This window comes from Streptomyces sp. 8N114 (genome assembly GCF_052245835.1).
GTDB lineage: Bacteria > Actinomycetota > Actinomycetes > Streptomycetales > Streptomycetaceae > Streptomyces.
Map to the genome: position 1 here is coordinate 1 of NZ_JBQQBT010000038.1, position 40,806 is coordinate 40,806.

38 protein-coding genes and 1 pseudogene are annotated in these 40,806 nt (G+C 70.1%); 28 read left to right on the forward strand and 11 right to left on the reverse strand.

Annotated features, from left to right (window positions below; translation table 11 throughout):
* Window positions 1-112 precede the first annotated feature (112 nt).
* Entirely contained in the window at window positions 113-709 is a 597-nt protein-coding gene (gene thpR, locus ACTWQF_RS35205; protein ID WP_443283837.1) for an RNA 2',3'-cyclic phosphodiesterase, read from the forward strand.
* 177 nt (window positions 710-886) lie between these two features.
* Here the strand turns inward: thpR and ACTWQF_RS35210 are convergent, their stop codons facing one another.
* From ACTWQF_RS35210 to ACTWQF_RS35220, 3 genes are all read right to left on the reverse strand, one after another.
* Window positions 887-1,885 carry an aldo/keto reductase gene (locus ACTWQF_RS35210; RefSeq protein WP_443283838.1) on the reverse strand — a complete coding sequence of 333 codons (999 nt, stop codon included), beginning with the start codon at window positions 1,883-1,885 and terminating at the stop codon, window positions 887-889.
* Between the two features lie 289 nt (window positions 1,886-2,174).
* Window positions 2,175-2,732, reverse strand: a complete 558-nt coding sequence (locus ACTWQF_RS35215; RefSeq protein WP_443283839.1) for a TetR-like C-terminal domain-containing protein — start codon at window positions 2,730-2,732, stop codon at window positions 2,175-2,177.
* A gap of 507 nt (window positions 2,733-3,239) precedes the next feature.
* A complete protein-coding gene (locus ACTWQF_RS35220; RefSeq protein WP_443283840.1) occupies window positions 3,240-3,950 on the reverse strand; it encodes a GDSL-type esterase/lipase family protein in 711 nt (236 codons plus the stop codon).
* A gap of 58 nt (window positions 3,951-4,008) precedes the next feature.
* Between ACTWQF_RS35220 and ACTWQF_RS35225 the strand changes: the two genes are divergently transcribed.
* Together ACTWQF_RS35225 and ACTWQF_RS35230 are read left to right on the forward strand one after the other, a co-directional pair.
* On the forward strand, window positions 4,009-5,037 hold the full coding sequence (locus tag ACTWQF_RS35225; RefSeq protein WP_443283841.1) for a hypothetical protein: 1,029 nt from the start codon (window positions 4,009-4,011) through the stop codon (window positions 5,035-5,037).
* Between the two features lie 174 nt (window positions 5,038-5,211).
* Window positions 5,212-6,522 (forward strand): SigE family RNA polymerase sigma factor, encoded by a 1,311-nt coding sequence (locus ACTWQF_RS35230; RefSeq protein ID WP_443283842.1) that lies wholly within the window; start codon window positions 5,212-5,214, stop codon window positions 6,520-6,522.
* A gap of 40 nt (window positions 6,523-6,562) precedes the next feature.
* Here the strand turns inward: ACTWQF_RS35230 and ACTWQF_RS35235 are convergent, their stop codons facing one another.
* Complete coding sequence (locus tag ACTWQF_RS35235) at window positions 6,563-6,778, reverse strand: DUF397 domain-containing protein (protein ID WP_443283843.1); 216 nt, start codon at window positions 6,776-6,778, stop codon at window positions 6,563-6,565.
* Entirely contained in the window at window positions 6,762-7,601 is an 840-nt protein-coding gene (locus ACTWQF_RS35240; protein WP_443283844.1) for a DUF5753 domain-containing protein, read from the reverse strand. Before ACTWQF_RS35240 ends, ACTWQF_RS35235 begins: the two co-directional genes overlap by 17 nt.
* A gap of 198 nt (window positions 7,602-7,799) precedes the next feature.
* Here ACTWQF_RS35240 and ACTWQF_RS35245 point away from each other — a divergent pair, with 198 nt between their 5' ends.
* Both ACTWQF_RS35245 and ACTWQF_RS35250 read left to right on the forward strand, forming a co-directional pair.
* The gene (locus ACTWQF_RS35245) at window positions 7,800-7,994 is read left to right on the forward strand and encodes a hypothetical protein (RefSeq protein WP_443283845.1); all 195 of its coding nucleotides are present in this window, start codon (window positions 7,800-7,802) and stop codon (window positions 7,992-7,994) included.
* Window positions 7,991-8,320, forward strand: coding sequence for a hypothetical protein (locus tag ACTWQF_RS35250; protein ID WP_443283846.1), 330 nt, complete (start codon window positions 7,991-7,993; stop codon window positions 8,318-8,320). Before ACTWQF_RS35245 ends, ACTWQF_RS35250 begins: the two co-directional genes overlap by 4 nt.
* A 122-nt stretch (window positions 8,321-8,442) precedes the next feature.
* Here ACTWQF_RS35250 and ACTWQF_RS35255 read toward each other — a convergent pair whose 3' ends face one another.
* Window positions 8,443-9,243 (reverse strand): TetR/AcrR family transcriptional regulator, encoded by an 801-nt coding sequence (locus ACTWQF_RS35255; RefSeq protein WP_443283847.1) that lies wholly within the window; start codon window positions 9,241-9,243, stop codon window positions 8,443-8,445.
* 96 nt (window positions 9,244-9,339) lie between these two features.
* On the opposite strand from ACTWQF_RS35255, the gene ACTWQF_RS35260 reads away from it, so the two are divergent.
* Both ACTWQF_RS35260 and ACTWQF_RS35265 read left to right on the forward strand, forming a co-directional pair.
* Window positions 9,340-10,350, forward strand: a complete 1,011-nt coding sequence (locus ACTWQF_RS35260) for an ATP-binding cassette domain-containing protein (RefSeq protein ID WP_443283848.1) — start codon at window positions 9,340-9,342, stop codon at window positions 10,348-10,350.
* Window positions 10,347-11,189, forward strand: a complete 843-nt coding sequence (locus tag ACTWQF_RS35265; RefSeq protein WP_443283849.1) for an ABC transporter permease — start codon at window positions 10,347-10,349, stop codon at window positions 11,187-11,189. The genes ACTWQF_RS35260 and ACTWQF_RS35265 overlap by 4 nt, the downstream gene beginning before the upstream one ends.
* A gap of 123 nt (window positions 11,190-11,312) precedes the next feature.
* Here the strand turns inward: ACTWQF_RS35265 and serC are convergent, their stop codons facing one another.
* Window positions 11,313-12,431 (reverse strand): phosphoserine transaminase, encoded by a 1,119-nt coding sequence (serC, locus tag ACTWQF_RS35270; protein ID WP_443283850.1) that lies wholly within the window; start codon window positions 12,429-12,431, stop codon window positions 11,313-11,315.
* Between the two features lie 104 nt (window positions 12,432-12,535).
* Between serC and ACTWQF_RS35275 the strand changes: the two genes are divergently transcribed.
* The 3 genes from ACTWQF_RS35275 to ACTWQF_RS35285 all read left to right on the forward strand — a co-directional run bounded on the left by ACTWQF_RS35275 (window position 12,536) and on the right by ACTWQF_RS35285 (window position 16,387).
* Entirely contained in the window at window positions 12,536-12,907 is a 372-nt protein-coding gene (locus tag ACTWQF_RS35275) for an MmcQ/YjbR family DNA-binding protein (protein WP_443283851.1), read from the forward strand.
* Between the two features lie 150 nt (window positions 12,908-13,057).
* Window positions 13,058-15,904 (forward strand): FAD-binding and (Fe-S)-binding domain-containing protein, encoded by a 2,847-nt coding sequence (locus tag ACTWQF_RS35280; protein WP_443283852.1) that lies wholly within the window; start codon window positions 13,058-13,060, stop codon window positions 15,902-15,904.
* Window positions 15,905-15,913: 9 nt separating this feature from the next.
* Window positions 15,914-16,387, forward strand: coding sequence for an SRPBCC family protein (locus ACTWQF_RS35285; protein ID WP_443283853.1), 474 nt, complete (start codon window positions 15,914-15,916; stop codon window positions 16,385-16,387).
* Window positions 16,388-16,394: 7 nt separating this feature from the next.
* Here the strand turns inward: ACTWQF_RS35285 and ACTWQF_RS35290 are convergent, their stop codons facing one another.
* Window positions 16,395-16,895: a hypothetical protein gene (locus ACTWQF_RS35290; RefSeq protein ID WP_443283854.1), complete on the reverse strand. Its 501-nt coding sequence runs from the start codon at window positions 16,893-16,895 to the stop codon at window positions 16,395-16,397.
* Window positions 16,896-17,019: 124 nt separating this feature from the next.
* Between ACTWQF_RS35290 and ACTWQF_RS35295 the strand changes: the two genes are divergently transcribed.
* The 11 genes and pseudogenes from ACTWQF_RS35295 to ACTWQF_RS35345 all read left to right on the forward strand — a co-directional run bounded on the left by ACTWQF_RS35295 (window position 17,020) and on the right by ACTWQF_RS35345 (window position 30,703).
* Window positions 17,020-18,786 (forward strand): acyclic terpene utilization AtuA family protein, encoded by a 1,767-nt coding sequence (locus ACTWQF_RS35295; RefSeq protein WP_443283855.1) that lies wholly within the window; start codon window positions 17,020-17,022, stop codon window positions 18,784-18,786.
* A complete protein-coding gene (locus ACTWQF_RS35300; RefSeq protein ID WP_443283856.1) occupies window positions 18,783-20,375 on the forward strand; it encodes an acyl-CoA carboxylase subunit beta in 1,593 nt (530 codons plus the stop codon). Before ACTWQF_RS35295 ends, ACTWQF_RS35300 begins: the two co-directional genes overlap by 4 nt.
* 41 nt (window positions 20,376-20,416) lie before the next feature.
* Window positions 20,417-22,333, forward strand: a complete 1,917-nt coding sequence (locus tag ACTWQF_RS35305; RefSeq protein ID WP_443283857.1) for an ATP-binding protein — start codon at window positions 20,417-20,419, stop codon at window positions 22,331-22,333.
* Between the two features lie 72 nt (window positions 22,334-22,405).
* Window positions 22,406-23,572, forward strand: a complete 1,167-nt coding sequence (locus ACTWQF_RS35310; RefSeq protein WP_443283858.1) for an acyl-CoA dehydrogenase family protein — start codon at window positions 22,406-22,408, stop codon at window positions 23,570-23,572.
* 47 nt (window positions 23,573-23,619) lie between these two features.
* Window positions 23,620-23,784 (forward strand): annotated as a pseudogene (locus ACTWQF_RS35315) (enoyl-CoA hydratase-related protein); the annotation flags it as partial.
* A gap of 66 nt (window positions 23,785-23,850) precedes the next feature.
* Window positions 23,851-24,537 (forward strand): enoyl-CoA hydratase family protein, encoded by a 687-nt coding sequence (locus ACTWQF_RS35320; RefSeq protein ID WP_443283872.1) that lies wholly within the window; start codon window positions 23,851-23,853, stop codon window positions 24,535-24,537.
* Window positions 24,519-25,139 (forward strand): TetR/AcrR family transcriptional regulator, encoded by a 621-nt coding sequence (locus tag ACTWQF_RS35325; protein WP_443283859.1) that lies wholly within the window; start codon window positions 24,519-24,521, stop codon window positions 25,137-25,139. The genes ACTWQF_RS35320 and ACTWQF_RS35325 overlap by 19 nt, the downstream gene beginning before the upstream one ends.
* Before the next feature lie 203 nt (window positions 25,140-25,342).
* Window positions 25,343-26,872, forward strand: a complete 1,530-nt coding sequence (locus ACTWQF_RS35330; protein WP_443283860.1) for a sodium:solute symporter family protein — start codon at window positions 25,343-25,345, stop codon at window positions 26,870-26,872.
* Window positions 26,873-27,225: 353 nt separating this feature from the next.
* On the forward strand, window positions 27,226-27,753 hold the full coding sequence (locus ACTWQF_RS35335; protein ID WP_443283861.1) for a WXG100 family type VII secretion target: 528 nt from the start codon (window positions 27,226-27,228) through the stop codon (window positions 27,751-27,753).
* Between the two features lie 17 nt (window positions 27,754-27,770).
* Window positions 27,771-30,098, forward strand: coding sequence for a DUF6571 family protein (locus ACTWQF_RS35340; RefSeq protein WP_443283862.1), 2,328 nt, complete (start codon window positions 27,771-27,773; stop codon window positions 30,096-30,098).
* Window positions 30,099-30,100: 2 nt separating this feature from the next.
* Window positions 30,101-30,703, forward strand: a complete 603-nt coding sequence (locus tag ACTWQF_RS35345; protein ID WP_443283863.1) for a hypothetical protein — start codon at window positions 30,101-30,103, stop codon at window positions 30,701-30,703.
* A 136-nt stretch (window positions 30,704-30,839) separates the two neighbouring features.
* Here the strand turns inward: ACTWQF_RS35345 and ACTWQF_RS35350 are convergent, their stop codons facing one another.
* Window positions 30,840-31,310: an ATP-binding protein gene (locus ACTWQF_RS35350; RefSeq protein WP_443283864.1), complete on the reverse strand. Its 471-nt coding sequence runs from the start codon at window positions 31,308-31,310 to the stop codon at window positions 30,840-30,842.
* A gap of 176 nt (window positions 31,311-31,486) precedes the next feature.
* On the opposite strand from ACTWQF_RS35350, the gene ACTWQF_RS35355 reads away from it, so the two are divergent.
* From ACTWQF_RS35355 to ACTWQF_RS35365, 3 genes are read left to right on the forward strand one after another with little or no spacing between them, the layout of a single operon-like run.
* A complete protein-coding gene (locus ACTWQF_RS35355; RefSeq protein WP_443283865.1) occupies window positions 31,487-32,389 on the forward strand; it encodes a helix-turn-helix domain-containing protein in 903 nt (300 codons plus the stop codon).
* Window positions 32,386-32,595 carry a DUF397 domain-containing protein gene (locus tag ACTWQF_RS35360; protein ID WP_443283866.1) on the forward strand — a complete coding sequence of 70 codons (210 nt, stop codon included), beginning with the start codon at window positions 32,386-32,388 and terminating at the stop codon, window positions 32,593-32,595. The genes ACTWQF_RS35355 and ACTWQF_RS35360 overlap by 4 nt, the downstream gene beginning before the upstream one ends.
* Window positions 32,592-32,774 (forward strand): DUF397 domain-containing protein, encoded by a 183-nt coding sequence (locus ACTWQF_RS35365; RefSeq protein WP_443283867.1) that lies wholly within the window; start codon window positions 32,592-32,594, stop codon window positions 32,772-32,774. Before ACTWQF_RS35360 ends, ACTWQF_RS35365 begins: the two co-directional genes overlap by 4 nt.
* A 121-nt stretch (window positions 32,775-32,895) precedes the next feature.
* On the opposite strand, the gene ACTWQF_RS35370 is transcribed toward ACTWQF_RS35365, so the two are convergent.
* Complete coding sequence (locus tag ACTWQF_RS35370) at window positions 32,896-33,987, reverse strand: citrate synthase 2 (protein WP_443283868.1); 1,092 nt, start codon at window positions 33,985-33,987, stop codon at window positions 32,896-32,898.
* A gap of 507 nt (window positions 33,988-34,494) precedes the next feature.
* Here ACTWQF_RS35370 and pdxH point away from each other — a divergent pair.
* Window positions 34,495-35,121 (forward strand): pyridoxamine 5'-phosphate oxidase, encoded by a 627-nt coding sequence (gene pdxH / locus ACTWQF_RS35375; RefSeq protein WP_443283873.1) that lies wholly within the window; start codon window positions 34,495-34,497, stop codon window positions 35,119-35,121.
* A gap of 447 nt (window positions 35,122-35,568) precedes the next feature.
* Window positions 35,569-37,194, forward strand: coding sequence for a PAS domain-containing protein (locus tag ACTWQF_RS35380; protein ID WP_443283869.1), 1,626 nt, complete (start codon window positions 35,569-35,571; stop codon window positions 37,192-37,194).
* Between the two features lie 37 nt (window positions 37,195-37,231).
* On the opposite strand, the gene ACTWQF_RS35385 is transcribed toward ACTWQF_RS35380, so the two are convergent.
* Entirely contained in the window at window positions 37,232-38,026 is a 795-nt protein-coding gene (locus tag ACTWQF_RS35385) for an SIS domain-containing protein (protein WP_443283870.1), read from the reverse strand.
* 221 nt (window positions 38,027-38,247) lie between these two features.
* On the opposite strand from ACTWQF_RS35385, the gene ACTWQF_RS35390 reads away from it, so the two are divergent.
* Window positions 38,248-38,943, forward strand: a complete 696-nt coding sequence (locus ACTWQF_RS35390) for a metal-dependent transcriptional regulator (protein WP_443283871.1) — start codon at window positions 38,248-38,250, stop codon at window positions 38,941-38,943.
* A 678-nt stretch (window positions 38,944-39,621) separates the two neighbouring features.
* Window positions 39,622-40,581: an alpha/beta fold hydrolase gene (locus ACTWQF_RS35395; protein WP_443283874.1), complete on the forward strand. Its 960-nt coding sequence runs from the start codon at window positions 39,622-39,624 to the stop codon at window positions 40,579-40,581.
* Window positions 40,582-40,806: the final 225 nt, after the last annotated feature.

Below are 40,806 nucleotides of genomic sequence, written 5' to 3' on the forward strand. Positions count from 1 at the left end.
GGGGGGGGGGGGGACACAACCCTGCTTTGGGCAGTCTGCGCCAGGGGCGCAGGGTGGGCAAAGCAGTCCGCAGACGCCGACGAACCGCACACACCCATGGCAGGCTGCGCCCATGAGACTGTTCGCAGCCTTGTGGCCCCCGCAGCACGCGGTGACGGAATTGGAGCGGGCCACCGGTCCACTCCGCAACCTCCCGGGCGCGGGAGCGCTCCGTTGGACGCAGCCCGAAAGCTGGCATTTCACGCTGAGCTTCTACGGAGAGGTGACCCAGGACCAGGCGGAGGACCTCAAAACGCGGCTGGCCCGCGCAGCACAGCGGGCGGAGGGCCCCGTCCCGGTGCGCCTCGCGGGGGCCGGCCGCTTCGGTGACCGCACCCTGTGGGCGGGCCTCCACAAGGAGGACACCGACCTCGAAGCCCTCAGAAAACTGGCCGCGGTCACCACCGCGGCGGGCCGCCGCGCGGGGCTGCTCCCTCCCGACGAGCACCCCTCGTTCCACCCGCACCTCACGCTGGCCCGCGCCAGGGGCCGGGGCCGCGGCAGCGCCGGTGTGGACCTGCGCCCGTACGTCACCGAGCTGGAGCCCTTCCAGGGCTCCAGCTGGGCCGTCGGGGAACTGCTGCTGGTCCGCAGTGTGCCGCCGCGGAGTGCGGTACCCGGGGAGCAGCCCCACTACGAGCCACTGGAGCGCTGGCCCCTGGGCCCGTGACCGAGCCGCTCCCGGCCCCGGCTACCGTTGACGGCGTGAACGCTAAAACCAGAATGCGCATCGTGACGGCTGTGCTGGTGGTGCTCTTCCTCGTCGTCGTCCTCGCCTCGGCCCTGGGCGGCAGCTGAACCGGCGGCAGCAGCTGAACCGGCAGTAGCAGCTGAACCGGCGGCCCGCCTACCAGGCGAAGGCTTCAGGCGAGGGTCCGGGGCCGGGGAAGATCTTGTCCAGCGAGGCGAGCAGTTCGTCGCCGAGCTTCAGCTCGACGGCGCGCAGCGCGGAGTCGAGCTGGCCGGCCGTCCGCGGTCCGACGATGGGTCCTGTGACACCCGGCCGGGACAGCAGCCAGGCGAGGGCCACCTCGCCGGGTTCCAGGCCGTGCTCCGCGACGAGGTTCTCGTACGCCTCCACCTGCGCGCGCACCGCCGGGTCCTCCAGTGCGGTGGCCGCGCGCCCCGAGGCCGTACGGCTGCTGCCGCCCTCGCGGGCCTTGCGCAGTGCGCCGCCCAGCAGCCCCCCGTGCAGCGGGGACCAGGGGATGATCCCGAGTCCGTACGACTCCGAAGCCGGTATCACCTCCATCTCGGCCCGTCGCTCGGCGAGGTTGTAGAGGCACTGTTCGCTCACCAGCCCCAGCGAGCCGCGGCGTGCGGCGGTCTCGTTGGCCTGGGCTATGTGCCAGCCGGCGTGGTTGCTGGAGCCGACGTAGAGCACCTTGCCCTGCTGGACGAGTACGTCCATCGCCTGCCAGATCTCGTCCCAGGGCGTGGCCCGGTCGATGTGGTGGAACTGGTACAGGTCGATGCGGTCGGTGCCCAGGCGGCGCAGGCTGGCTTCCACGGAGCGGCGGATGTTGAGCGCGGAGAGCTTGTCGTGGTTGGGCCAGGGCGTCTCGCCGTCAGGCGACATGTCGGCGTAGACCTTGGTGGCCAGCACCGTCTTGTCGCGCCGCCCCTCGCCCTTGGCGAACCAGCTGCCGATGATCTCCTCGGTGCGGCCCTTGTTACGGTCCCAGCCGTAGGCGTTGGCGGTGTCGAAGAAGTTGACGCCCGCCGCCAGCGCGGCGTCCATGATCGCGTGGCTGTCCGCCTCGTCCGTCTGCGGCCCGAAGTTCATCGTGCCGAGAACGAGCCTGCTGACCTTCAGTCCTGTGCGTCCGAGCTGCGTGTACTCCATGCCGCCACGCTAGGCGGCTGGAGTGCACTCGAAGCAAGCCGTGCGCTGCGGAGGGGGTGCCTCCTTCTGTTGCTCGCAGGCTGCGGGTGCTCCCCCAAGCTCTTCGAGCAGGGAGGTACCCCCATGGCTGGTGGGGGTACCTCCCGGCCGGAGTCCCCCAGCCTTCGGCCGGGAGGTACCCCCAGGGGAGCAGTTCCCCGCGCCCCTGACGGGGCGCGTCTCCTCTGCGCTTGGGAGGGCTGGCAAGCGCCGCCCCCATGCGGGATACGCGAAAGCCAACCGGCAAGCCCTAGTCCGGACGGGACCCCTTGGTGCGGAAGATCCCCTCGACGGCGCCGAGGTAGGCCGACTCGGCGCTGATGCGGGCGAGTTCGGCGTCGATGGGGCGGCGCGTGATCAGTAGCCGGTAGTAGAACGGTGCGCCGATGGCCGCGATGACTTCTTCCGCGTCCGTGTCGGCGGGGATCTCGCCCCGCTCGACGGCCCGCTCCAGCAGTACGGAGACCCGCTGTATACGGTTCTTGAACACGGCCCGCAGCACCTCCGCCGCCCCCGGCTCGCGCGCCGCGGAGGTGACGACGGCTTCGACGAGGCGCCGGTTGCGTGCCAGGGAGTAGAACTCGGCGATGGATTGCGTCACCGCGTGCAGATCCGCGCGCAGACTGCCGGCGTCGGGGATCGGGATCTTCTCGCTGTGCTGGCTGAGCATGTCGGTGATGACGCCCTCGACCGTGCGCCAGCGGCGCCGGATCGTCGCGGCGTGCACCCCCGAGCGCTGGGCGATCCGGTCGATGGTGATGGAGGCGAACTCCTGGCTGCCCAGCTCCTCCCAGGTTGCTTTCAGCACGGCGGTGCGGGTACGTGCGGTCCGTCCGCCGGGCCGGGTCGATCCGTGCGGTCGGGATGATCCGTCGGGTTCGTCGGATCCGTGCTGTCGTGGGGCAGTCATCGTTCCACGTTGCGTCGAGGCTCAGGTCCCGGTTACTGTTCCCCGCACTTAGTGCGCGCACACGCGCATTAGTCGGGGGATGCCGCGAGCACCCCGCGGTGCGGTACTGAACCGCCGCACTCGGGGCGTTCGCGGCACACAAGGCGTCAGTCTGGCTCAGCGACGCCGCTGGTGACGTACTCAGCCGCAGGCCGTACGAGGTTCCGACGTGAAAGGTACGCCGCCTGGCTGGATTTTGCCGCGCTAGGCGGCACTTGGCGGAACCTGACGCTATTTGCATGGGTCCAGCGGGAATTGACGGGTCCTAAGGGCTTTGTGTTCCTGGGGCTTGCGTGCTGTGGGCTTCGTCGGCGGCCGGCCGCGCGGGAAGCGGTGCGACCGTACCGGCGCCGGCGTATGCGGCAGTTAAAGTGCGGGTGCCCTGCGGTACGGGCCGCCCACGTCCCACGCCTGGTGCAGGGCTTCGGCGAAGGCGGCGGCCATCCGGTGCTCGCCCTCGGCCGAGGGATGGGTGCCGTCGTAGGTGTCCCGTTCCGGCGACCAGTCCGCCGGCACCGAGGCCAGCAGCAACGGCGAACGCGGCTCGGACAGCTCCGCGACCGCCTTGGCCAGCAGGGTGTTGAACCGCGCGCACTCGGCGGCGAACTCGGGGTCGGTGGCGGCGCGGACGTTGGGAATGACGGGCAACAGCACGGCGCGTACGGTCGGGTTGGCGGCCCGTGCCTGGGCCAGGAAGAGCTCCACGTTCGCGAGCGTCTGCTCGGCGTCGGTGTAGAAACCGAGGTCTATCAGCCCGAGCGAGACCAGCAGCGTGTCCGCCCGGTACGTCGCCACCGTCTCCTTGATGAGCGGCGCCATGTGCAGCCACCCCGCACCCCAGCCCGCGAGATGGCCCCGCGCGTGGACGGGGAAGCGCGGGTCGGCGTAGGCATGGCTGCCCTCGTGCAGTGCGGTGCGGGGGCCGACGATCTCCCAGGTCTCGCCCTCGGGAACGGTACGGGACAGGTGCTGCCACATCCGGTAGCGCCAGGTGTGATCTCCCCGAGCCTCCGGCCGGGTGGGGGTACCCCCAGCAGCCCCGATCGTCATGGAGTCGCCGACGAAGAGAACGCGCATCCGCACATCCTCGGGGATCACGCGCTGAGCTGCACCGTGATGCTGGACACTGGAGCCTATGTCTGTGCGTACGCGTTGGGTCGGGACGGCTGTCGGAGCGATGGCGATCGTGGGCGGGGTGGTGGCCCTGCCGGCCGGGCCCGCCGCCCTTGCCGCCGACGGGCCCGACGGGTTCACCATCCGCGACTCCCGGATCACCGAGTCGAGCGGTCTGGCCGCCAGCCGCGCCCACCAGGGCATCTACTGGACGCACAACGACTCCGACGACGGCCCGTACGTCTACGCCGTCGACAGCCGCACCGGCAAGACCGTCTGCCGGGTGACGCTGACCGGTATCAAGCCCAGGGACGTGGAGGCGATCTCCATCGGCCCGGACGGCAACGTCTACGTCGGCGACATCGGCGACAACCTGGACGGCTCCTGGTCCGAGGTGTGGATCTACCGCTTCCCCGAACCGAAGCGCCTGCGCGGCGACGTGGCCGTGACCCCCACCCGCTACACCGTCCGCTACGCCGACGGACCGCGGAACGCCGAGTCGCTGATGGTGCACCCCAAGACCGGGCGCGTCTACATCGCCAGCAAGAGCGACAACGGCAAGGGCGGCGTCTACGCCGGTCCTCAGCGGCTGAACGCGAACGGCGTCAACACCTTCTCGCGCGTCGCGAAGATCGACTTCGAGGCGACCGACGGAGCGTTCTCGCCGGACGGCTCCCGGCTGGTGCTGCGCGGGTACTTCAGCGGGTTCGGCTACAAATGGCGCGACGGCAAGCCCGTCAAGATCGGCTCCGTCCCCGTGCCGCTGGCCCGGCAGGGCGAGTCGGTGACCTTCGCGCCCGACGGACGCACGCTGATGTACGGCTCCGAGGGCGAGGGCAGCAGCGTGGACCCGGCGCAGCTGCACGGCGAGGCGGCGCCGCCCGCCGCGAAGGATTCGTCCGGGTCGGACTCCAAGTCCCCCGAGGGGCGCGGCGACAACGCTTCGTCCGACGAAGACAACCGCAACCTCACCCTCGGCGCCGGCACCTTCATCGCGGCCCTGATCGCCTGGTTCGGCCTGCGCCGCCTGTTCGGGCGTCGCAGGGACTGAGCCGGTCGTCGTAACCGTACTGGGCGCCCGGGCCCCCCGGGGCGGTATACAACCTGCTCCCTTCCCTGCCCGAGTCGGCGAAGTGACCCGGATCACGCGTCGTGGGTGCATAGCGAAGCGGATGCCACCGTCTTTCCCATTGCGTAGGCAACTGGCGGGAGCGGGGACGTGCGCATGGAGCAAGCTCGGGCCGGTGAGTTCGACGAGTTTGTAGCGGCACGCTGGTCGGCGTTGCTCCACCTCGCTCGGCTGCTCACCGGAGGCGATCGGCATCGCGCCGAGGACCTGGTGCAAGAGTCCCTGTTCAAGCTCTGGTTCGTCTGGTCGAAGGTCGCTGAGGAGGCTCCGGAGGCGTACGTACGCAAGGTGATGGCGCGAGCGGCGGCACGCTCGGCAAGGCGGCGCTGGTGGGGCGAGCACCCCGTCGCGCACCTGCCCGAGACCGCGGCGACGGGTGATGTGTCCGCGACCGTGGCGGAGCGCTTCCGGCTGGAGGCCGCCCTCGGCCGGTTGCCGGCGAAGCAGCGGGCCGCGGTGGTGCTGCGCTACTACCAGGACCTGCCCGAGAGACAGGTGGCGGAGGTGCTGGGGTGCCCGGCGCTGATGCGGCTGGTCTCCGAGGTCACCGGCCTCGGCCTGTACGGCGCCGGCCTGCTGGTCTCGGTCGTCTCCTCGTTCGTCGCCGCACTGGGCATCTACGCCGTCACCAGCCGACTCGCAGGCACGCGGGCCGGGTTGGCGGCAGTCGGCCTCTGGGCGGTCTGGCCCGGCTCGGGCGTGAAGTGGGCGCTCTACTCCGACTCCCTCTACATCGCCCTCGCCGCCTGGGCCTGCCACGCCGTCATGCGCCGCCAGTGGCTCACCGCCGGTCTCCTGGCCTGCGCCGCCGGACTCAACCGCCCCACCGCCGTCTCGCTGATCGCCGCCCTCGCCGTGGCCGCGCTGCTCGCACTCCGCCGACGGCAGGACGGTGTCGTACGTCCCCTCGCCGCGATGGCCCTCGCCCCGCTCGGCCTGCTCGGGTACCTGGGCTGGGTGGGCCACGAAATGGGCGACTACGGCGGCTACTTCACCCTGCAGACCGGCGCCTGGGCCCACACGCTCGACTACGGCAGACACACGCTCGACGTGCTGACCTCCCTACCGGTGGGCCGCGACGACTACCTCTTCGCATGGCCCTTCGCGGACCTCATCGGCGTCGGCGCCGTACTGCTGGCCCTCGCGCTGCTCCCGCTGCTGATACGGCGCCGACCGCCGGCCGCGCTGGTGGTCCACACCGTCCTGACCATCGTCCTCGTCCTGGGCAGTCAGCAGATATTCGCCAACGTCTCCCGCTACCTGCTCCCGGCCTTCCCGCTCCTCATCCCGCTCGCCACCGCCCTGCGCCGACTCACCCTGCCCCTGCAGCTCACACTGCTCGGCCTCGCCGCACTGGCCTCCGGCTCGTACGCGGGCTACGCCCTCTTCGAACTCGGCGTCCCGTAATGGACCTCCCCTCGGTCGGTCCTCCGGCCTGCGTCCGGTCTCAGGCGGCGAACTCACCGCGCTTCGTCGCGGTGACGAAGGTTGTCCAGGCGGCTGCGGCGAAGACGATCGCGGGCCCGTGGGGGTTCTTGGAGTCGCGGACGGGGACGCCGTTGGGGTGGTTGTCCGACACCTCGATGCAGCCGCCCGTCCCGTTGTCGCTGTAGCTGGACTTGCGCCACGCCGACAGAGCTGATGCGTCAGGAATCGTCTTCAACTGCGTACTCCCCCAGGTATCGGCGGATCAGGTCGAGTGATTCATCGTCGGTGAGAGCCAGCGAGCGGGCCAGGTCAAACTTCTGCGTCAGCTCAAGGACCTTTTTCGGAGCTTCAATCGGCTCGCCAGACTCGAAGTTCTCAACTACGGCAAGGGTCCCGCCATCGCGCAGCGTGTGCAAGTTCAGGCTTCCGCCGAGCATGGGGTGTGCCCCCTTCTCGAAGGGAAGAACCTGCATCGTCACGTGCGGGCGGGTGGCGAATTGCGCCAGATGCTCCACCTGTGCGGCCATGCACAAGACACCACCAATTGGACGCCTGAGTGCCGCTTCATCCAGGATTGCCCAATAGGAAGGTGGTTCCTCGCGGTCGAAAATCCGCTGCCGCTTCATGCGGACGGCAACGTGCTCACTGATTTGCTCGTCGGTTTCCTTCGGCAGGGACCTCCGGAACAGTGCACGAGCGTATTCCTGCGTCTGAAGAAGCCCGGGAACAGTGCTGCTGGTGAACACCTGGACTCGTTCGGCCTCCTGCTCCTTCTGGATGGCCCTCCGGCTGTAATCCGGAATCAACGTGTCGTGCGCCAACTCCAACAGCTCCGCGAGCACTCCGTCCGTATCGAAGAACTCATCCAGCGCGTCGACCAGCGCCTCGGAGGGGAGTTGGTCTCCCAGTTCGACGCGGCCCAGGTAGCTGTGGGAGTAGCCGCCCACGCGCTCGGAGAGTTGGCGGAGGGACAGCCCTTGGCGCTCCCGCAGTCGCCGTAGCCGCCTGCCGAGGCGAACCCGTGGCGTGAGCTTGCCGTCTTCGCTGTTCAACTCCATCCGTCGAACCTCTTTCCGTGGATCAACCCGCTGTCAACGGCGGGTAATTGGTGACAGCGCCGAGTCGTGTCCGGCGGACGTTCCCGGCAATGATGGTGATGGTTGGAGTACAGCGCGTAGCGACCCGCGCAACGAGTATGCACAAAGGGGGCGTTCGGAGTGGCCGGTATGGCGGAGAAAGGGCGATCGGTGAGGAAAGTGAGGGAAGCCGAAAGGGCGCGGGAGGCTCTCCGGGTGGCGCTGCGGCACGCGGGAATCCAACTGCCGGTGATGGACGTACGCCCTTCGACGCGTACCGATGACACCGGTTATGCACTGGTGCGGCTCGGCGACTGCTCGGCGCCCGTGGCCCGCGATCTGGCGGCCGTCATCGAGAAGGGTGCGGTGCGGTGAGTGTGGCGTGGCGCGACGCGTGGCCACTCGCGGCGCAGCCCGATGACGGTAACCAGTGGCTCACCGGCGTGTGTTGGTTGTACTGCCGACGCGAGGCCGCCCGCGTGCTGTGGGTCGGCTCGGTGCGGACTCCTGGTGCGATCGGCGACGTCTACGCGTGCGGTCCCTGTGTCGCGGAACTCGACCACATGGTGCGCAACCAGTCCCACGGGCGGGACGGAGTCGAAGCGGCCGGACACAGGGCGGGTGCGTGCGAGCACTGGCGGATCGAGAAGCGGGGTGGCAAGACCCGCTGCCAGGACTGCAAACGCCAGCTTTACCTGTGAGCCGGTCCAACGCCCCCGCCCCCGCCCCGGCCCCCCTTGAAGCGTCACCCCCCAAGGCGGTGACGTTTTCGGCACCCCTGCCCGGCACCTTGTCCCCGGACAACCTCGACGCGGGTCGGGCGTCAGGGCGACGCCGTGCGCTGGTCCAGCAGGCGTTGGAAGCCGTCCAGGAGAGCTCGTACGGCGAAGCGCAGGGTGTCGGCGGCGGCTGCGGCGAACGCGTCCTCGGCAAGTGACGCGATCCTGGTGTACCCCTGTTCTTCCATGGCGCGCACCAGGTACGGCTCTTGTGTACGCCAGAACTCCTCGTCGCTGACCCCGGTCTGCTGTGCTGCCTGTTGGTGCAGCACGTGCGAGCGGGCGGAGCCCAGTACGAGATTGTCGAGCGCGACGAACACGTTGACCTTCTCCTGGCCGCTGAGCGGCAGTCCGTCGAGTGCGGCCAGGGCGAAGTCGAAGTCGGCCATCGAGTTGGGGCCGAGGACGGGGCGGGCCTGGTTGATCTGGAGGAGCCAGGTGTGGGCGGTGTAGAGCTCCCACGACTGTTCGGCGATCAGCTCCAGCCGCTCCCGCCAGCTCTTGGCGTGCCACTCCTCCGACTCGTCCGGTGAGCCCTGCACATGGTCGAACATCAGGGCCACCAGTTCGTCCTTGCCGGGCACATAGCGGTACAGCGACATGGTGCCGACGCCCAGTTCGGTGGCGACCCGGCGCATGGACAGGGCGGTCAGCCCCTCGCGGTCGGCGAGTTCGACGGCGGTGGTCACGATCTGCGTCAGCGTCAGCCCAGGCTTGGGGCCGCGCGCGGGGCGGTCCCGCCCGGTGCGGCCCCACAGCAGGTCGAGGCTGCGGACCAGCCGGGCGTGGCCGTCGTCGCCGTGACTGCCCTGGTCACCGCGGTCGGCGGGGTTCTTGGTCGTCATGGTGTGGCCATCCTAGGAAATCCCCTTGCACTCCTCTGCGTATGCTGTACGCTTTTTTATCTGGGTACAGCGTACCCAAATTCAAGGAGGGGATGTATGTCCGCACCGGAACCGGCGACCACCGACTCGCCGTACTCCGTCGTCGCCGAAGGGCTCCGCAAGTCCTACGGCGACAAGCACGCACTCGACGGACTCGATCTGGCCGTGCCCCGCGGCACCGTCTTCGGGCTGCTGGGCCCGAACGGCGCGGGGAAGACCACCGCCGTACGCGCCCTGACCACCCTCATCCGGCTCGACGGGGGCCGCGCCACCGTCGGCGGGTACGACGTGAGCCGCCATCCGCGCGCGGTGCGCCGGAGGATCGGTCTCACCGGGCAGCACGCCGCGGTGGACCAGATCATCACGGCGCGGCAGAACCTGGAGATGTTCGGCCGCCTCTTCCACCTGGGCGCGGCCCGCGCCCGGCGCCGGGCAGCCGAACTGCTCGACCAGTTCGGGCTCACCGAGGCGGCCGACAAACAGCCGCAAGACTTCAGCGGCGGTATGCGGCGCCGGCTCGATCTGGCCTCCAGCATGATCCTGGCGCCTGAGGTGCTCTTCCTGGACGAGCCGACCACCGGGCTCGACCCCCGCGGCCGCAGCGAGGTGTGGGACGCGGTGCGCGGGCTGACCGAGCAGGGCACAACCGTCGTACTGACGACCCATTACCTGGACGAGGCGGACAAGCTCTCCGACCGGATCGCCGTCATCGACCGGGGCCGCAACGTCACCGAGGACACCCCGGCCGGGCTCAAGCGGGCGATCGGCGGCGACCGGATCGAGGTCGTCGCCGCCGAGGCCCGCGATCTGCCCGCCGTCGTGGCCGCCGTGGCGCGGGTCGCGGAGGGAGCCGAGCCGGAGACCGACACCGCCGAACTCCGCGCCCACGCACCCGTCTCCGCAGGTGTGCCGGCGCTCACCGAGGTGGCGCGCGGCCTCCAGGACGAGGGTGTGGTGGTGGCCGACATCGGCCTGCGCCGCCCCACGCTGGACGAGGTCTTCCTGGCCCTGACCGGGAACCGCACCGAGCAGCAGGAGAGCGCGGAGCACGTGGAGGTCACCGTATGAGCGCCGTGCAGATCGCAGAGCAGCAGTCCGCGGAGCGGCAGGGCGAAGGGCGGCGGCTGTACTGGGCGGTCGCCGATTGCTGGACGATCGTCCGCCGCGACCTGACCCACCTGGTGAAACAGCCGTCCATCATCGCCTGGCAGCTCGGCTTCCCCATCGTGTCCGTACTGCTGTTCGTCTATGTCTTCGGCAGTGGGATGGACGTCGGCAAGGGGGTGGATTACAAGGACTACGCGATGCCCGGCATGTTCGCCATGACCATGGCGTTCGGCTTCATGAACACGGCGATGGCCGTCGTCGTGGACAAGGAGCGCGGCGTCACCGACCGCTTCCGTTCCATGCCGATGGCGCCCTCCGCTGTGGTCACCGGGCGCGGTGTCTCCGACGTACTGCACGCGGCGCTCGACCTCGCCGTGATGGCGGCGATCGCCCTGATCATCGGCTGGCGTTCGGACGGCAGCCTGCTCAACACGCTCTGGGCGTTCGTGCTGCTGCTCCTGCTGCGCTTCGCGCTCATCTGGATCGGCGTGCTGCTCGGCCTGCTCGCCAAGAACCAGGAGTCGGCGGGCAACCTGTTCGCCGTCGCCTTCCCCTTCGGCATGGTCTCCAGCGTCTTCACCCCGCCCTCGGCGATGCCGGACTGGCTGGGCACCGTCGCCATGTGGAACCCCGTCTCGGCCACCGCGAACGCGGTACGCGAGCTGTACGGCAACCCTCTGCCGACCGGGGGCAGCTGGATCGAGGAGCACTCGGTGCTGATGGCGGTGGTGTGGCCGCTGGCGCTGACGGCCCTCTTCCTTCCGCTGGCCGTACGCAGGTTCCAGAACCTCAGCAGATGACTGAACCCCGCGCCCCGAAAGGGGCGCGGGGCTTTGTACATGTGCGGCTCCGCCGCGTGGGCGCGATCAACCACGAGGCACCCGCAGCCTGCGGACGAGGGACAGGGGCACCCCCTCATCAGCTCAGAGGCGCTCGATCACCCAGTCGATGCAAGAGGTCAGCGCTTCGACGTCCGCCGGCTCCACTGCCGGGAACATCGCGACCCGCAACTGGTTGCGGCCCAGCTTCCGGTACGGCTCCGTGTCGACGACCCCGTTGGCCCGCAACACCTTGGCCACAGCGGCAGCGTCCACGCCGTCGGCGAAGTCGATGGTGCCCACGACCTGCGAGCGCTGCTCCGGGTCGGTGACGAACGGGGTCGCGTAGGACGCCTTCTCCGCCCAGCCGTAGAGCCGGGAGGAGGAGTCGGCGGTACGGGAGACGGCCCAGTCCAGGCCGCCCTGGCCGTTGAGCCACTCCAGCTGGTCGTTGAGCAGGAAGAGCGTGGCCAGCGCCGGGGTGTTGTACGTCTGGTTCTTGCGCGAGTTGTCGATCGCGGTGTGCAGGTCGAAGAACGCCGGGATGTGCCGGTCCGAGGCGGCGATCCGCTCCGCGCGCTCGATCGCCGCGGGGGAGAAGACCGCGATCCACAGCCCGCCGTCGGCCGCGAAGGACTTCTGCGGCGCGAAGTAGTAGACATCCGTCTCGGCGATGTCGACCGGCAGCCCGCCGGCGCCGGAGGTGGCGTCCACCAGGACGAGTGCCCCGTCGTCGGAGCCCGGCACGCGCCGCAGCGGCATGGCGACGCCGGTCGAGGTCTCGTTGTGGGTCAGCGCGTAGGCGTCGACGCCCTGCTCGCCGCGCGCCTCGGGGTGGGTGCCCGGGTCGCTCTGGATGACGCTGGGCTCGCCCAGCCACGGCGCCTGCTCGGCGGCCTTGGCGAACTTGGAGGAGAACTCGCCGAAGGACAGGTGCTGCGACCTGTTCTCGATCAGGCCGTGGGTCGCCACGTCCCAGAAAGCGGTGGAGCCGCCGTTGCCGAGCACGACCTCGTACCCCTCGGGCAGCGAGAAGAGGCTCCGTACGCCTTCGCGCACCTTTCCGACCAGGTTTTTGACGGGCGCCTGCCGGTGGGAGGTGCCCATGAGAGAGGTACCGGTCGCAGCCAGGGCGCTGAGCGCCTCCGGACGCACCTTGCTGGGGCCCGAGCCGAAACGGCCGTCGGCGGGCTTGAGGTCAGCGGGAATCTGGAGATCAGCCACGGGGCCAGCCTAGTGCCGCCGCCTCGCGCGTTCCCGCAGCTGTCCAGCGCCTGAGACGAACGGTGGACAAGGTGAGTGTCGGTCGGGGCTCCTAAGCTGGGCGTATGACAGCAGGTCGCAGACCCGGTCCTGACGACGTACGGCGCCTCGCCCTCGCGCTTCCCGAGACCAAGGAGGTGGAGGCGTGGTCCATGCCGACCTTCCGGGTGGCGGGGAAGATGTTCCTCACCATGCCGGACGACGAGTCCTCGTTCGCGGTGCGCTGCCCGCGCCTGGAACGGGGAGAGCTGATCGCAGCCGAGCCGGAGAAGTTCTGGGTGCCGCCGCACGAGGCCGGCTCGAACTGGGTGCGGGCGCGGCTGGTGGCGCTGGAGGACATGACGGAGCTGCGGGACATCGTCGTCGACTCCTGGCAGCAGGCCGCGCCACCCCGGCTGCTGGAGACGTTCACGGTGCCGGACCCGTACGCGGACTGAGTCGTACAGACGGTCTCTCCGCAGGTAGGACGCTTGCCGGCGGCCGATCGGCAGCTGATCGTCGGCCGATCGGCGGGGTGATGCGGACCACAGACACGAAAGATCGCGCAGGGGCAGCCAACGGCCCGGGTGAGCATGCACGCTGTGCGCATGGGAGACGCACGTAGGGCAGACGCACGGGAGCTGGAACGGGCGCTGCGCGCAGCGGTGCGCGGCGGCGCGGTGGAGTTCGGGGCCCAGGACAGAGCACTGATGACGATGGACGCCTCCAACTACCGGCGGGTGCCGCTGGGCGTGGTGGCACCGAGGGACGACGACGATGTGGCGGCCGTGCTGGCCGTCTGCCGTGAGAGGGGCGTCCCCGTGGTGGCGCGCGGGGCCGGGACCTCCATCGCCGGGCAGGCCACCGGGCTCGGTGTGGTGCTGGACTTCACCCGGCACCAGCGCACCATCGAGCATCTGGACCCCGACAGCCGCACCGCCGTCGTACGCCCCGGCGTCATCCTGGACGACCTGCGCAACGCCGCCGGAGCCTTCGGGCTCACCTTCGGGCCCGACCCCTCCACCCATGCCCGCTGCACGCTCGGCGGGATGATCGGCAACAACTCCTGCGGCTCCCACTCGGTCGCCTGGGGCACCACCGCCGACAACGTGCACGAGCTGGAAGTCCTCACCTACGGCGGCGAGCGGGCCCGGCTCGGGCGGGGCGGCGAAGGCGTCCCCGAGCGGCTGCGCAGCGGCGTCTCCTCCCTCGTACAGGGCGAACTGGCCCGGCTGCGCACCGGGTTCCCCGAACTGCCCCGCAGAATCTCCGGCTACGCCCTGGACGAGCTCCTCCCCGAGAAGGGCGAGGACTGGGCCCGCGCCTTCACCGGCAGTGAGGGCACCCTGGGCGTGCTCACCCGCGCCACCGTCAAGCTGGTGCCCACGCCGGGCGCCCGGGTGCTGGCCGTACTCGGATATGCGGACGAGTCCGCGGCGGCCGAGGCGGCTGCCGGGCTGCTCCGACACCAACCGCTGACCGTCGAAGGCATGGCCAACGACCTGGTCGGCGACGCCGCGCGGGCCTCCCTCCCCAAGGGCGGCGCCTGGCTGTTCGTGGAGGTCGGCGGCGACGACGCGGCGCAGGCCAGGGCCAACGCCGAGGAGCTGTGCCGGGCGGCCCGCGAAGGCACCACCGACCACGCGCTGGTCACCGAACCGGCCGGGCAGCGCGCCCTGTGGCGGGTCCGCGAGGACGCCTCCGGCACGGCAACCCGCATGCCGGACGGGGCGGAGGCGTGGCCCGGCTGGGAGGACTGCGCCGTACCCCCGCCCCGACTCGGCGCCTATCTGCGGGACTTCCGCAAGCTGCTGCGCGAGTACGGGCTGCGCGGGCTCCCCTACGGGCACTTCGGGGACGGCTGCATCCACGTACGGATCGACTTCGACCTGCTGGGCGAGGCGGGGATCGCGAAGTTCCGGGACTTCTCCGTGGCGCTCGCCGATGTCGTCGTCGCGCACGGCGGCTCCCTCTCCGGCGAACACGGTGACGGCCTGGCCCGCGCCGAGCTGCTGACGCGGATGTACGGCGAGGAAATGGTCGGTCTCTTCGGCCGGTTCAAGGACCTGTGGGACCCGGCCGACGGCCTCAACCCCGGTGTGCTCGTGCGGCCCGACCCGCTGGACGCCAACCTGCGCTTCGCGCCGCTGCCGCGCAAGCCGGTCGACGTGGAGTTCGGCTACCCGCACGACGGCGGCGACTTCTCCGCCGCGGTACGCCGTTGCGTGGGTGTCGCCAAGTGCCGCAACGAGACGGCCGGGGCGAGCGTCATGTGTCCGTCCTTCCGCGCCACCGGCGAGGAGAAGCACTCCACGCGCGGGCGCGCCCGGCTGCTGCACGAGATGCTCGCCGGGGAAGTCGTCACCGACGGCTGGCAGTCCGAGGAGGTGCACGACGCGCTCGATCTGTGTCTGTCGTGCAAGGGCTGCCGCAGCGACTGTCCCGTGGGTGTGGACATGGCCACCTACAAGGCGGAGTTTATGCACCACTACTACGAGGGCGACGCCGAGAACCCGGGCAAGCGCCGCCCGATGGCCCACTACTCGATGGGCTGGCTGCCGCGCTGGCTGCGGCTGGCCGCCGCCACCCGTACGGTGCCGCTGCTGAACGCGGGCGCCAAAATGCCCCCGCTGGCCGCGCTCGCCAAGCGGCTGGGCGGGCTGGCCCCCGAACGGGACATTCCGGCGCTGCCCCGTACCCCGTTCACCCACTGGTGGCGCAAGCAGCCCGGCCGCTCCGCCGCCGACGGCAAGCCGGTGGTCCTGTGGCCGGACACCTTCACCAACTACCTCTCCCCGGAGGCCGGGTCGGCGGCGGTGCAGGTCTTCCAGGACGCGGGCCTGCGTCCCGTCGTACCGCCGAAGCAGGTGTGCTGCGGTCTCACCTATGTCTCCACGGGTCAGCTCGACCGGGCCCGTACGGTGATGCGCCGCACCCTCGATGTGATGGAGCCGGCCCTCGACGCGGGCCTGCCGGTCGCCGTACTGGAGCCGCCGTGCGCCGCGGCGCTCCGAACGGACGTCCCCGAGCTGCTGAGCGACGACCCCCGCGCGGGGCGGCTCGCCAAGGCCGTCCGCACCTTCGCGCAGACCCTGGAAGAGCAGGCCCCCGACTGGGAGCCGCCCCGTATCGACCGCCCGGTCGCCGGTCAGACCCACTGTCACCAGCACGCCGTCATCGGCGACGCCGCCGAGCGCCGGCTGCGTGACCGGGCGGGCCTCACCGGCACCCTCAGCGGCGGCTGCTGCGGTCTGGCCGGCAACTTCGGCTTCGAGAAGGGCCACTACGAGGTCTCCGCCGCCTGCGCCGAGGACCAGCTGCTGCCGGCCCTGCGAGCCGCCGGACCGGGCACGGAGATCCTCGCGGACGGCTACTCCTGCCGCACCCAGATGGACCAGCTCGGCGGCTACAAGAGCCGGCATCTGGCGGAGGTGCTGGCGGAGGGGCTGGGGTAGGAGCGGCCTATGATCCGAGTGACTGTGGAGCAGACCGTACGGTGCACGCCCGACGCGTTCCTGGCCCTGGTGATGGACCCGGAGCGGTACGCCGGGATCGACGCCAAGCTGGGGGCCATCGACTGGGTGCGCCGGGAGGAGAACGTCACCGAGTTCAAGTTCCGTTCGCGGCTGCCGGGCCTTCCCAGCCCGGCGCCGAAGGTGATCTCCCGGATGCGGCTCACCCCGGGGAAGGCCGTCCACGTCCGCTACGCGCCCGCGCCGCACAACCGCCTTGTGCGGCGCGTCTCCACCTTCGCGGCGAGCTTCGTCTGCACGCCGGAGGACGACGACACCACGCGGGTGGTACGGACGATCGAGATGGGCTTCGCCCCGCTCCTCCGCCACCTGGCCGAGCCGGTCCTGCGCCGCACCCTGCGGCCCGACATGGAACGCGAGATCCGCGGCGCCAAGGCCCTGTTGGAGGGCACCGACGCACCCTAGGCCCCGGTCACCGGACCTCTCCTTCGAGCACGTCCCCGCGCCATGCGGCCAGCCGCTCTTCGAGGGGTCCGGTCCCGTCCAGTACGTGCCGGCTGAACGCGTCCCGCTCGTGGGCCAGCACCGCCGCCTCCCATACGCACGGGGCGAGCCCCGACCGGCCGGGCCGCAGCTGGTCCGGCTCCCCGGCAGGCCCGGTGAACACCGCGAGGTCGGACATGTGCCCCTCGATCCAGGTGTGCACCAGCACGTAGTCACCGTCCCCGCCCGCATGGAACAACAGCACGGACAGCCCCGCGGAGCCGCGCAGCCGGGCCGACGCCAGATGCTCGCCCGCGATGCGCCGCCCGGTCTGTGCGTCCTGCTCCGTCACCGATCGTCCGGGCGCCTCGATCGCGTACGCCTTCACCAGGTGCCCGGCAATCTCCGAGCAGCCCAACGGGCGTACAGCACGGGCGTGGTACCCCTCGGCCAGTGCCTGCAACGCCTTCTGATCCTCGAGTCTGGTCATAGAACCCATGTTCCCCGCTCCCCGGCCGGGCAGGAAGTAATGCAAGCACGCTTGCTTGTTTTTGCCTTGGCTGTCAGTCTCGGTGTCCTGCCCGCCGACGCCGCGAACTCGGGGAGGGAGAGGCGTGAGTGCTCCGGAAGGCACCCCACGCGAGCCCCTGCGGGTCGGAAACGCCTCCGGCTTCTACGGCGACCGCTTCGCCGCGCTCGCCGAGATGCTGACCGGCGGCCCGCTGGACGTACTGACCGGCGACTATCTCGCCGAGCTCACCATGCTCATCCTCGGCCGCGACCGGCTGAAGGACCCCGCGCGCGGCTACGCCAGGACCTTTCTGCGGCAGCTGGAGGAAGGGCTGGGGCTGGCCCGCGAGCACGGCGTCACCCTGGTCACCAACGCGGGCGGCCTCAATCCGGCCGGGCTCGCCGACGCCGTACGGGAGTTGAGCGAGCGGGTCGGCGTGCCCGCGCGGGTCGCACATGTGGAGGGTGACGATCTGCTCGGTGGCCAGGACTGGGGCGAGGGGGTGCTGACCGCCAACGCGTATCTGGGCGGCGCCGGGATCGCGGCGTGCCTGCGCGCCGGTGCCGATGTGGTCGTCACCGGGCGGGTGGCCGACGCCGCGCTGGTCAGCGGGTGTGCCGCCGCGCACTTCGACTGGGCGGACGACGACTGGGACCGGCTCGCCGGGGCCGTTGTCGCCGGGCATGTGCTGGAGTGCGGAACACAGGCCACGGGCGGCAACTACGCCTTCTTCGTACGCGACTTCGTACGTGACGGCATCGACGTGCGCCACCCCGGGTTCCCGCTGGCGGAGATCGCCGCGGACGGTTCGTCGGTGGTGACGAAACACCCGGGAACCGGCGGCGCGGTGACCGTCGGCACCGTCACGGCGCAGCTCCTCTACGAGACCGCGGGGCCGCGCTATGCCGGCCCCGATGTGACCGCCCGGCTGGATTCCGTGCGGCTCAGCCAGGCGGGCCCCGACCGGGTCCGTGTCGAGGGGGTCCGGGGGGAGCCCCGGCCCGGCACCCTCAAGGTGGGCCTCACCCGGCTCGGCGGCTTCCGCAACGAGGTCACCCTCGTGCTGACCGGGCTCGATGTGGAGGCCAAGGCCGCCTTGGTGCAGGAGCAGTTGGAGGCCGCCTTCTCGCGGTCCGGGGCACGGCGTCCGCGGGAGGTGAGCTGGAGCCTCGTTCGTACGGATCGCATGGACGCGGACGTCCAGGAGGAGTCGAGCGCTCTGCTGCGGCTGGTGGTGCGGGACGCCGACGAGAGAGTGGTGGGCCGCGCCGTGTCCGGCCCCGCCGTCGAGCTGGCACTCGCGAGCTACCCGGGCTTCCACCTGGCGGCACCACCGACGGGCGGGGCACCGTTCGGAGTGTTCGAGGCGGCGTACGTACGCGCTGAGGCGGTGCCGCATGTCGCGGTGCTGCCGGACGGTACGCGGGTGGATGTGGCCTTCCCCGCCGGTTCGCCTCTCGCGGGGCGGGCGGGCGAGGGGCAGCGGGCCGGTGTAGAGGGAGGGCCTGCGCCGCGGCCCGCGTCGTCCCCCGTTCGGCGTGCCCCTCTCGGTCTCGTCGCCGGGGCACGGAGCGGGGACAAGGGCGGGAGCGCCAACATCGGCGTCTGGGCCCGTGACGCCGACCCGGACATCTACAGCTGGCTGCGCGACACCCTCACTGTCGCCAAGGTGCGCGAACTCCTCCCGGAGACCCGGGAACTCGACGTCACCCGGCACGAACTCCCCAACCTCGCAGCCCTCAACTTCGTGATCGACGGCATCCTCGGCCAAGGCGTGGCGTCGCAGCACCGGTTCGACCCGCAGGCCAAGGCGCTCGGCGAGTGGCTGCGCGCGCGCCACCTCGACATACCGGAGGTGTTCCTTCCATGAGCGCCCTCGACGTGCAAGCTCCGGAGTACGGGGACAACCGCGCCGCCATGCTCGGCAAGCTCGAAGAGCTGAACACCGAGCAGGCCAAGGCTCTCGCGGGCGGCGGCGAGAAATACGTCGCGCGGCACCGGGAGCGCGGCAAGCTGCCGGCCCGCGAGCGGATCGAACTCCTCCTGGACCCGGACACCCCGTTCCTGGAGCTGTCCCCGCTCGCCGCGTGGGGCAGCGACTGCACCACCGGCGCTTCGCTGGTGACCGGGATCGGTGTCGTCGAGGGCGTCGAGTGCCTGATCACCGCGAACGATCCCACCGTACGCGGAGGTGCCAGCAACCCGTGGACGTTGAAGAAGGCGCTACGGGCCAACGAGATCGCGTACGCCAACCGGCTGCCCTGCGTCAGCCTGGTGGAGAGCGGCGGCGCCGATCTGCCCAGCCAGAAGGAGATCTTCATCCCGGGCGGCGCCCTTTTCCGGGACATCGCCCGGCTCTCGGAAGCAGGTATCCCGACCGTCGCCGTCGTGTTCGGCAACTCCACGGCCGGCGGCGCGTACATACCCGGCATGTCGGACCACGTGATCATGGTCAAGGAGCGCGCCAAGGTGTTCCTCGGCGGGCCGCCGCTGGTGAAGATGGCCACCGGCGAGGAAGCCGACGACGAGGAGCTGGGCGGCGCCGACATGCACGCCCGCACATCCGGCCTCGCCGACCACTACGCGCTGGACGAACCCGACGCACTGCGCCAGGCCCGCCGCGTCATCGCCCGCCTCAACCGGCGCAAGGCCCACTCCGACCCGGACCCGGCCACCGTACGGGAGCCGCTGTACGACCCCGAAGAACTGCTCGGCATCGTCCCCGGCGAGCTGAAGGTGCCGTTCGACCCGCGCGAGGTGATCGCCCGGATCGTGGACGCCTCGGCCTTCGACGAGTTCAAGCCGCTGTACGGGGCCAGCCTGGTGACCGGGTGGGCGCGGCTGCACGGCTACCCTGTCGGCATCCTCGCCAACGCGCAGGGGGTGCTCTTCAGCCAGGAGTCGCAGAAGGCCACCCAGTTCATCCAGCTCGCCAACCAGCGCGACATCCCCCTTCTCTTCCTGCACAACACCACCGGCTACATGGTCGGCAAGGAGTACGAGCAGGGCGGCATCGTCAAACACGGCTCGATGATGATCAACGCCGTCTCCAACTCGAAGGTCCCCCACCTGTCCGTCCTGATGGGCGCCAGCTACGGCGCCGGCCACTACGGGATGTGCGGACGCGCCTTCGAGCCCCGGTTCCTCTTCGCCTGGCCGAGCGCCAAGTCCGCCGTCATGGGGCCGCAGCAGCTCGCCGGTGTGCTCTCGATCGTGATGCGCGAGTCGGCCGCCGTCAGGGGAAAGCCGTTCGACGAGGAGGCGGATGCCGGGCTGCGGGCCATGGTCGAGCAGCAGATCGAGAGCGAGTCGCTGCCCATGTTCCTCTCGGGACGGCTCTACGACGACGGCGTCATCGACCCGCGCGACACCCGCACCGTTCTCGGCATCTGTCTGTCCGCCGTCCACACCGCGCCGGTGACCGGAGCCCGCGGCGGTTTCGGCATCTTCCGGATGTGAGCGGGGTGGACGGAACCGACAGGCACTCCGAGGAGCACGGAATGATCCACTCCATCCTCGTCGCCAACCGCGGCGAGATCGCCCGGCGCGTCTTCCGCACCTGTCGCGAACTGGGCATCTCCACCGTCGCCGTGCACTCCGACGCGGACGCCGAAGCGCCGCACGTCCGCGAGGCCGACGCCGCCGTACGGCTGCCGGGCAGCGCACCCGGCGACACCTATCTGCGCGGCGACCTCATCGTCGCCGCCGCCCTCGCGGCCGGCGCCGACGCCGTACACCCCGGCTACGGATTCCTCTCCGAGAACGCCGGCTTCGCCCGCGCCGTCCAGAACGCCGGGCTGGTGTGGATCGGCCCGCCGCCCGCCGCGATCGACGCCATGGCGTCCAAAACAGCCGCCAAAAAACTGCTGGGCGAGGCCGGGGTGCCGCTCCTGGCGCCCCTGGACCCGGGGGAGATCCGCGAGACCGACCTGCCCGTCCTGGTCAAGGCCGCGGCGGGCGGCGGCGGTCGCGGCATGCGGGTCGTCCGCGAACTCACCGCGCTGGACGGTGAACTGGCCGCAGCGCGTGCGGAGGCCGCCGCTGCCTTCGGGGACGGCGAGGTGTTCGTCGAGCCGTACATCGAGCGGGGGCGGCATGTCGAGGTACAGGTGCTGGCGGATGCGCACGGTGGCGTATGGGCGCTGGGCACCCGGGACTGCTCCCTCCAGCGGCGCCACCAGAAAGTGATCGAGGAGGCCCCGGCCCCCGGGCTCGGCACCGAGGTGCTGCGCACGCTGGAACGGGCCGCCGTGGCGGCGGCCCGCACGGTGGACTACGTGGGCGCGGGCACCGTCGAGTTCCTCGTCACGGCCGACGGACGCCCCTGCTTCCTGGAGATGAACGCCCGCCTCCAGGTCGAACACCCCGTCACCGAGTGCGTCTTCGGGCTGGACCTGGTGGCGCACCAGATCCGCGTCGCGGAAGGCGATCCGCTGCCACCGGACGGACCGCCCCCGGTTCGGGGCCACGCCGTCGAGGCCCGGCTGTACGCGGAGGATCCGGCGCGTGACTGGCAGCCGCAGACGGGCCGGTTGTGGCGGCTGGAGGTACCCGGCGATGTCCGGGTGGACTCCGGTGTCGCGGACGGCTGCGAGATCGGCGTCCACTACGACCCGATGCTCGCCAAGGTCATCGCTTGGGCGCCGGACCGCCCCGCAGCCGTACGCAAATTGACCCGCGCCCTGGAACGGGCCGCCGTGCACGGACCGGTCACCAACCGGGACCTGCTCGTGGCCTCGCTGCGGCACCCCGACTTCGACCCCGCCCGGCTGGACACCGGCTTCTACGCACGCAACCTGGCCGAACTGACCGCCCCCGGCGCGGGAGACGACACTGTGCACGCGCTGCTGGCCGCCGCACTGGCGGCGGCGGTACGTGACGAGGCGGGGCGTCCTCGTGTCGCCGCCCGCGTCGGAGGCTGGCGCAACCTCGCCTCGGCACCCGCCTGTCGGCGGTACGCCGACGCCGCCGGGGACGAACACGAGGTGCGGTACCGGTGGGGCAGGGGCGGCACCCTCGTGCCGGAGGCCGCCCCCGGGGTGCGGGTCGTCTCGGCCCGGCCCGAAGAAGTCGTCCTCGAAACGGGCGGGGTGCGCCGCCGGTACCCGGTCGCGGTGTACGGCGACCGGGTGTTCGTCGGCCGGCACGCCTTCACCGCCCTGCCCCGGCTCGCCGAGCCCAGGACGGCGGCGGAACCCGGCTCCCTGCTGGCGCAGCTTCCCGGGACGGTCGTCCGGCTGGCGGAGGGCGTTCGGGTCGGGGCCCACGTCACCGCGGGACAGCCTTTGTTGTGGCTGGAGGCGATGAAGATGGAGCACCGTGTGGTCGCCCCCACGGATGGGAGGGTCTCCGCGTTGCACGTCGTTGCGGGGCAGCAGGTCGAGGTGGGCACCCTTCTTGCAGTCGTCACCGCCTGAGGGGGTGACGTTGGTTGGGGACGCACGCGCCCTTGCGGTGGGAGTCGCGCCACAGAATCGGAAGGGAAAAACATGACGGCCCTTATCGAGACCGACGAACAAATGGCGCTCCGCGCATCGGCAGCCGCCCTCGGCAAACGGTACGGCCGCGAATACTTCGCGGAGGCAGCAAGCCAGGGCAAACAAACAACCGCACTGTGGACGGAAGCCGCACAGCTCGGCTACCTCGGAGTCAACCTCCCCGAGGAGTACGGAGGCGGCGGCTCCGGCATCCAAGAACTCTCCATCGTGCTGGAGGAACTCGGCGCCGCCGGCTGCCCCCTCCTCATGCTGGTGGTCTCACCAGCAATCTGCGGCACGGTGATATCCCGCTTCGGCACGGAAGAGCAGAAGCGGGCCTGGCTACCAGGACTGGCGAACGGCTCCCGCAAGATGGCGTTCGGCATCACGGAGCCGGACGCCGGCTCCAACTCGCACCGCATCACCACCACGGCCCGGCGGGACCCGGCCACCGGCGAATGGGTGCTGACCGGCCGGAAGGTCTTCATCTCAGGGGTCGACATCGCGGAGGCAACCCTGATCGTCGGCCGCACAGAGGACGCCCGTACGGGGAAACTGAAACTGTGCCTGTTCATCGTCCCCCGGGACGCCCACGGCTTTTCCCGCAACCGGATCGACATGGAGATCAGCGCACCGGAGAAACAGTTCGAACTCGTACTGGACAACGTACGCCTCCCCGCCGACGCGCTGGTCGGCGATGAGGACGCGGGCCTCCTCCAACTCTTCGCGGGGCTCAATCCGGAACGCATCATGACGGCGGCATTCGCACTGGGAATGGCGCGCTACGCAATCGAAAGAGCGCTGGACTACGCCCGCACCCGGCAGGTGTGGAAAGAACCGATCGGCGCGCACCAGGCGATCGCCCACCCGCTCGCGCAGGCGCACATAGAGGTGGAGTGCGCGCGGCTGATGACGCAGAAGGCGGCACGGCTGTACGACGCGGGCGACGACATCGGCGCGGGCGAGGCCGCGAACATGGCCAAGTACGCGGCGGCGGAGGCTTGCGTACGCGCCGTCGACCAGTCGGTGCACACGCTCGGCGGCAACGGGCTGACGCGCGAGTACGGGCTCGCGGCGCTGATCACCGCGTCACGGGTGGCACGTATCGCCCCCGTGAGCAGGGAGATGATCCTCAACTACGTCTCCCACCAGACCCTCGGCCTCCCGAGGTCGTACTGATGGCCGCCCCGGAGAAAGTGCTCGCCACCGGCACCGCGGACGGCATCCGCACGCTCACCCTCGACTCCCCGCACAACCGCAACGCGCTCTCCGCCCGCCTGGTCGGCGAGTTGCACGCAGCGCTGGCCCGGGCCGAGACGGACGACTCCGTGCGCGCGGTGTTGCTCACGCATACGGGCAACACGTTCTGCGCGGGAGCGGATTTGAGTGAGGCCGGCGCATCGACTGGCCACGGGGCTGCCCCTGGCCGACGTCCACAGGCTGCGGGCGCGTCGTGGTTGCGCGCGCAGTTCCCCGCGCCCCTGACGGGGCGCGTGCTCCCTGCCCTGCGCTTGGGCAGTCTGCTCCCCCAAGCTCTTCGAGCAGGGGGTACCCCCAGGCCCAGGGTGGGCAAGCGCAGCGCCCGCGCGGGTTACGCAGGAGCTGAGGGGCAAGCATTGGCCCTCGCACAACTGTTGCGCCGCATCGTCGCCCTCCCCAAACCGGTCGTCGCCCGGGTGACCGGACACGTCCGCGCCGGCGGCACCGGACTGCTGGCGGCCTGCGACATCTCCGTCGCGGGACCAGGGGCGACGTTCGCGTTCACGGAGGCGCGGATCGGAGTGGCTCCGGCGGTGATCTCGATGCCGGTGCTGCCGCGAACGGACCCGCGGGCGATGGCGCGGTACTACCTGACGGGCGAGCGGTTCGGCCCGCAGGAGGCGGCCCGTACCGGGCTGGTGACGCTGGCCGCCGACGATCCGGACGAGGCGCTGGCTCCCGTGCTCGACGGGCTGCGACAGGGCTCCCCGCAGGGGCTGGCGGAGTCGAAGCGGCTGGTCACCCGGGAGGTGCTGGCCGCGTTCGACCGCGACACGGGTACGCTCGCTGAACTGTCGGCGCGGCTGTTCGCGTCGGACGAGGCCCGCGAGGGCATGACGGCCTTCCTCGAACGACGGGAGCCCGAATGGGCAGTGCGGCAGTAACCCGCGGCGGCGCGGCAGGAACCCGTGGCGCGGCGCCCAAGCAGGACCGCAGTCGGGCCACCCGGCAGCGGCTGCTGGAGTCCGCGGTGACGTGCCTGGCCGAGCACGGCTGGTCGGGCAGCACGGTCACGGTGGTCGCCGAGCACGCGGGCGTCTCGCGGGGCGCGGCGCAGCACCATTTCCCCACCCGCGAGGACCTGTTCACGGCGGCGGTCGAGTACGTGGCCGAGGAACGCTCCCGGGCGCTGCGCGAGCTGCCGACGCCCACCGGCGCCCGCGCCGCCGTCGAGACGCTGGTCGGGCTGTACACCGGTCCGCTCTTCCGCGCTGCGCTGCAGCTGTGGGTCGCGGCGTCCAACGAGCCGCAGTTGGGCCCGCGGGTTACCGCGCTGGAAGCCCGTATCGGACGAGAGGCGCACCGGATGGCGGTCGAGCTGCTCCGCGTCGACGAGCGGAGGCCCGGAGTCCGGGAGACCGTTCAGGGGCTGCTGGACATGGCGCGCGGGCTCGGCCTCGCCAATCTGCTGACCGACGACAGCGCGCGGCGCGAGCGGGTCGTGGCGCAGTGGGCCCGGCTGCTGGAGGACGCGCTGCACAACTGAACCAGCCTTTCGGCCCCGCTGATTCGCATTCATCGACATGTATGTGAACCGGCGGGGCTGTGCTGTGTGTTCCGGCCCTGTCGGCGGTCTTGACGCTCCTATAGGCCACTTCTAGGGTGACGCTCGTTCAGCGATCTGGCACGTGTTCATCTACATGAATCATCTACATGAATTGATTGAGCGAACCGAACCAGGGAGCCGCCATGTCCGGACTGGACTGGGGAGTTGTCGGCGCGTACTTCTTCGTGATGCTGGCGATCGGCCTGTACGCGACCCGCCGGATCGACAACGTCGCGGACTTCTTCACCGCACGCGGCCGTATCCCCTGGTGGCTGTCGGGGATCTCGCACCACATGTCCGGCTACAGCGCCATCATGTTCGTCACCTTCGCCGCCGTCGCCTACGACTACGGCGTCACCGTCTACTTCTGGTGGCCGCTGACCATCGGGATCGGCGTCGGCATCGGCGCCTTCCTGTTCGCACCCCGCTGGAACCGGCTGCGCGCCAAACATGGCGTCAACTCCCCGCTGGAGTATCTGGCGGTGCGCTACAACCTGCCCACCCAGCAGGTGCTCGCCTACAGCGGCGCCGCGCTCAAGGTCGTCGACATCGCGGCCAAGTGGGTCGCCATCGCCGTGCTGTTGCAGGGATTCGCCGACATACCGCTCGCCTGGGGCATCACCCTCACCGGCGTCTGCACCATGATCTACATGGCCTTCGGCGGGCTGTGGGCCGATGTCCTCACCGACTTCGGCCAGTTCGTCATCCAGTCCGTGGCGGGCATCGCCATGCTGGTGGCCGTCATGGCACACCTGGACGGTCTCTCGACGCTGTGGACCATGTGGGGCGATCTGCCGGCCGGACACTCCGACCCGGTGGCGGGCCCGGTCACCACGACCCTGATCCTCGCGTTCCTCCTCGTCAAAACGTTTGAGTACAACGGCGGCATGTGGAACCTCGCCCAGCGCTACATGGCCGCGCCCTCCGGCTCCCGGGCGAAGAAGTCCGCGCTGCTGTCCAGTGCGCTGTGGCTGGTCTGGCCGCTGATCCTCTTCCTCCCGATGATCGCCGCGCCGCTGATCGTGCCGGGCATCGAGAACGGTGAGGAGTCCTACATCCGGCTCGCCCAGGAACTCCTGCCGACCGGCATGATCGGGCTGCTGATGGCCGGGTTCTTCTCCCACACCATGGCCATGGTCGCCTCCGACTCCAACGTCATCACCGCGGTCATCACCCGCGACCTGGCCCCGGTGCTGGTACGCCGGGTACGCACCCTCGGCGAGCGAGCCCAACTCCTCTTCGCCCGCATCACGACGGTCGCCTTCGTCACCTTCAGCATGGGCTTCGCCCTCTTCGCCGACCCCGACGGTTTCATCATGACGGTCGTCGTCAGCATCGTCGCCGCCACCATGGGCCCGATCTCCATCCCCTTGATGCTCGGCCTCCTCCCCTGGTTCAAGCGCCACGGCTCCCTCGCCGCCATCAGCTCCTGGGCGGGCGGCATAGCAGTCTGGTCGATCCTCTACTGGGCCGTCGACGACGCCACCGAGGCCATGACGGTCGGCCTCCCCCTGCTGACCTCACTCGTGCTCTACGTCACCATCGGCCTCCTCCGCCCCGTCGATACCGCAGCAGGCAACGCCATAGTCGACTCCCTCGCCGAAGACCTCCAGGCGGAGGTCCAGCCGACGACCCCGGACACCCCCACGCTGCCCCCACTGGAACTGCGCTGACGAACTGGCAGGGGGCGGGCGGCACCGCTGCCCTCGTGCCCTGCCCTGCCAAAGGGCAACGGCTTTCCGTTGGTCGGCGGAACGCCAACCGGTCCCGGTGGAAGGCCGGCCGATGAACTGGCATGCCGCGCCATCGGCCGGTTTCGAGGCAGGCCAACCAGGTAGCTTCATCTCGCAGTCGACGGCCGCTGCCCGGCCCCTGACCTTCCCTCTCACCGCGGCCCATCCCGGCGGACCAGTGCGGCCATGGCCTTACCGCGAGCCTTCAACCAGGCGCAATACCGTCGAGACAGCGCCTCCGCTCGTCTTGTAGGTTCCTCTAGAGGGGGAGGACCGTTTGACAAGGGGGATTCATGTCTTTCGCACAGGAATGGGCAGGCCTGGTCGCCAAGGCCAGGGAGAAGCAGTCCGCGCCGATGCAGTTGAACGGCGCCGGGGGCAAGGACGGCGCCAAGGGTGACGGGAAGTACCTCGATGTCACTCCTCACGTACTTCGCTCGTTCGCGGGGAAAGCAGAAGACGTAAGTGGCGACTTCCAAAAGCTGGACAACGTTGCCATGCGGGAGACCGAGCAAGTTCCCGGCTCCATCAAGGGTTTCGCCAGCGACGAGGCGTTCAAGGACTTCCAGAAGCTGTGGCGGGAGCAGATGAAATACCTGGACGGCCTCTACACCGGGGTGGCGAAATCCCTCCGGTCCGCCGCGACGCACTTCAAGGAGGAGGACGTGCGGCGCAAGACGGAGATCGGTAAAGCGGTGCCGTACGGGGAAACCCCGACAAAGGGTCCGTTGTACGGCCCTTACGCCAGGGGTACCGACAAGCCGCTGTACGGACCGTATGTTCCCCGGCCGGACGGGTCCGGCACCGAGCCGACGCCCTGAGGAGGAGCCCACTGTCGATGGCTCATGAACTCACCTACAAAGCCATACGCGACGCCAACCTCGAACCGCTACGGGAAGCGGTGCGGGAGTGGAAGAAGATTCCCGAGAAGATGGACACTGTGGCCACGACTTTCGGCCGTACGGTAGCTGGTCCCCTTGAGCAGTCCGGCTGGCACGGCGAGAGCGCCAATGCGGCCTTCAAAAAGTTCAGAAGCGTCCGCCAGCAGATGTCGGAGGCCGCTGGCGAGGCCCGGAAGATCAGTACCAATCTGTCAGAGGCGCTCTCGACGTTCGAGTTCTCCCAGGATGAGATCAAGAACGTCGAACGGGCAGTGCACGCCAAGCCCGAAGAGGGCACCAAGAACTACCTGAAGCTCGATGAGACGAAGGGCGTCGTCTCCATCGACCACGGCCACAAGGAGGACATACCGAACCTGGAGAAGTTGCAGCGGAGCGTCGACGAGTGCAACCGTCGCATCAAGGAGGCTATCGCCAATGCGAGCAAGGCCGATCACGCGCTGAAGACGGTCCTTCAGATCGACCCTCCGGGGAAGGGCTTCAACGACGATATCGCCGGCCACCTCCGGGATGTACGGAAGGAGACCAAGGAGGACGTCGATACCCTGATGAAGCTGGCCGGCGACGACGGCCTGAAGACGGACAAAAAGAAGCTGGAGCAGTTCAACGCAATCCTCGCCAAAAACGCCCACAACTCCGACTTCGCGGAAGAGTTCGCGACCCGGAAGGGCGCCAAAGGGATTCTCGACTTCTGGAACAGGACGGCACGGCCTGAGTACGGGGAGGACGAGCACGGTTTCCCCAAGGCAAAAGCCCTCGACGCGGCGACCCGAAAGCAGCTCGCGGCGCTCCAGGACAACCTCGGGAACACACTTGCACTGGCCAGCCACTCGGACTCGCCTAAGATGACGCAGTGGAAGCAGGACGTCATCGATCTCGGGTACAAGCGCTTGCCCGCCGTGGAAGATCCGGGGACGCACGACGCCCGGCCACCGTACGGTTTCCAGGTGATGAGCAACCTCATGCGCACCGGAAAGTGGGATTCGCAGTTCCTCAACCACTATGGCGATGAGCTCATAGCGAGGGAGAAGTCGAAGTTCGAATCGCACGGGCAAGAGCTCCCAGGCCACCGCCGGTGGCTCAGCGAGGGCATGAAGCCGGTGGACTACCTCAACTTCGGTCCCAAGGCCGACCAGGGCGCGGATCCTATGACCGGTTTCCTGGAGGCGATGGGTCACAACGGAGACGCGTCCACAGAGTTCTTCACTGACAAGGGCCACTTCGACTACCTGCTCAAGGACCGCGAGTACATCCAGGACGGTGCGAACAACCCCGATTTCGACCCGAGGAAGGATGTCGTTCCCTCCCGGACTGCCCTTGGTCACGCGCTAGGTGCCGCGGCAACCGGCCACGCCTGGGACACGCCGCTGGATCACAACCCGTCCCACACCAAGGAGCAGGCCGAGCTGATGTCCAAGCTCGTCACGGGGTTCGGCGCTGCCGAGCACCGCCTGACGCTGGCACCCGGCATGCATGATGGTCTGGGGAACGCCGCTGCCGAGTACAGCCCGGACTTCTTCCGGGCGATCAAGGACGGATCGGACGACGGCAAATTGTTCCCCATGTCCGGCGAGCAGGCCGGGATGAGCCACGGTGAGGCGACGCGGTTCCTGGTCCAGGTGGGGCAGGACGCCGACGCGAACGCGGCGATCACACTTGGGCAGAAGCACTACACCGCCCAGGCGCTCGAGCACCACCTGGCTGGCGACCTGCCCGCCGACCAGCGGTACGACGCCTCCCGGAAGGACACAGTGGACGAGATCCTCCGCGCGTCCGGGGAGAGTGCCGGAACGCTCGCCATCGGACGCCAGGAAGCGCTCATTGCCCCCGCGATCCGGGAAGAACAGGACTTCGACCAGTCGACGCTCAGCAAGCGGCTGTGGGCCAACGGCGCTCTCGGAGTTGTCGCGGGAGGCGTCAGTGCCCTCAAGCCCATCGCCGACTCCCACCCGGTCGCTGCCGTGGTCACCGCGGCTGTTCTCACCGGCGCGTCGTCAGCCGGCGCCAGCGACGCCGACGCCGCGTACTGGAACATGAACAAGTCCACTCCCGCGGCGGAGAAGGCCAGCCTGATCTACGAAGAGCTTTCCAAACGCGATGTGCAGCAGAACGAGAAAATCTTCGGCGCCCTGGAAAAGGAACACGGCATCCACTTGTCGAAGAGCTGGGCGGAGAAGTTTTCCGACGACGGGTTCTCCCAGGCATATTCTCGCGTAGGCACCACGGCACCGTTCCTCAGCTCCCTCGACAAAGTGAAAGAACAGTAGGCATGACCGCTCATCCTCGCCCCACCCGGTGGGTCCGCTACATCCTGCTCTTCGTCCTCGCCGTGGCGCTCGTCGCGGCGGGGGCAGTGGGCGGGGCCCTGATGCAGCGCAAGGAGCCGAAGAAGTTCACGGAGGTGTCCGGGGACACCTGTCACACCGTGCTCACGGGCCTGTCCAACTCGGTGCTGGACCGCGTGATCCCCAAGTCCCACTACGTGGGCGGGTGGCAGAAGGTGTCCCGGAAGAAGGGCGAATACAGCGCGCTGTGCGGCATCAATGCAGACGGGAAGCGTGCGCTGACGGTGTCCCTGGGGCAGCTGAACGCCACCCGCTCCCTGGACGGCCCAAAGCCGTGGCAAGGAAAGGGGAAGAAGATCCCCGGCTTCAAGAAGAGCTGGGCCACCCGGAGCGCCGCCGCTGCTGCCCTGCCCTGCACCAAGGCCAAGGACGAGGACGAGAACACCTCGCTGCACGTGAAGGTGGAGTCCTTCACGAAGAAGGGCGACGACACCCGTAAGGACCTGATACGGATTCTCAAGGCGGCAGCCGGGGACGGCCATTCCCTTGCCTGTTTCGCCGCACCCATTGAGGACGGTTCTACTTAAAGGCTGTTGGGCAGCCCCCCGGTTCACCGGGCTGAGTCCGCGTCATTTCGGCAAGCTGATCACCGCTCTGCGGCGTGAGGGCGCGGACCAGGTGCGCAGGGGCGGCCCTGGAGCTTGCCATCGGAGGTCCCGCCGTTCAAAAGGGGAGATCCAGCTCCGCCCACAACGTCTTGGTGATGGGGTCGTTCACCCGGTCTCCCCAGCGGTCCGCCAGGGCGTCCACCAGCAGCAGCCCGCGCCCTGACTCCTCCTCGGCGACCGACGGTCGGGGCGGCTCCGGTGGCAGTGGCTTGTCCGCCCGTGCGTCGGTGACCTTCACCCGCAGCCGCCTCCCTGGCGCCGGCTCGCTCAACGTGAGGCACAGCCGGAAGTCGCGGCCGATGTTGCCGCAATGCCGTACGGCGTTCGCCGCGAGCTCCGCCACGATCAGTGCCGCCGCGTGCGAGGGGGTGCTGCGGTACGGGACAGCGCGCTCGTCCAGCCACTGCGTCGCGAGCAGGCGCGCGAGGCGTGCCCCGCGCCGGGTGGAACTGAGCTGCACGGTGAACGTCTCCAACGGCGCCTGGGGTGGCTCAGGTTGGCGAATTTCCTGCGTGTGCGGATTCATAGCGTGACGGTCGCGCTACGCGCATACCGTGGCCAGGTCAGGAGCGCTTCCCCCGGCCACGGGTACGGCGGGGCACGCCTCCTGCGCGGGGATGTACGGGCCGCACGCCGTGACCAGGCCACGGCGAACGGCGTTGACGCAGAGACCCGTTGAGGGCGCACAAGGACGTGAAGCGTATGACCAGCGCGAACGGAAACCAACCGACCGATCGCAAGAAGGACGGCCGCGCCGTTCCCTCTCCCCGTACGGCGGACACCGCCCACCAGCGCAAACGCGAGGACGACCGCCCCGGCATCTGGGTCGGCTACGGCAAGTTGCTACGCAAGTTCCGTACGGCTGCGGGCTATTCGCAGGAAGCCCTTGCCCCACTCCTCGGCTACTCGCCGGAACAGGTCGCCTCCGTCGAGCAGGGCCGCCGCCCAGCCAAGGCCCCCTTCACCGAGGCCGCAGAACGGGTGCTGGACGCGGGCGGCGTCCTGGAAACCCTCCAGGAGGAGGTGGACTTCGCCAAGCTGCCAGCGTTCTTCCGGGACTTCGTGCTGCTGGAAATGGAGGCGGTGAGTCGGTTCGGATACGACCCCCTGCTGGTGCCCGGGCTGTTGCAGACCGAGGGGTACGCGCGGGCGCTGTTCGAGGGGCACGTGCCAATGCTCGAAGAGGAAGCCATCGAGGACAGCGTCGATGCGCGACTGAGCAGGCAGAAGATCCTCACCAAAAGCCCCCTGGTGGACTTCTCCTTCGTCGTCAGCGAGGTTGCGCTACGCCAAGAGCTGGGCGGCCCGAGCACGATGAAGGAGCAGTACCGACATCTGCTGCGCCAAGGCGAGCTTCGCAACGTGGCCATCCAAGTCATGCCACTCGGTGTCGGCTTCCATCCCGGCCTTCACGGCGCGATGGTGCTGGTGGAGACTGCGGAGCATCAGCAGTACGGCTACTTCGAATCGCAGGGCATCGGCCACGTCGTCAGCGACGCCAGGCACGTGAGTGAGTTCGCACTTCGGTATGGCAAGCTGCGATCACAGGCCCTGAACGTCGAGGAATCAGCCGCCTTCATTCGTCACTTGGCAGGGGAGACATGAGAAACGAGCAGGTGGCAGCCCGGTCTTGCGAGCTGTCCTGGCACAAGAGCAGCTATAGCGGCCCGGAAGGCGGTGACTGTGTGGAGGTCGCGCACACGGTCGGCACCGTTCATGTCCGTGACTCCAAGGATCAGCGCGGCCCTGTCCTCTCCGTACCGTCCGCCCAGTGGGTGGCCTTCGTCGGACACCTGGCGGAAGAAGGATGAACGAGCTGTCCTGGCGCAAGAGCAGCTACAGCGGCCCGGACGGCGGCAACTGTGTGGAGGTCGCGCACACGGTCGGCACCGTTCATGTCCGCGACTCCAAGGATCAGCGCGGCCCCGTGCTCTCCGTACCGACCGGTCGGTGGGCGGACTTCATCGAGAAGCTGGCAGGTCAGCCATGACCAGGGGCTGCCCCTGATTGCCGTCCGCAGGCTGCGACTGCGTCGTGGCTGGTCGCGCAGTTCCCCGCGCCCCTTCGGGCGCGGGGAACGCAAAAGGCACGGGGCGAGCCCCTGGTGCCGGTCAGCCCGCGTAGCCGTCCACCTCGCGGGGGTCGCGCGGCCCTGGTCCCACATAGCGGGCCGACGGGCGCACCAGTCGGCCCGTTCGCTTCTGTTCCAGGATGTGCGCCGACCATCCGGCGGTACGGGCACACGTGAACATCGAGGTGAACATGTGGGCCGGGACCTCCGCGAAGTCCAGCACGATGGCGGCCCAGAACTCGACGTTGGTCTCCAGCACCCGGTCGGGCCGTCGGGCGCGCAGCTCGGCGAGGGCGGCCTTCTCCAGCGCCAGGGCGACCTCGTAGCGGGGGGCGCCCAGCTCCTTGGCCGTACGCCGCAGCACGCGGGCGCGCGGGTCCTCGGCGCGGTAGACGCGGTGGCCGAAGCCCATCAGCCGCTCTCCGCGGTCGAGCTGGCGCTTCACGTACGCGTCCGCGTCGCCGGTGCGCTCGATCTCCTCGATCATGCCGAGGACCCGGGAGGGGGCGCCGCCGTGCAGGGGCCCCGACATGGCACCCACCGCACCGGAGAGCGCCGCCGCAACATCGGCGCCGGTGGAGGCGATGACGCGGGCCGTGAAGGTGGAGGCGTTCATGCCGTGTTCGGCCGCGGAGGTCCAGTAGGCGTCGACGGCGGCCACGTGCTTGGGGTCGGGCTCGCCGCGCCAGCGGCGCATGAAGCGCTCGACCACGGTGTCGGCCTTGTCGATCTCCTTCTGCGGCACCATCGGCAGCCCCTGGCCGCGTGCGGACTGCGCGACGTACGACAGGGCCATGACGGCGGCCCGCGCCAGGTCGTCACGGGCGGTGCGCTCGTCGATGTCGAGCAGGGGTTTGAGGCCCCATACGGGAGCCAGCATGGCGAGCGCCGACTGGACGTCCACGCGGATGTCCCCGGAGTGCACCGGGATGGGGAACGGTTCGGCGGACGGCAGGCCGGGGTTGAAGCCGCCGTCGACGAGCAGCCCCCACACGCTGCCGAACGACACCTGGCCGACCAGGTCCTCGATGTCCACGCCGCGGTAGCGGAGCGAGCCGCCTTCCTTGTCGGGTTCGGCGATCTCCGTCTCGAACGCGACGACTCCCTCGAGCCCGGGTACGAAGTCGGACATCTGGCGGCTCCCTCGTAAAGCGTCGTCAGAGCTGTGCTGACGGCGGATCGACCTGCTGGCGTGGGCTGCGCGGGGCAGCGTGGTCTGCTGTGCATGCTGCGCATGCTGTGTGAGCGCGGCGAACGGTTCCGCTGCCGGCTTCTCGCGGCTCACGGACCGGGCCGTCACCTCGGTCATGCCCGCCCCGGTCGGTGGTCACGCTCCGCTGCCTGTGGCCTGGAGCACGCTGTCGGGCGGAGCGGCAACGATAGCTCTTGATGTACGGCTGCCACAGCTCTCGGGGCAGGATTCTGGCGGTTCCAGCACCTGCGCGGGAGGGTGAGATGAGGCACAGCCGCCGATTCCGGGCCCTCAGGTGTGCGGAGGGTGTCCACCGGGCAGACTGTCCGACCGCGGCCGGGACGGATGCTGCAAGATAGCGGCGTGCCTCACGCTGATGACGTTGACGACGCTGCTGCCACCGACGCCACCGACACCACGGCCTCGACCACCCTCGACCCCGCCGCGATGCGGGCCCACTACCGGGAAGAAGGACTCGGCGAGAGCGAGCTGGCCCCCGACCCGTTCGCCCAGTTCGCGCTCTGGTTCGCCCAGGCGACCGCCAGCGGGCTGCACGAACCCAACGCCATGGTGTGCTCCACAGCCGACGAACGCGGCCGTCCCAGCTCCCGCACCGTCCTGCTCAAGCGCTACGACGAGCGCGGCTTCGTCTTCTTCACCAACTACGGCTCCCGCAAGGGCCGGGAGATCGAGGCGAACCCGTACGTCTCGCTGCTCTTCCCCTGGCATGGCATCGCCCGCCAGGTGATCATCTCCGGCACCGCGGAGCGCACCGGGCGCGACGAGACGGCCGCCTACTTCCGCACGCGCCCGCACGGCTCGCAGCTCGGCGCCTGGGCGAGCGAACAGTCCTCGCGCGTGGCCTCCCGGGAGGAGCTGGACCGGCTGTACGCCCAGCTGGCGGAGCGCTATCCGGAGGGCGAGGACGTTCCGGCGCCGGCCCAGTGGGGCGGCTACCGGGTGCGCCCGGAGACGGTCGAGTTCTGGCAGGGCCGGGAGAACCGCCTGCACGACCGGCTGCGCTACCGCCGTACGGAAAGCGGCGGCTGGGAGATCGAGCGCCTCTGCCCGTAGGGCCAAGCACAGCGCAGCGGAGGGGGTCGCGCCCCGAAGGGGCGCGGGGCTGTGTCGATGTGCGGCTCCGCCGCGTGGGCGTGACAAGCCACAACGCATCCGCAGTCTGCAAGCGACAGCCGGGGGCAGCCCCTCTCCAGAACATGCGCGCAGCAGAACGGCCCGTGGGCGACTCCCTCCGCAAAAAGCGGACGGCGTCGGTCGGACGAGTCCGACGAGCCCACGGGCCGGGTGACTGCTGTGGATTGGCCGGCGAACCGGCGTCACGCTAGTGGCGTCGGCCTCAGGCCGCAGCCACCTCACACGTCCGGTGATTGATCATCAGCCGGATCACCTCCCTTCCTGTGTGCTCCACACCGTAAGCACCCCCCTCAGGGGCGGCAAACGAATTTCGGGGCGACAACGATTTCGGGGAACTCGCTGTGGGGTGTGTCACGTTCGAGTTGAATGATCCGTACACAGGTCGTGGCGCTGAGCGACGGGCACGGCAGAAGATGGGCGCAGCAACAAGGGGGTGCCGAGGTGGCGGCTCGATCCGAGACTCACTCCGCGTCGTCCTCGGACGGTGGCGGCGGGCCTGACGACGAACTCCTGCTCGCCGCGCTGCTCGACGGCATGGACGCCGCGTTGTGCGCCTTCGACGCCGACGGCGTGGTCACCCACTGGAACCGCGAGGCCGAGCGGATGCTGGGCTGGACGCAGGAGGAGGCCGTCGGCCGCAAGGGGCTGGCGGGCTGGGCGGTGCGCCCTGCCGACGCGGAAGAGGTCGAGGGCCGGCTGTTCGACGCCATGCGTTCGCCCGGCCGCCAGGTCCACGAGTTCGCACTGCTGACCAAGGACGGCGGCCGGGTGCTGGTACGCATCCAGTCCTCGGGAGTCAGCAGCGCCGACGGCCGTCCCAAGGGCGTCTACTGCGCGTTCAGCGAGGTGCACGCACAGATCGACCTGGAGCGCTGCATCGCGCTGAGCGAGGCGCTGCTGGAGGACGCCTCCTGGGGCGTCGTCCTGGTCGACGCCGATCTGCGGCCCACCGTCACCAACGCGTACGCGGCACGGGCCTTCCGCGTCCCCGCCCGCGCCACCATGCTCGGCCGCCCGCTGGGCGAACTGCTGGAGCAGGGCATGGAGGAGCTGGAGGGCGCGCTTCAGCACGTACTCGGCGAGGGAGCGCCGCCCGCACCCGCCGAGCTCTGGGTGACGCTGCGCCGGCAGGGCGACCGTACGAACGCGGGCCGGAGCGGCGCCGACGCGGGCCGGAGCGGCGCCGACCGGGCGGGAGCGGACCGTGCGGACGCGGATGCCGCCGGGGCCGAGGCCGCCGCCGACACCACGGACTCGGCGCGCCGCCGCTGCTGGCGCAGCGGCTTCCTGCGGCTGGCCTCACCGCTGGCCGAGGAGCCCGTGCCGCTGGGCGTCGCCTGGCTCTTCCAGGACGTCACGGCCGAGAAGCAGGCCGAGCGGGAGGCGGCCAGGCTGCGCTTCCGTGCCGGTCAGCTGCACCGCGCGGCACGCGCCGCCGCGGAGTGCGCGGACCCGATGGAGGCCGCCTGCCTCCACCTGGAGTTCGCGCTGGCCGGGTTCGCCGACCACGCGCTGCTGGACCTGGCCGCCGAGCCAGGACCCGAGCCGTCGCGCACGCGGGACGCCTCGCTGGACGCGCTGCCGCACCGCGACCCGCGGCTGGTACGCGCCGCGCTGGCCCCGGCGGTCGAACGCGGCCGGCCGCCGTTCATCGAGCCGGGCACCGCCAGCGGCATCCCCGTGGCCTACCCGGAGGGCCACCCGGCGCTCCAGGCGTACCAGCGCTGCACCTCCGTACGGGCCAGCAGCGGCGAGCAGCGCGGGCCGGACGCCACGGAGTGGGCGCGGGCCCGCAAGTGGCCGCAGGGCACCGTGCACGGGCTGTGCACGGTGCTGCGCTGCCGGGGCCGTTCGCTCGGCGTCGTCACCTTCCTCCGGGATGCGGGCCGCCGCCCCTTCGACCGGGAGGACGCGGACTACGCGGAGCAGATCGCCGCCCAGGTCGCGGCGGCGGCCGACCTGGCGGGCGCGCTGGACAGGGGACAGCCGTAGCGGGTCCTTACGGCCGGTCATGGAAGATCCGTACGGGTCAGCGGTAGAAGATCCGGTCCGCGTACTCGTCCATCACGCGCGCGTTCCAATCGTGCCCCCCGTCCACGTTCCCCGAGCGCAGCATGGGGGGTTCGACACCCCGGCGGGCCAGCTCACCCGTGGCGGTGGCGACGATCGCCTGCATCACCGCGCTGGTCACCACCGTGGAGGCGGGCGCGAACGGCGCTCCCACACCCTCGGCGGTCAGTTCGGCGTCGCCGACGGCGATACGGCTGTCGACGACGATGTCGCAGTGGTCCTTGAGGAAGGCGCCGGTGGTGTGCCGCGAGCGGGTCTGTGCGGCGTACCCGACCGAGGTGACGCCGACGACCTTGAGGCCGAGAGCCCGGGCGTTGAGCGCGAGCTCCACGGGAAGCTCGTTGCGGCCGGAGAGGGAGATGATGATCAGCACGTCGCCCGCGCGGACCGGGCTGGAGTCGAGCGCGGCCGTCGCCAGCCCGGAGACCCGCTCCAGCGCGCTGCCGAGCGTCGCGGGACGGACATTGACCCCGACGGCGCCGGGGACGTTGAGGAGGTTCATCACCGCGAGCCCGCCCGCCCGGTAGACGGTGTCCTGCGCCGGGAGGGAGGAGTGCCCCGCGCCGAAGGCGAAGATCCGGCCGCCCTCGACGACGGTGTCGGCCAGCAGCTTGCCCGCCGCCTCGATCGCCGCCGCCTCGCCGTCCCTGACCTCCTTCAGCAGCGCGACGGCCGCGTCGAAGAAGTCCCCGGCCGGCGTCCTCTCCGCCTTTTCGGCCTTCTCCTCGACATGTCCCCCGGCCTGCTCGCCCATCGCGCGCCCTTCGCGTCCGTCGTCCCCGCGGCCCGGATACGCCCCGGTCCCGCTCCTGTGCGTTCCGTAGTACGGCGCTCACGTTGAGGTCTGGACCTTTCCCCTGTCAACCGGCAGGCGCCCGTCATCGGTACCGGTTCGCGGTCGGGACGGCGCGGTTGTCGGTGGGATGCGTCAGAATTGCTTGAGGGCCACCGCACGAGCTGACTAGGGGCTACGCAATGTCAGGACTCATCGACACCACGGAGATGTATCTCCGCACCATCCTGGAGCTTGAGGAGGAAGGTGTGGTCCCGATGCGTGCCCGCATCGCCGAGCGCCTGGACCAGAGCGGTCCGACGGTCAGCCAGACCGTGGCCCGGATGGAGCGGGACGGGCTGGTGACGGTCGCCGGGGACCGCCATCTGGAGCTGACGGAGGAGGGCAGGCAGCTGGCCACGCGCGTGATGCGCAAGCACCGGCTGGCCGAGTGTCTGCTGGTCGACGTGATCGGCCTGGAGTGGGAGCAGGTGCACGCGGAGGCGTGCCGCTGGGAGCACGTGATGAGCGAGGCGGTCGAGCGCCGCGTGCTGGACCTGCTGCGGCACCCCACCGAGTCGCCCTACGGCAACCCGATCCCGGGCCTGGAGGAGCTGGGCGAGAAGGCGGAGGCCGACCCGTTCCTGGACGACGGTCTGGTCAGCCTCAACGACGTGGAGACCGGCGGCGACGGCAAGACGGTCGTGGTCCGCAGGATCGGCGAGCCGATCCAGATGGACGCCCAGCTGATGTACACGCTGCGGCGCGCCGGTGTGCAGCCGGGCGCGGTCGTCAGCGTCAACGCCGGCTCCGCGGGCGGCGTCCAGGTGGGCAGCAGCGGCGAGGCCGCCGAGCTCGGCACCGAGATCGCCGCGCACGTCTTCGTCGCCAAGCGCTGACGCCTGCGGCGGGCGCAGCCGACAACGCGGGGGAGCCGACGTGGGGGAGCGCGCCCCGAAGGGGCGCGGGACCCCTTCTGTCTTTCTGTCTGTGCGCCTCTCGCGGGCGCTTCGCCGGCTTCGAGGCAGGCGCGAGTGACCACGACGCGCCCGCACTCGGTAATTCCGCGCAACCCTCACGGCGGGTTCCCCGGGCGGCGCGTGATTGTCGGGGCGCGAGAGGGGCGTCTGCCCCGAGGCCGGGTCGTACAAGGTGCGCCCCGGCGTACGGGGACGCGCCCCCGCGGGTGGGCGTCTTCCCAAATTCTTCCGGCCGTACCAGAGTTGCCGGAACACAAGCGGCTGTGTGCGTGCCGTGCGACGCTGTCGCTGGGGGAAGGGGAGCCATCGATGCCGTGTTCCACAGGCCCCACGTCGCCCCGCGCGGGGCGGGTGAGCAGCCGGGGCTCCGGTGCCTTCGGCCGCCGGAGCCCCGCCTCCCCATGTCCCCCCGCGGCGACCCGGAGCCCCGAGCTCTCAGGGTCTGCCGCCCTCCCGGTTCCTGTCTCCCCCGGGGGGCGACGGGCAACCCCGCAGGCGTGTCACTCGAACGTGGGGTATTCGCCGTGAGGCCCGGCTGTTCGAATAAAGGTTCGATAGTCTGACGCGGCGGTCACAGGAGTGGGGGTGTCACGACGCATGGTGCGACGGATCGATGTGACGGGGGCGGACGGAATCCGGCTGGCGGCATGGGAGTTCGCCGACCCGCCCAAGGCCGGCCCCGAGGCCCTGGCCGGAGCCGCCGTGCCGGGCGTGACAGGTGCCGGCGTGACAGGCGGGAGAAGCAAGGCCCCCGGCGCAGGGCAGGACGCCGAGACACCGCGCCGCAAGCCGCCGGGCGTGCTTTTACTGCACGGACTCATGGGCCGCGCCGCGCACTGGGCGAGCACGGCCCGTTGGCTCACGGACCGCTACCGCGCCGTCGCCCTCGACCAGCGCGGCCACGGCCGCAGCGACAAACCGCGCGAGGGCCGCTACGACCGGGATGCGTACGTCGCCGACGCGGAGGCCGCGCTCGAACAGCTCGACCTGGCCCCGGTCGCGCTCGTCGGTCACGCCATGGGCGCGCTGACCGCCTGGCAACTCGCCGCCAAGCGCCCCGATCTCGTCCAGGCCCTGGTGATCAGCGATATGCGGGCCTCGGCGCTCGGCGAGCAGTCGCAGCGCGAGTGGGAGGAGTGGTTCAAGTCCTGGCCCGCCCCTTTTGCGACCCTCGCCGACGTACGCAGATGGTTCGGCGAGGACGACCCCTCGCTGGAGCGTTCCCGTCCCTCCCGGGGTGAGTTCTTCGCTGAGGTGATGACCGAGGGGGAGGACGGCTGGCGGCCGGTGTTCTCGCCAGAGGTGATGATGCGGGTCCGTGAGACATGGGTGCACGACGCGCACTGGGACGAGCTCGCCCAAGTGCGCTGCCCCACCCTCGTGGTCCGCGGTCTCGACGGTGAGTTGGGCCGCGCCGAGGCGCAGGAAATGGTGCGGGTGCTGCCGCGCGGTATCTATGCGGAGGTGACCGAGGCGGGGCATCTGATCCATTACGACCAGCCGGAGGATTGGCGGCGCGTCGTGGAACCCTTTCTGCAGGCAGCCCTTCCGGGGTGACGTCGCTTGTGGGGGCGCCCCGTGAGGGTCCCGTCGCTTGTGGGGGCACGCCTTGTTTCGTTTTCGGCTGCCGCCGACAGGTCGTGTCGGGGGGCTCTGCCCCCCAACGGCCCCCCGCCAGGTGGGCTTCGCCCCCCTAGAACCCCCCTTCCGCAAATCCCGGAGCCATTGACGTAAGACGGCTCCGTTTCGCGGCGGGGGCCGAGATGCACTGCCGGTGGCGCC

Bases quoted from the DNA above. Each gene is read 5' to 3' on its own strand.
- ACTWQF_RS35280 (WP_443283852.1), top strand. From the start codon at position 13,058: ATGGGAGACGCACGTAGGGCAGACGCACGGGAGCTGGAACGGGCGCTG.
- ACTWQF_RS35210 (WP_443283838.1), bottom strand. From the start codon at position 1,885: ATGGAGTACACGCAGCTCGGACGCACAGGACTGAAGGTCAGCAGGCTC.
- ACTWQF_RS35330 (WP_443283860.1), top strand. From the start codon at position 25,343: ATGTCCGGACTGGACTGGGGAGTTGTCGGCGCGTACTTCTTCGTGATG.
- ACTWQF_RS35290 (WP_443283854.1), bottom strand. From the start codon at position 16,895: ATGACCAGACTCGAGGATCAGAAGGCGTTGCAGGCACTGGCCGAGGGG.
- ACTWQF_RS35260 (WP_443283848.1), top strand. From the start codon at position 9,340: ATGTCCGCACCGGAACCGGCGACCACCGACTCGCCGTACTCCGTCGTC.
- ACTWQF_RS35350 (WP_443283864.1), bottom strand. From the start codon at position 31,310: ATGAATCCGCACACGCAGGAAATTCGCCAACCTGAGCCACCCCAGGCG.
- ACTWQF_RS35395 (WP_443283874.1), top strand. From the start codon at position 39,622: ATGGTGCGACGGATCGATGTGACGGGGGCGGACGGAATCCGGCTGGCG.
- ACTWQF_RS35220 (WP_443283840.1), bottom strand. From the start codon at position 3,950: ATGCGCGTTCTCTTCGTCGGCGACTCCATGACGATCGGGGCTGCTGGG.
- ACTWQF_RS35380 (WP_443283869.1), top strand. From the start codon at position 35,569: ATGATCCGTACACAGGTCGTGGCGCTGAGCGACGGGCACGGCAGAAGA.
- ACTWQF_RS35370 (WP_443283868.1), bottom strand. From the start codon at position 33,987: ATGTCCGACTTCGTACCCGGGCTCGAGGGAGTCGTCGCGTTCGAGACG.
- ACTWQF_RS35255 (WP_443283847.1), bottom strand. From the start codon at position 9,243: ATGACGACCAAGAACCCCGCCGACCGCGGTGACCAGGGCAGTCACGGC.
- ACTWQF_RS35360 (WP_443283866.1), top strand. From the start codon at position 32,386: ATGAGAAACGAGCAGGTGGCAGCCCGGTCTTGCGAGCTGTCCTGGCAC.
- ACTWQF_RS35335 (WP_443283861.1), top strand. From the start codon at position 27,226: ATGTCTTTCGCACAGGAATGGGCAGGCCTGGTCGCCAAGGCCAGGGAG.
- ACTWQF_RS35390 (WP_443283871.1), top strand. From the start codon at position 38,248: ATGTCAGGACTCATCGACACCACGGAGATGTATCTCCGCACCATCCTG.
- ACTWQF_RS35355 (WP_443283865.1), top strand. From the start codon at position 31,487: ATGACCAGCGCGAACGGAAACCAACCGACCGATCGCAAGAAGGACGGC.
- ACTWQF_RS35305 (WP_443283857.1), top strand. From the start codon at position 20,417: ATGATCCACTCCATCCTCGTCGCCAACCGCGGCGAGATCGCCCGGCGC.
- ACTWQF_RS35325 (WP_443283859.1), top strand. From the start codon at position 24,519: ATGGGCAGTGCGGCAGTAACCCGCGGCGGCGCGGCAGGAACCCGTGGC.
- ACTWQF_RS35310 (WP_443283858.1), top strand. From the start codon at position 22,406: ATGACGGCCCTTATCGAGACCGACGAACAAATGGCGCTCCGCGCATCG.
- ACTWQF_RS35385 (WP_443283870.1), bottom strand. From the start codon at position 38,026: ATGGGCGAGCAGGCCGGGGGACATGTCGAGGAGAAGGCCGAAAAGGCG.
- thpR (WP_443283837.1), top strand. From the start codon at position 113: ATGAGACTGTTCGCAGCCTTGTGGCCCCCGCAGCACGCGGTGACGGAA.
- ACTWQF_RS35300 (WP_443283856.1), top strand. From the start codon at position 18,783: ATGAGCGCCCTCGACGTGCAAGCTCCGGAGTACGGGGACAACCGCGCC.
- ACTWQF_RS35225 (WP_443283841.1), top strand. From the start codon at position 4,009: ATGTCTGTGCGTACGCGTTGGGTCGGGACGGCTGTCGGAGCGATGGCG.
- ACTWQF_RS35240 (WP_443283844.1), bottom strand. From the start codon at position 7,601: ATGGAGTTGAACAGCGAAGACGGCAAGCTCACGCCACGGGTTCGCCTC.
- ACTWQF_RS35265 (WP_443283849.1), top strand. From the start codon at position 10,347: ATGAGCGCCGTGCAGATCGCAGAGCAGCAGTCCGCGGAGCGGCAGGGC.
- ACTWQF_RS35285 (WP_443283853.1), top strand. From the start codon at position 15,914: ATGATCCGAGTGACTGTGGAGCAGACCGTACGGTGCACGCCCGACGCG.
- pdxH (WP_443283873.1), top strand. From the start codon at position 34,495: ATGCGGGCCCACTACCGGGAAGAAGGACTCGGCGAGAGCGAGCTGGCC.
- ACTWQF_RS35365 (WP_443283867.1), top strand. From the start codon at position 32,592: ATGAACGAGCTGTCCTGGCGCAAGAGCAGCTACAGCGGCCCGGACGGC.
- ACTWQF_RS35345 (WP_443283863.1), top strand. From the start codon at position 30,101: ATGACCGCTCATCCTCGCCCCACCCGGTGGGTCCGCTACATCCTGCTC.
- ACTWQF_RS35340 (WP_443283862.1), top strand. From the start codon at position 27,771: ATGGCTCATGAACTCACCTACAAAGCCATACGCGACGCCAACCTCGAA.
- ACTWQF_RS35230 (WP_443283842.1), top strand. From the start codon at position 5,212: ATGGAGCAAGCTCGGGCCGGTGAGTTCGACGAGTTTGTAGCGGCACGC.
- ACTWQF_RS35275 (WP_443283851.1), top strand. From the start codon at position 12,536: ATGACAGCAGGTCGCAGACCCGGTCCTGACGACGTACGGCGCCTCGCC.